Raw genomic sequence first — 57,671 nt, 5'->3', positions numbered from 1 at the left:
CTCATCATCTCTTAGTTTGTCTAAACCCTCTAAGAAGTCAGTGGTTTCGCCCTTATCAAGGGTCGCTAGGGTTTCGATATCAAAGGAGATGGGCGCCGACCAGTAACTTGCAAAGCTATTATCGATGTCGGCGACGACTTTACCGATAAGTAAAACGTCTAAATCCGCAAATTGGCTGTTTGTATCATTGCTTAGATATTCATCGCCAATATTACGCCCGCCAATAATGGTGATTTGCTTATCAAAGGTCATGCTTTTATTGTGCATGCGCCGATTGATACGCGGTAGACCGGTGACGTAATTTAAGGTTTGAAATTTGCGATACATCAAAGGATTGATAATGCGTACCGCGATATTTGGGTGACTGGCAAAACGCAATAAATGCTGATCAAATTTGCCGCTATTATTAAAATCATCCAATAACAAACGAACGATAACACCGCGCTCGGCCGCATCCCACAAGTCTTTTAGCATCAGCTGTCCGGCTTGGTCGTCGTGCCAGATATAATATTGCGCGTCGATATTACGCGTGGCCATGCTGGTCAAAATACTGCGCGAAGCAAAAGCGTTGGCGCCCGTCACAATCGGATGATAGCCAGATAAATCAGGGTGAATCTCGTTTTGTTCACTGATGGCCGCTACCAAATCCGTGCGCTCAGTGTTTGCATTGGAATGGGTGCTATCTTCTTGGCTGCTGCCTTTTCGATGGCTGTTTTTTTGGCCGCTATCTTGTTGGTATAAGGCATCAATACGCGCTGATAATGCTTGGCTTTCAGGTAAATGAGGCTGTTTTGGTAAACTTTGGCAGCCACTAAGACCTAAGGTGAGTCCGAGTGTTAAGCTCAATGATAAGTTAACGGGTTCTATACTGAACATCGACATAAATGAGTGACCTTAGTGGACCTAGATACAATGAAGCGCTTGTTAAAGATGGGCTTGAGTGTGTTTGCTGTTTTTACCGATGATAGCACTGATTATGGAGCGCGTGACAGTCTCGCTCAAGGCAAAATTCAAAGCGCCGCTAAGCTTAGCAGCTGTCATCACCTGTGCCTATTGTAAATACGTTATTTTTTTGGCTTACAGCAGCTTATCTGGCTATGATTTAGAAATCGTACAGTCATCGTTTTTTCTTGCATTTTCTTGCATTTTTTTGCATTGAGTCGTTAGAAATATATGAGCCCGTTTTGGCAAAATTATTTAATAATAACTGCTTAATAACGATTGCCCAATAACAGAAGTTTAATAACGAACGCTTAATAACAAACGCTTAATGATAAATAAGGGCCAAACACTATGCAAAAATAATATTTAGCATGCCTTTGAAACCAGCTGTTTGGAATAAGTTGCCATGCTATGATAACGCGAATGAATGGTGTTTATAATCAAAAATAAGCCGTCTGTTTCACAATAACCCGGGCAATGGAAAACTTATGAGTCAATCGCAAGCGCAAGATGATAGCAATTTGAATAAATTAGACCCTAACTGGCGCGATGATGCGCTCAATTTAGACCTTGATTATGGCATGCAAACCATCGCGGTGCGGGCAGGGCAACATCGTACCGATGAGGGCGAGCATTCCGAGCCGATTTTTACTACCAGCTCTTATGTTTATGCGTCGGCCGCCGATGCAGCCGCGCATTTTAATGGCAGCAAAACCGGTAACGTCTACTCGCGTCATACCAATCCTAGCGTGCGCACCTTTGAGCGTCGTCTGGCCGCGCTTGAAAATGGCGAGCGCGCCGTTGCGACCGCATCAGGCATGGGGGCGATTTTGACCATGTGTTTGGCATATCTCAAAGCAGGCGATCATCTGCTGGCAGCCAATCAATTATTTGGCTCATCGATTGGTTTGTTTAATAATTATATGGCAAAGTTTGGCGTTGAAGTCAGCTACGTTGATTGCTTTGATAATGAGGCGTGGGCAAAGGCTGTGCAGCCAAATACCAAGGTGATTTATTGCGAAAGCCCAAGCAATCCGCTCGCGCAAATTTGCGATATCGGTTATTTAAGCAAGCTGTGTAAAGCCAATGATATTTTATTGGTCGTCGATAATTGCTTTGCCACGCCCGCGCTGCAGCGGCCGTTAGATTTGGGCGCCGATGTGGTCGTTCACTCTGCAACCAAATACTTAGACGGGCAAGGTCGCGTCTTGGGGGGCGCCTTAGTCGGTAACGATAAGCTGATGCAAGAAGCGTTTACTGTCGTACGCTCGGGCGGTATCAGCATGAGCCCGTTTAATGCGTGGGTCTTTACCAAAGGGCTTGAGACACTAAAATTACGTATGCAGGCGCATTGTCAAAATGCCAATCAAGTGGCAGAATTTTTGGTCAATCATCCCAATGTCAGCACGGTACATTTTTCAGGATTAAGCGACCATCCCGCGCATGAGCTTGCGACCCGTCAGCATCATATGAAGGGTGGCTACGGCGCTATCATGGGTTTTGAAGTAAAACCGTCAGCCAGCGCTCATTCAAATAAAAGGGACGAAAAAGCGGCGGCGTGGCATGTGATTGACTCAACGCAAATGGTCTCGATTACTAATAACTTGGGCGACGCCAAAACCACGATTACCCATCCTGCAACCACCACCCATTTTCGCCTAAGCGCCGAGGCGCGCGCTGAAGCAGGTGTGACAGATGGCCTTATCCGTCTGTCGGTTGGTTTGGAAGATGTGGAAGATATCATCAAAGATTTGGCGCGTGGTTTAGACAGTTTGTAAAGATAACGGTATAATCACCGTTAACGCATAAATTTTACGTTATTAATTATCATTGGCTATTAATAATTACTTATTACTATAAAAGACAAAGAGGCAACTATGAATATTCAAGCATTGATGCAACAAGCACAAACGATGCAAAAGAAAGTCGAAGCAAACGTTGAAAACGCCAAAAAAGAGCTGGCTACTAAAGAAGTACAAGCCGAAGCGGGTAGCGGTCTGGTAAAAGTCACTATGACAGGTCGCCATGTGGTCAAACGTTTGACCATCGACCCAAGCCTGTTGGAAGATGAGCCAGATATGATTGAAGACTTGATCGCTGCGGCCATCAATGATGCAGTTCGCCAAGCCGATGAGCTCTACGAAGAAACCATGGCTGGCGCGACCTCAGGCATGGGTTTACCGCCAGGTATGCAAGGTCTGTTCTAAATAACGGTTTTTAGGCATAAAAACTGCCGCTTGAACACAAAAATGGGGTTGTTATCGACACGATACGACCCCATTTTTATAGCTACGATTTATAAATTAAGTTAAATAAAGGAAGCTACTTTGCTGACAGCCAAATTTGATCAGCTGGTCAAACAGCTGCGTATTTTGCCGGGCGTGGGTCAAAAAAGCGCCCAACGTATGGCGCTGCATTTGCTCACCAAAAAACGTCCGCAAGGCATGGCACTGGCGCAGGCGCTTGATGAGGCGATGCGTGAGATTGTCGAATGCCAGCGCTGCCATAGTTTTAGTGACGAGGCGATTTGTCCATTATGCCAAGACCCAAGGCGTGATGATGGCTTGCTGTGCGTGGTCGAAACTGCGGCAGACGTGATGGCTATCGAGCAAACGGCGGGTTACCGTGGGCGTTATTTCGTCTTAGGTGGTCACTTATCGCCAATAGACGGCATCAGCGCCGACGATTTAAATATCGACCAGTTGGTCTGGCGGGTAAAGCAAGAGCCGGTTGAAGAGTTGATTTTAGCGACTGGTACGACGGTCGAAGGTCAAACCACCGCCCACTTTATTAGTGAAGCGGTCAGCCGTCATGTCAATAAAATTACGCGCTTGGCGCAAGGCGTACCGATGGGCGGCGAGCTTGAATATCTTGATAGTATGACCCTTGGGCAAGCGATGCAAAATCGCTCATTTTTATAATGTAGTCCATTAAAAGTAAAACTGTCATAAGTTTTGCGGCGATACAGGTATCACTGCTTTTTTAAAACAAAATTTTGTTCATCTGATTTTATGATATTGTTATAATTCTTTTTTCATTTTATTAAGGCGCGGTTTAGCGTTTTATTTTCTTCTATTTAAGCAGGTATCTGCCCGTGTCAAACCATGTTTCAACATTTTCAAGCGCTCCAACCGCCTCTACTCAATCAAGTACTCCCAAAAATGCCGTTAGTGATGACAATTTAGTAAAGCAAGCAATAAATAGTGATACACAAGCAGCAGATTTGCCGCCAGAGCCTGATATCGATGCCTTGTTAGACGCCGCCGATGACGCCGCTGTCACTTGGATACGGCAGCAAGAGGATTTGGCTGAAGTTATCGAAGCGTTGGCAACCTGCGGGCGGGTGGCGTTAGATACCGAATTTATCAAGCGTGATACCTACTATCCGCGTTTGGCACTGGTACAGCTCAATACTGGTAACCATGTATATTTATTGGATGCGCCGCAGTTGCAATTGGCTGAGCTGTGGCAAGCGTTGGCTAAAGTGGACGTGGCGATCTGGCATGCATGCGGCGAAGATTTAGGGATTTTTTATCTGTTGTCTGGCTGTCCGCCATTGACCAATATTTTTGATACGCAAATTGCGCTATCGTATTTAACCGGGCAGTTGCAAATGGGCTATCAGCAGGCGCTTGATGAGCAGTTAGATATGCACATTGATAAAGAGCAAAGCCAGTCTGATTGGCTACAGCGTCCGTTGTCAGATGAGCAAGAGCAGTACGCGATAGATGACGTACGCTTTTTGCCCGCGCTTTATTTGAGCCTTGAGTACGAGTTAAAAAAGCGAGGTCTGTTTGAACATGTATGGGCGGACTGTCAGCTTTATGCCAAGGATTTATATGACGCCCAGCATATGGCAGATGATGAGATGTACCTAACGATGGCAGATTATCGTTATACCTCGGAGCAAATGGCGATATTGCAAGCGGTTGCGACATGGCGCGAGGAGCTGGCGCGCGCGACCAATCAGCCGCGCACCTTTGTGATCAAAAAACAAGCCATGCGTGAAATCATCACGGAAAAACCCAGCAGTATGCGCGAGCTTGTGCATAAAACCACCATGCACCGCAGCATGCTACGCTTATATGGTGAAGAATTGCTAAAGGTGATTAAAGAAGCAAAAAACCTGCACTCTGCTGAGCATCCAGATTGTCTGTTGCCGCCGTATCGCTCAAAAAATAAAATACTGTCAAAAGCGGTACAACAAGCAATCGATGAGCAAGCCAAAAAAATTGGCGTACCGGCCAATGTCTTGATGCGTAAAAAGTGGCTCGCGCAGCTCTATGAAGTGATTGCCTTTGATAAAGATTTAAGCGAGCTACCAGAAGGGCTAAAAGGCTGGCGCAATGACTGGGTTATACAAACCTTGAAACCGGTGATTGAGCAGCACAAAACTGAGTTGCAGCAGGGTATGGGCATAAAAGCTTAAGACAATCTTATCTATGAGGTTTGGTCAGTTAGCGTTTGTAATGTCTGAGCATTTTTAGCGTTTAAACTGTCCATATTGCAAAAAATAAATGGTTTGCTCAGCCACCGTTTTATCGACCAACATACCTGTATGCGAGACCGGCAAGACGATGTGATCCGCCGCCGCATCAATTTTGGTTTCTTCGACATATACCGTGCCATCATGTAGCAGATGTTCTGCCGATGTTGCGTTTTCTGCGTTACGCAGTTTGCGATTATGGTATTGCAGAAATAATTGTCCCAGACCATAAGGGCGATTACCGGCAATCACGCCTAAGCTAATATGCTCTGGTAACGGCGCAACCGTTCCATCTAGTGCATCAACATATGAGCGTCCCACTACAGCTGGCGTCAAGCGCCAAATATAATCGGCACAAACGCTGCCCACATGCGGTGTTCCCAGTGTCACGCAGCGGCCAATCTGCCATTTTGGATACTCAGCGACAAAATCACGAATAATCAAACCGCCTAAACTATGACCGACCAAATCGATTGGCTGGTCAGGGTGGTGATGCTTTTCTAGCCAGTCATGTAAGCGGGCGCTATTGGTTTTGATGCCGTCTCGCATACTACGATAGCCATATTGATACGTATCAAATCCTGCTGTTTGTAAGCGTTTGGCAAGTGGGCGCATAATCCACGCCGTTTGATGGAGACCGTGAATAAGAATAACGCGGTTTTTTTGTTGCATGCTGACTTCCATTAAAAATGACATCCATTAAAAACGTACGGTTAACAACTTGATGATATGGTATTGGTATGGATAGTATAGCGCTAAATATCTTAAGCAAAATAAAAACCTCCAAATCAGCTACTGACTTGGAGGTTTTTTATAGCCATTATTTATTCGTTTTTAAAACTACATATAGTTTTCGATGCTTGGGCAAGAGCACATCAGGTTCTTATCTCCATAAGCGTCATCAACACGTGCCACGCTCGGCCAGAACTTATGAGCGCGGATGTATGGTAGTGGGAAGGCGGCGGTATCACGGCTGTACGGATGCGACCATTCGCTGCTAGTAATCATTGCAGCGGTATGCGGCGCATTGACCAGTGGATTGTCCTCTAACGTCCAACCATCTTCACCAGCTTTGGCCTTCATAGCCTCAGCTTTGATAGATTTAAGTGCACTGATGAAGCGGTCCAATTCCTCGACAGACTCAGACTCAGTTGGCTCGATCATCAATGTCCCTGCGACAGGGAAACTCATGGTTGGTGAATGGAAACCATAATCCATCAAACGCTTGGCGATATCGCTTTCAGTGATGCCAGTTTCTTCTTTTAGTGGGCGAATATCGATGATACATTCGTGCGCAACGCGGCCGTTTTTGCCCGTATAAAGGACAGGGTAGTGGTCTTTTAATTGCGCCGCGACATAGTTGGCATTTAATAGCGCAAGTTCAGTGGCTTTAAGCAGGCCATCACGCCCCATCATGGTGATGTACATCCATGAGATTGGCAGGATGCTTGCTGAACCATAAGGCGCTGCCGATACCGCTGAGCAGTCTTTTTGCGCATTATGCACAGGGCTTAGGGTATGGTTGGCCATATATGGTGCTAGGTGCGCTTTCATGCCGATAGGGCCCATACCGGGACCGCCGCCGCCATGCGGGATACAGAAGGTTTTATGCAAGTTCATATGTAGCACGTCTGCACCAACATCGGCAGGCTGCATCATGCCAACCTGCGCGTTCATGTTGGCGCCATCCATATAGACTTGGCCGCCATGTTTATGAATCAAATCACAAATATGACGAATGCCTTCTTCAAACACGCCGTGCGTTGATGGATAAGTGATCATCAAGGCACCTAAACGTGCGCTATGCTCTTCACATTTCGCGGTCAAATCATCAATATCTACGTTACCGTTATCGTCAGTTTTAACGACGACGACTTGCATACCCATCATCATGGCCGTAGCAGGGTTGGTACCGTGCGCCGACTGCGGAATCAAGCAAACATCACGCTCAGTTTCGCCCAATGACTCATGATAGCGGCGAATGGCGAGCAGGCCAGCGTATTCACCAGAGGCGCCCGAGTTTGGCTGCATAGACACTTCATCAAAACCAGTGATGGCTTTTAGTTGCTCTTGCAAGCTATCAATCATGGCAATGTAGCCAGTCACTTGACCGCGCGGCGCGAATGGATGCACATTGGCAAATTCAGGCCAGGTGATCGGTAGCATCTCACTGGTAGCGTTTAATTTCATGGTACAACTGCCCAGTGAAATCATGCTACGGTTCATCGCCAAATCTTTGTCTTCCAGCGACTTTAAGTAGCGCAGCATTTCATGCTCGGTGTGATGCGAGTTAAATACCGGATGGGTCAAGATATCGTCGGTACGTAAGTGCTCGTTAGCAAGAGAAACACGCGCTTCTGTAGGTAAGTCATGCGCTTTACTGACAAACAACTGCGTTAGCACCTTAAAGTCTGGCGCATCGCTGGTTTCACTAAAGGCGACGCTCAGTTTAGTCGTGCCAAGACGCCATAAGTTATAGCCAATATTGTCGGCATTTTCAAAAATTTGCGTCGCCAGTTTTTCTGAACCACAATCAATAAGCACGCTATCAAAGAACTGGTCATGGACGACTTTTAAATTGCTGTCGGCGGCATTTTTGATCACATCAGCAAAGGCGGTCGCAAAGGCGTGGATACGAGTCGCGATACGCTTGACGCCATTTGGACCATGATAAACGGCGTACATACCAGCTAGGTTGGCAAGCAAGACCTGTGACGTACATATGTTTGAGTTGGCTTTTTCGCGGCGGATATGCTGCTCACGAGTTTGCAGCGCCATACGTAGCGCGGTATTACCCTGCGAGTCTTTAGAGACACCAATAATACGGCCAGGTGCTGAACGTTTGGCTTTATCAGAGAAAGCAAAGTAGGCAGCATGTGGACCACCAAAGCCCATCGGGATACCAAAACGCTGGGTGCTACCCAATGCCACATCGGCGCCCATATCGGCTGGCGATTTTAATAGTACTAAGCTCATGATATCACTGACGACGCTGACGTAAGTTTTGTTTTCCTTAACGGCAGCAATAACGTCGGTTAAGTCTTTTACGTCGCCTTCAACACCGACGTACTGGAAGATAGCGCCAAAGTAATCGCCTGATTTAGCGGTTTCGAAATCACCGACGACCACATCCCAGCCAAAGTACTTGGCACGCGTGTTAATGACGTCTAGGGTTTGCGGATAGATACGCTCATCCACAAAAAACTGGTTTGATTTGCTTTTGCTCACACGCTTTGACATGGCCATCGCTTCAGCTGCTGCGGTTGCTTCGTCAAGTAATGACGCGCCAGCCATCTCCAAACCGGTCAAATCAATACAAACTTGCTGGAAGTTTAATAGCGCTTCTAGGCGACCTTGGGCGATTTCGGCTTGATAAGGCGTATAAGCAGTGTACCAACCTGGGTTTTCTAGGACGTTACGCTGAATCACCGCTGGCATGCGCACTGGCGAGTAACCTTGGCCGATATAGCTTTTGTTGACCGTGATATCGTCTGCCATGGTACGCAATTTAGCAAGCGCGGCGTGCTCACTCATTGCCACGGGCAAATCTAGCTCTTTATGCATGCGCACAGGCTCAGGCACGGTATCATTGATAAAGCTTGCCATGTCTTGATAGCCAACAGCATTTAGCAGGTCGGCTTGCTTGGCATCGTTTGAGCCTAAATGACGATAGACAAATTCAGCTTCGTTGAATAAACCTTGAAAGGTATCAAACGTTGGGTTTTGCGAGATAGTCATAACAATCCTTGGTTAAGGGATGAGAAAGGAGATGGCTAAAATATTGGTTTGTGATTTTACACGTACGGTTTTAGACGTAATGGACGAACTGGTCTTGGTCAAAGCGGAACTGGCTGTTGTAAATGCCATTATCAGCGCGCTCGCCAGCCCCAATCATCATAATGATATGGTGATCGTCGCTTAAATGTAATAAGCGCTTCATCGCAGGCTCATCAAAGCCGCCCATTGGACAGCTATCAAAACCGTGCGCGCGCAGGGCGAGCATGAGATTTTCGGCTGCTAAGGCGGTATTGTTGGTTGCCCAGTTTTTGGTATCTTCAAAGGTATAATAAGGCGATTTAATCGGACCTTTGACGCGTCTGATAACTTGCGTCGCGCCCCATTTAGCCGCTGAGATGACATTGACTGGTCCTCGTAAGAAGTCCATAGCAACAACTTTGGTATAGTAATCCTTGACCTTCTTTGGCACAGGCGTATCCGGATACTCGCGTAATATTTGCTTAGCATGGTCGTGCCAAACGTCGGTACGCGCAACGACCGCAATGAGGCGTGCTGAGGTTTTTGCCGCGTTTTGATTCATGCAATTTTTTACCGCGCGTTTGCGCTTATCGGCATCATCGATGACATAAAATTCCCACGGCTGTAGATTACTTGAGTTTGGAGCAAGCATGGCCAAGCGCAGACAATCTGCTAATACGTCATCAGGTATCTTGGTGTCGGTAAAGCGACGCACGGAACGACGCGATTCAACCACCTCGCGAAAGGCTTGCAGCTGCGGGGTATTATCAGGCGTGGCGATGGTTACTTGATTGTCAATGCTATCAGTGTCAGAGGTCATAGGAGAATCCATGCTGGGATTGAGTGCTCGACTAGTTTTATTTATTGAGGCGTTGTTAAAAAATTACGGCTCATAAATAAAACAAATAAATGGGCTTGCGCTCGCAATTTATAACTGAGCGACAGGCATTTTAGAAAAAAGCGCACAGATACCAGCTGACGCCAATATCTGCCATAACAAGTTGTGTTTTTTACTATTAAAAATAGGGGTATTTAAATAAAAATAGTGATATTTAAATCAAATACTGCTTTTAGACACGAATATTAAACCAATATTACAGCTCGTTTTCGTACTCATCAGCGGTCATTAGCGCTTCGTAGTCAGCGATGTTGTCAGGCTTAATTCTAAAGAACCAACCTTCGCCGTATGGATCTGAGTTGATGATTTCTGGATCATCTTCTAATGCTTCGTTGATGGCAACCACTTCGCCTGAGATAGGCGCGTAAACGTCAGAGGCGGCTTTTACGGATTCAACCACAGAGATTTCGTCATCGACCGCGATGACGTCACCCACGTCTGGCAATTCAACAAACACCACGTCACCGAGTAGGTCTTGAGCATGGTCAGTGATACCAACAGTAATCGTACCGTCGTCTTCTAGGCGTAGCCACTCGTGGCTGGCGATGTATTTTAGTTCTGCTGGGATGTTGCTCATGGTCTCTCTCCTAAATGATAGAGAAGGGTTAATAAAAAAGGGACGCTCATAATAAAATTTATCAGGGATATCAGTCAAATTGCTGCTTGCCATTCCGCACAAAGGGTAGCTTGACGACGCGGACGTCAACGAATTTACCTTTACCGCGCAAGTCGACCTGTACGCTATCGTCGTCAGATAAGCTCGCAGGTACGCGAGCAATGGCAATTGAGTTTTTTAGGCTAGGGGAGAAAGTACCACTGGTAATAAGGCCAGTTTGCTCATTGTCTGTGCCTTGGTTGATGGTCACGGTCATGCCCTCACGCAAGACGCCGCGCGTGGTGAGCAGTAAGCCAACTTGCTTCATGGCCGTATTGTCGTCTTTTGACTGCTGACGTTTGTTCACTAAAGCTTCACGGCCAACAAAGTCACGCTCATCTTTTAGCGCCAGTGTCCAGCCCATGTTGCACTCGTAAGGACTGGTATCTTCGTCCATGTCATGACCATAAAGGTTCATGCCCGCTTCCATACGCAAGGTATCACGTGCGCCAAGGCCGGCAGGTTTGATACCACTGGCTTTTAATTGCTCAAAGAATGCTGGGGCATCATTGCCATGCATGATGACTTCAACGCCATCTTCACCCGTGTAACCCGTGCGAGCAACAAACCAATCTGCGCCTTCGATATCGGTTAAATCGGCACCAACAAAAGGCTTAAGCTCAGCTAAAGTATCTGCCCAATTTGGTTTAATTTGTGCCAATTTCGCAACGGCATTTGGTCCTTGCACGGCAATCATGGCCAGCTCTGGACGCTCGGTGATAGTAATATCAAAACCTTCGGCGACTTTATGAAACTGAGCCATGTCTTTATCGCGGGTCGCCGCGTTTGAAACGATACGGTACTCGGTAGCGTCTTCATTCATTAGGTAAACGATTAAATCATCAATAACGCCGCCTGCTTCATTAAGCATCGGAGAGTAAAGTGCTTTACCAACGGTTTTTAGTTTAGCGACATCATTGGCAAGGAGCTTTTGCAGCCATGCTTTGGCATCAGAGCCTTTAATATCAGCAACAACCATGTGCGAGACGTCAAACATACCGGCATCGGTACGCACCGCTTCGTGCTCTTCGATTTGTGAACCATAATGGATTGGCAATTCCCAACCAGAGAAATCGACCAGCTTGCCATCACTATCAACATGAGACTGGTAAAGGGGCGTGCGCTTAGGCGCTGAAGTATTAGCAGCTTGAGAGCTTTCGCTTTGAGAGCTGGCGCTTTGAGAATTGGCATTTTGAGTGTCGGTCATAACAAATCCTTATGGGTACATCAGTGATGCTCGATGATAAGTATTAAAAACAGGTATCAAAGTAGCAGGGCAGATGTGCATTATCATAGTAGTGAGCAGCAATCTTGCAGGGCGCAAGCATTGCAACCAAGGGTCGTACAAAAAAAATAGAACAATTAGCCAAACAGACGCCAAGCGTCGGTTTAAGCAAAAGCCCTATCTGTCCTGTAACCTGAGATTTTCAACACGAACCATCATTGTAATTTTTTAAAGCAAAAGCCTTAAAAAGTCCAAGCAAATGATGCCGCATTTTCTCCCCTTCGGTGGGTAAGACGTCGTCCGTCCTTACCGCTCTCCAGATTTGTTATGCCTTATGTTTGCATGTGCTAGGCAAGTGATACTAGCAATAAAACAGTTGTGGCATATGTTTTTCAGTCCTTTTACCTGAGCGATTGGCAGGGTGTATGCGCCTTCGGTGGTCATCAAGCAGTTATCAGCGCGGCTCGTAAATGTAAGCGCACTTAATATCATGCCTAAGACTCTCTCCTGAAAAACGCTTTTATTATGAAAGGTTCAGACCGCTTTTACAAGCCATCTACGCCATTAAAGTCGAGAATGTTGCTAAAAATGACTTTTTATCAAATTAATTGCTAAAAGTATGAGCAAATGACGCGCATTAATAGGGATGAGATAGGTTGATTTTACAGCGGTTTACCATAGCAGAACGTAAAGCGACTACTGATATTTGTCCTAAATATGCTAACCTATGGCCATAGTCTCTGATAGGTTATTATTATGCACTGCGATATTTATAAATTTCCCAAACACGACGACATGTACGTGTACATTGCCCGTCCGGATTACCCTGATGATACCGACGAAATTAAAGATTGGCTGGGGGTGCTACCAAAAGAGCTGCGTGCAAGCTTAGGACGTAGTCAGTTTGTCATGCATTTAGATTTGGCAGCCACGCCAAAACTTGCGCGCGTTGATAAAGAAGAAGTGCTGGCAAAATTAAAATCACAAGGATACTTTGTGCAATTACCGCCGCAAGACGTGATGCGCCGTCAAGCAGAGCTGCGCGCCCGCGAGGCACAGAACAATATTTACGATTAATGTACTTTTTGCAGTTAATACATTACAGCTTATACATGTTGCTTAAAGGCGTTAACCAGCGCTTTTTCTGCAAAAGTTTATTGGGCAGCATTGGCGCAAAGGCGCAAAGGCGCAAGAATACGCGATAAAAAAGCGACTAAACATTTGCGCTCATGCATTTTGGTAGAAAGTCGTGATAAACTAAACGTTATTAAACACGCATAATCAAGTTCAGATATCGATTATGTATTTTGTCGCACTTTTGGTCTGACAAAACATACCCTATACCGTTAGACGCCTTGTGCGCCAATGGTAATAAACGCAGGTAATGAAACACGCATGGATTGGTTAAAAGGCATTATAGACAGCTTACCGATGGACGCTATCAGTGATATTCTCGGTGAGATTACAATTTGGTGGGGGCAACTGGTAAAAGACGTGCCGCCCGCAGACTTACCTATGTATGCGTATCTTGGCGGCGTGATTATCGTTTTGATACTCTGGTTACTGGTTGCTCGTATTTTGCCGCGCCCACTCGGTGGTATGAGCTGGATGCTGTTGTTTGCCGTTTTGCTCGCGCCTGGTACGGCCCTTGGCGACCCTAGCGTGATTGCGCCGGCTAGTATCAGCGTCGTTTATGCAATTATGATGAAAGACATGGCTGGCGCGATTACGAATATGCTGCCGATTTTGGTGGTGTTGGTCGTGGGTTTATTTGTGGGTTTCGTTTGGCAACTGATTCGCGGTGCGTTTGAGTCAAGTTTGGATAAAGCGCGCAGCCGAACGGCAGAAGATGCGCAAGCGACTGCCCAATTGACGACGGGAAATTACTTAGCAGACAATGCCAATTTAACAGAAACCTCTGATCATGCAGTCTTAATGGCTGAGCAAAAGGCAGCTAAGCCCGAGAAAACTAAGCAGGAAAAAATGGAGCAAGGAACCATCAAGCCTGATACTGACGTTAATTTAAAAAAAGACCGCAAATAATAGACCTATTTGGCTTTTTGCTTGATATTCTTACTAAAATAAAAGACACCCTGCGTGTCTTTTTTTATACAAGTGCATTTGCTTTTGGACGCCAATAAGCGGTTATTAAAAATAAGTCGTTATTAAGCTAAACCATATTTGCTAGTCATTGCTTTATTAGACATTGCCCTGTTAGTCAGTGCGAACGCATGAGTATTTTGGCAATCAATCGGGCTGTGCTAATCTAAATGAATGTTTATCTTCATTTATCTTCAAGCGATTTTCTCTAAATCTTTTACGACTTTCAAAACCTTTAGTAGATAACAATAACTGAGAATATATTATGACCACAATTGATAAAACGAAAAAAAGCTTTACCGGCACGCAAAACTATATTGCAACCGATGATTTGCAGCTGGCAGTCAATGCGGCGATGACGTTACAAAAGCCGCTACTGATTAAAGGTGAGCCGGGGACAGGTAAAACCTTACTCGCCGAAGAGGTGGCGGAGAGTTTGGGTATGCCGCTGATTACGTGGCATATCAAGTCAACCACCAAAGCCGAGCAAGGTCTGTATGAGTACGATGCGGTATCGCGCTTGCGGGATTCGCAGTTGGGTGACGACAAGGTGTATGAGATTGGCAACTATATCAAGCCCGGTAAACTGTGGGAAGCTTTTACGAGCAGCGAGCACAGTGTGTTATTGATTGATGAAATTGATAAGGCCGATATCGAGTTTCCAAACGATTTACTGCATGAGCTTGATAAGATGTCGTTTTACGTTTATGAAACGGGTGAAACCATCACCGCCGAGCAGCGTCCGGTGGTGATTATCACCTCAAACAATGAAAAAGAGCTGCCGGATGCGTTTTTGCGCCGCTGTTTCTTCCATTATATCGACTTCCCAGATGAAGCAACCATGCGTCAAATCATTGAGGTGCATTTCCCCAATATCCAAGAAAAACTGGTCAATGATGCGCTCGATATTTTTTATAAGCTGCGTAATATACAAGGCCTTAAAAAGCCGCCATCGACGTCGGAATTGGTCGATTGGCTAACGCTACTATTGGCCGATGATATGGCACAAAACGAGCTAGAAGAAAACTTGCGCGGTGAAAAGTCTATCCCGCCGCTATATGGTGCGCTACTGAAAAATGAAGCCGATGTGAGTTTATTGCAGCGTTTTGCCAATATGATGCGTCGTTAAGCGCTACATTCGTTGTCGTAATTAAAGTAATTAAGCGGTGTAATTCGTAACTATATCAGCCAATAAGTGATGCGTATTTTATGTTTATCAAATTGTTCTATACCCTGCGGACTTACGGCGTGCCGGTCAGTACGCGTGAGCTGCTTGACCTAAACGCTGCCTTAGATCAAGGGCTGATGATGCAGCCGCATCCTGAAAATCCAGAGCTATCTACTTTTACCAGTCGCGAGGATATGTATCGATTGATTCGGCTTTGTATGGTCAAAGACGAGCGCCACTTTGATAAATTTGACCGTGCTATGGCAGATTATTTTGAGGGCGTCGATAGCCTTGATATGGATGAGCTGCTGGCAAAGTTGACGGACATTCCTAAAGAGTGGCTAGATTTAAAGCTTGATCCAAAAAATCTGACCGATGAGCAACGGCGTTTGCTAAAAAAATACGGCTCATTAGAGGAGCTGATGAAGGCGCTAGAAGAGCGTCTTAAAGAGCAAAAAGAGCGTCATCAAGGTGGTAGTAAATGGGTCGGCACTGGCGGCACATCACCATTTGGTGCTTATGGTGACCATCCAGAGGGCGTGCGCGTCGGCGGAGAGTCGCGTAAACGCAGCGCCGCCAAAGTATGGGAGCAGCGTAAATATCGCAATCTTGATGATGACAATCAGCTTGGCACGCGCCAAATCCAAATGGCTCTGCGCAACTTGCGCCAATTTGCCCGTACGGGTAGTGCCGATGAGCTAGACATTCACGAAACCATTAAGCGCACCGCCAAAAAAGGTGTGCTCGATATTCATATGCAAGCTGAGCGCCGCAACCGCGTTAAAGTGCTGATGCTGTTTGACGTCGGCGGTAGTATGGATATCCATGTTGAAGCACTAGAAAAACTGTTTTCTGCCGCCAAAAATGAATTTAAAACGCTAGAGTTTTTTTACTTTCATAACTGCTTATATGATTACGTCTGGAAAGATAACAATCGACGCCACAGCGCACCGATGCCAACGTATGAGCTGCTCAATACGTATGGCCGCGAATATCGGGTGATATTTGTCGGTGATGCGTCAATGTCGCCGTATGAGCTGATGACGGTTGGCGGTAGCGTGGAATATATGAATAATGAAGCGGGTATCGTCTGGCTAAAGCGGGTACTGGCGCATTTTGATAAAGTCGCTTGGCTCAATCCTGAAAATCCTGCTTATTGGCAGTATACGCAAACCATCGTCGAGATTAAAAAACTCTTCGATAATAAGATGTATCCGATGACTTTACATGGCGTGGAAGAGATGACCAACTATTTGGCGCGCTGATTGATGATGGAAAGAAATATTTTCTTTATTTACTGTATAAACACTCATAAAAATAGCCGTTATAAAATATAGCGGCTATTTTTTCGTTTCTATTTTTACATTCCTAATCTTTTGTTTCTATCAGCCCAATCATCACGCCCATCTCTTTTTTATCATGCTTATCGATGGTCGGCGCATAGAGCGCCGAAGCGATGCCGCCATCCAAAAATAAGGCATTTGGACAATGTAAGTCATCCTTAAACAGCGTAGCGAATTGATAAAAGCTCACTGGCTCCTCGCTATTAACAAATTGTAGGCTACCATCACTGCAAACGCCGGCGCCATTACGCAGCTTGATTGAGGTACTGTCAGGGTTAAGCTGCGGATGAATGGTATTATCGATGACCAGCATGGGGCCTGATTGCGTGGCATACCAAGGGTGGACATTGCTATTTTTGAGTTGGTTATCTAGCACTCTGCTTTCGGTAATCTGTACCTTGCCAGACTTATCCCACCACAGCACGCCATTGGGCAATAAATGAAAGTTGCCGCCGCCTTCTTTGATGTTTAATGCGCGTCGCTCTTCACCTTTGATGACGGTATAGCCAATTGGGGCATAATTCTCATTATACATGCCCGCATTCATGGCAAAATCTAAGGTTTGGTTAGAGGGCAGTGCCGCTAGCAAGGCATCAAAAGTCAGTAGCGGCTGGTTGGTAGTAGCACTGTTATCGTCCTGTTGCCAAAATAGCTGCAGTGAGTAGCGCGTATCGGCCAGCACCTTTTCGTTAATACGGCAAACGCTATAAGCAAAGGGCGCGCTTTGCGACTGACATGACCAATTTTCGCTGTCACTGCTTATCGCGTCGTTGTTTGTCTCATCTGTCGGCTGGCAAGCGCTAATGCTTACTACCATCAGCCCCGCCATAATTTGAGACGATAACGTCAAAAAAGGAGTTGTCATGAACACGTCTTCTTTATAAAAGCCGTTAAGCCTTGAGTTTAGGACAATATTTTAAGCAGATTTAGATTTTTAATCGTCAATTTCGGGAATATCACGGACGGTATTATTGACATTTCCGATCAATCGGCCATCATCTGTTATTACCGCAAAACTGCCAAGACCATGTTCAGTCGAAGGGCTAGGCTCCTTGCCTTTGTTACGAGAGTCCTTATTATAGGCAATCAGTGCCTCATTGTTGGACAAAAAGCTATCAGCACTCGCCATCACCCACATCTGGTTGAAGACATCAGCGCGCGCACTGACATCTAATAAAGCGCCTTCATCAGCAAAGTAATAAAATTTAGACAACAATTTTATCTGGCCGTCATCTAAGCGCCGAGCAATATGATAAGGCTGAAGCTGACTTGGATGTTGAAGCCCTACAGCGCCCACGATACTGGCCAGCGATTTCAGCGTGTTTTTATGGAAGTTTGCTACGCGCTCGGCTTTGCTAGGAACATCAAGCGCCTTTTGGCGATACGGGTCTTGAGTGGCAACGCCAACAGGACAAGTATTGGTGTGACATGATCGCGACTGGATACAGCCAACCGCAAACATAAAACCGCGCGCCGAGTTACACCAATCAGCACCTAGCGCAATCATTCGGGCAATATCAAACCCTGAAACGATTTTGCCGCTGACCCCAAGCTTGATTTTGTCACGAATTCCCGCACCAACCAAGGTATTGTGAACCAGTAAAAAACCATCTACCATCGGCATTCCGACGTTGTCCATAAATTCAACGGGCGCCGCGCCTGTGCCGCCTTCTGAGCCATCAATGACGATAAAATCAGGGTAGTTGTCTTTTTCTATCATGGCTTTAACGATGGCCATAAACTGCCAAGGCTGGCCAATACACAACTTAAAGCCGACTGGTTTTCCACCAGACAAATCGCGAAGCTGCTGCCAAAAATCTACCAGCTCGAGCGGGGTACTAAATGCACTGTGGGAAGAAGGTGATACACAGTCTTTGCCCATAGGGACGTGGCGCGTTTCGGCAATCTCTTGTGTGATTTTTTCTGCAGGGAGGACGCCGCCTTGACCAGGTTTAGCACCTTGCGAGAGTTTAATTTCAATCATTTTGACTTGTGGATCCACCGCTTTTTCGGCAAACAACTGAGGGTCGAAATTACCGAACTCATCGCGGCAACCAAAATAACCCGTTCCCAATTCCCAAATCAAATCGCCACCAAATTTGCGGTGGTAAGGGCTAATAGCGCCTTCGCCAGTGTCATGAGTAAATCCCCCCATTTTGGCGCCTTGGTTAAGCGCCATAATCGCATTGGCAGACAAACTACCAAAACTCATCGCTGAGATATTAAACACTGACATATCATGAGGCTGTTTGCAGCGCTCGCCGCCAACAATGATTCGAAAATCTTTATTTTCTAACGGTTGGCTGACTGCTGATTGTAAAAACCATTCTTTACCATGCGTATATAGGTTGTCAAGCGTTCCGAAGGCATTGGTGTCACTGACGTTTTTGGCCCGTTGATACACCAAAGCACGTTGCTGGCGAGCAAATGGTACCTGCGCCTTGTCATCTTCTAAAAAGTACTGGCGAATTTCAGGACGAAAATCCTCAAGTACATAACGAATGTGACCAGCAACGGGATAATTTTTTAAAATGGCATGTTTTGACTGTAGCAAATCATAAACGCCAAGTGCAACACCAATACCACCCAAAAAGACTAGCCATCCATTCATCAATAATAGCCCTGACAAACATAGCAAGATTGCAGCAGCAAATGTGCTATAACGCAAAAGTAAGCTGACCAGATAAGGAGAATCATGTTTTGGCTTTGGATTTAGATTGGTACGAGATTGGGGCATAACGATACTCAACAGTGTTACGTAAATAATAAAAACGCGATGATAAAAAACAAAGTATCCATAAAAAAATAACCATGTCATAAACATGGTTATTAAGAATAGATTAAATACTTAAATTTATCGCGTACATCATACACATATGATATCACTGCGACGGTTTAATTGGGTAACAGAGTGCTAATTTTGCGCTCAAAATAACAGTTTTTAGACGTAAATGGCTTTGCTCAATTGTTTTAAGCAAATTTTAATGAGGTTTGTAGCGCTGCATTGTTTACCCCAATGCTTTTATGATTGATATTTACGTCAACTTTAACGCCTCTCACCCTTTCACACAAACCACCTGCCGCAGCGTGTGCACCACTTCGACCAAGTCGCTTTGCGCTTGCATCACATCATCGATGTCTTTATACGCTGCTGGAATTTCATCAATGACTTCGCTATCTTTTCGGCATTCGACGCCCTTAGTTTGGGCGATTTGATCGTCTACCGTAAAGCTCTTTTTGGCTTCAGTACGCGACATGATACGGCCCGCACCATGCGAGCAAGAATGGAAGGATTCTGCGTTGCCTTTGCCGCGCACGATAAAGGACTTTGCGCCCATGGAACCTGGAATAATGCCATACTCACCAACGCGGGCGCGCACTGCGCCTTTACGGGTGACAAATACTTCTTCGCCGTAATGCTCCTCTTTGGCCACATAATTATGGTGACAGTTTACCGCTTTAACTTTCGCGTCAAAGGGCTTGGTGACAATCTTGCGTAGCGCTTTAATGGCATTTTCCATCATGATTTCACGGTTTTTAAAGGCAAATCGCTGCGCCCAACCGACCGCAAACCAATAGTCATCAAAGTACTGCGCCCCCTCATTAAAATAGGCCAAATCTTTATCCGGCAAATTGATAAAACTCTGACGCATATCCTCGCGCGCCAACTCAATAAAGTAGCGCCCGATGGCATTACCCACGCCGCGCGAGCCTGAATGCAGCATAATCCACACCTGATTGGCCTCATCCAAGCACACTTCGACAAAGTGATTACCGGTGCCAAGCGTACCTAAATGGTTGAGGTTATTGGTGTTTTTAAGTTTAGGGTGCTTTTGGATGATGTAGTTAAAGTCATCGACCAGTGTTTGCCAGCCGTCTTTAACCGTATGATCAGGGTTTGACCACGCGCCGATATCGCGATTCGAGCCGCGGCCACGTGACTTGCTACGACCATGGGGAATGGCTTTTTCAAGCTCTGTGCGCAGACCGCGTAAGTTATCAGGTAAATCATCAGCGCTTAGGGTCGTTTGCACCGCCATCATGCCGCAGCCGATATCGACACCGACTGCCGCAGGAATAATCGCTTCTTTGGTCGGCAACACCGTGCCGATAGTCGCGCCAATGCCAACGTGCACATCAGGCATCACCGCAAGCCACTTATAAATAAACGGCATTTGCGCCGCTTTTAACAGCTGATCGTGCGCTTTTGGATCGACAGGGACACCCTTTGTCCAAAGCTTTATGGGAGCGCCTCCATCTTGAATGCGGTTATAAGTGGTGGTATGAATGTTTGTATGAGTGGTTGGTTGCATATGTATTTACCTCACTTTTATCCCAATGATAGCGATAGATGGCGTAAATGTTCGCTACGATTTGCACTGAAATTTGTCGCATTTGTAGCATGGGTTTAACGGTTTGCTTGAATGAGCTTAAGTGTGTTTTCTAAGCACCGCGTCCAACCCGTTCAGCCAACGCCTGCAATTTAAGCACCATTGCCGCCGCATATTCTTCCGCTTTCCAATTGGCACTTGGCACGCTGGCGTTAAGCGAATATGCATATTGCCCAGTGGCAACATCGTACACCCCAACGGCTACCGCCAATATATCGGTAGAAAACTCCCCATCCGATACCGTATAACCATATTTTGCATAATGCTCTGTTGCCTCAGCTAGGGCTATCTGCGCGTGGTCATACTCTTCTTTTGATAAATGCGCTTGTAGATTATTACGAATCACGGCCTGTCTTGCAGGCGAGCTTGCGGCATAAAAAGCGCGACCAATGGCCGTGCGTGCGACGGGCACGGCTGAGCCGACTTGCAAATTGACGGACAGACGCGCGGGGCTACGACAGCAAGCGTGATAGCGCATTTCGCCTTCGACTTCGGTTGCCAAATTTACCGACACTTCATTGTCACTGGCAAATTGCCGCAGCAATGGCTCCGCTGCCGCCACCATGTCATGACGACTCCACGCGGTCGCGCTGAGACGCACCGCATTGCTGCCCAATTGATACTGTCCATGTTCCGTCGCGCGTAAAAAACCAAGCGTGGTCAAAGTATGAATAAGCCGAGTAATGGTGGCTTTTGGCAAAGTGGTCATTTGACACAATTGCTGATGACTAAGCTGCTCATGCTGCTCAAAGGCGGCTAACAACGTCAGTCCACGCCCAAGAGCGGTGACAAATTGCCGATCATTACTATCTTTACTGTGCTCAAGAACGCCAATTATACGATTCAATAACGGTAGGGCAGCGGATACATTTTTTGTCATTTTATGCTCATTTTTTTTGATAAAGGTTTACAGCGTCATAAAACTTTGCTTAAATAGATTCATATTATGAAACTTAGTTTCGCACAGCGGCACATGCAAGTCAATAACCTGTGCAGTCAATTTATTTATTAATCACGATGCGTCGGTCAGGAAGACTGACATCAAGGAGATCCACATGGCAACATCTACGCGCCCAAGTTTTGATTGGGAAGATCCACTTTTATTACGCGCCCAATTAACTGATGAAGAGCGCATGGTCACGGACAGCGCCCGTCAGTTTTTTCAAAAAGAGCTGATGCCTGGTATTTTAGAGGCCAATCGTAACGAAAATTTTGATCGCAATATCATGCGCCAAATGGGTGAGATGGGTCTGCTTGGCGTTACCATTGACGGTTATGGCTGCGCGGGTTTATCGAGTGTTGCTTATGGTTTGATTGCTAAGGAAGTTGAGGCGGTGGATTCAGGTTATCGTTCGGCGATGAGCGTGCAGTCAAGCTTGGTTATGCATCCTATTTGGGCGTACGGTACCGAAGAGCAAAAAGAAAAATATCTGCCAAAGCTTGCGACTGGTGAGTACGTTGGCTGCTTTGGTTTGACTGAACCAGATTCAGGGTCAGACCCTGCCTCGATGTCGACTCGTGCCCGCGCGGTTGATGGCGGTTATGAGCTGACGGGTAATAAAATGTGGATTACCAACAGTCCCATTGCGGATGTGTTTGTCGTTTGGGCAAAAGATGATGCTGATGAGATTCGCGGCTTTATTTTAGACAAAGGCATGAAAGGGTTATCAGCGCCGAAGATTGAAGGTAAGTTTTCATTGCGTGCTTCGGTCACAGGCGAGATTGTCATGGACAAGGTATTTGTTCCTGAAGCCAATGCTTTTCCTGATATCCGTGGTTTAAAAGGGCCATTTGGTTGCTTAAATAAAGCCCGTTATGGTATCGCATGGGGCGCGATGGGTGCGGCAGAATTTTGCTGGAAAGCGGCGCGTCAGTACACGCTAGACCGTAAGCAGTTTGGTCGTCCGCTTGCTGCAACCCAGCTTGTACAGTTAAAACTGGCCAATATGCAAACAGAAATCGCTTTAGGTTTGCAAGCGGCACTGCGTGTCGGTCGCCTGATGGATGAAGACAATGCGGCGCCTGAGATGATTTCACTGATTAAGCGTAATAACTGCGGCAAAGCCTTAGACATCGCTCGCGTGGCACGTGACATGCACGGCGGCAACGGTATCTCTGATGAGTTCCATGTTATTCGTCATGTCATGAACTTAGAGGCGGTTAACACCTATGAAGGCACGCATGATATTCATGCGCTTATCTTAGGCCGTGCGCAGACGGGTATTCAAGCGTTTTATTAGTTGTTGTTAGTTAATCATAAAAGCTAGCTAACAAGTGCTAGCCAGTTTTTAGCCCATTAACGTACGTTGCTGTTTGGCTTTGTAATAAGCGCCTTATAAGCAGCGGCGTACGTTTTTGAATGGTATATAGCTAGGCGCTATTTAACTAAAGGTTATTAGCATTGTTATGCCTGATTTACTTTTTGGTGTTTATGACTTGAGTTATTAAAAGCTCTAAAGGCACCAAAAGCTAAATGATGCATGGCAATTTTTATCGAAATTTTATCAGGTGTTTTTCACCAATAAGTAGGCTACATAATAAGGGATGATTATGACTGTTGATAGCAATACCAATAACAGTAATGACGGGGAAAAAGGGGCGCTGCACGGTATCAAGGTACTTGATTTGTCGCGAGTATTGGCCGGCCCTTCTTGTACGCAAGTGCTCGCCGACCTCGGCGCTGAAGTCATCAAAGTTGAGCGTCCGCATATTGGTGATGAAACCCGTCATTGGGCGCCGCCAAAATTTAGCGATGATACCTCCGCCTATTACGCCACCATTAACCGTAATAAAAAATCCCTTACCGTCGATATCACCACGCCTGCCGGACAAAAAATTATTAAGCAGCTTATTGCCGAAAGCGATATCGTCGTTGAAAACTTCAAAGTTGGTGGTCTAAAAAAGTACGGCTTAGATTACGACAGCCTAAAACAAGACAATCCGCGCCTGATTTATGCCTCACTGACAGGATTTGGTCAGACAGGTCCTGATGCGAAGCGCCCAGGCTATGACTATATTATTCAAGGGTTGTCAGGACTCATGAGCATCACAGGCCCAAGCGATGGCGAACCGCACAAGGTTGGCGTGGCCGTGGTTGATTTGTTTGCAGGTTTGCAGCTGACCATTGGTATTCAAGCAGCGTTATTAGCGCGTCAAAAAACTGGACGCGGACAACATGTCGATGTGGCGCTGCTTGACAGTGCGCTTGCGATGCTCGCCAACGTTGGGATGAATTATCTGGCTTCAGATGAAATCCCGCCACGCCTCGGCAATCAGCATCCTAATATCGTGCCTTATCAAGTTTTTGCAGCAGCAGGAAAAGAGCATTTTATCTTAGCTTGCGGTAATGACAGTCAGTTTGGCAAGCTTTGTGAGGTGTTAGGGGTTGATTGGCATAACGACAGCCGTTTTGCGACCAATCCGCAGCGCGTTGCCAATCGTGAGCTGCTTTGTAGTGAGCTGAGCAAAAAATTTGCCGGGCAACCTCGTACTTATTGGTTAGAAGTGTTGGATCAAGCGGGTATCCCGTGCGGGGCGATTCATAATATCTCTGAGGCCTTGGCGATGCCGCAAGCACAAGCTCGTGAGATGGTGATCGATTTTGCGGCGCAGGGCAGTCCTGTGCGCGCGCTTGGAAGTCCGATTAAATTGTCCGCATCGCCTGTCACTTATCGTACGCCGCCACCGCAATTAAGCGAGCATACTGAGAGCACGCTTGCTGATTTGGGTTATGACAGCGAAATGATTGCCAAGTTAAAAGCCGATGGGATTGTTTAATGCTCTGCTTTAAAGCCTAAGCGCTGCTCGATTTGCTCGGCCAATTCGATGAGCACGGCACTGACTTCAGCACGCTTGGACTCATATTCTGCTTGCAAAAAGCTAACCGCCATCCCGGCGATGGCGTTACCTGAAGCGTTACGAATATAAGTGCCTAAGCAATACATGCCATCGCGCAGTTGCCCATCGTCAAGTGATATACGACTGTTTTTAATGGCGGCCAGCTCGGTCGCCAAATCGGTAAAGTTATCGACACCATGCTGGGTAATGGGGGTAGGAAAGCCGCTGGCATAGATGGATTTTATGTTGTCCATAGTGAAGGTGGAGAGCATGGCTTTACCAGTAGCTGAAAACACCGCCGGTACGCGAACACCCGCGCGGAAAGTAAAGCCAAGCGGCGCAGGCGCTTCATGACAGGCTAAAAATACCACTTCCCCCAAGTCGAGTTTGGATAAGGTAACGGTATGCTGCAAAAGGATGGGGTACTGGACAATAAGATCTTTAAATAATTGAACGACGCCTTGCTGCTGCTCGTACTTTCCCGCCCAGTACATCAAATACGAGCCTAAATGAAAGCGGCTGTCGCTGTCTTTATAAATGACATGCTTGGCGAGTAGGCTTTGCAAAATGTTGTGGGTGGAGCTGCGCGGCAAATCCAGCGCTTTGGCAATATGCGCCGCCGTTAAAGGCTGGGCGCTATCGGTAATCAAATCTAGTATCTGAAAAGTTTTGTCCAAGGCAGGGACGGCAGTGGTGCTCATAAGGAACCTATAAAAGCCGGTAAAGTAAAAAAAGCAGCAAAATAAAGTGATAAATCAGCACAAAGTTGATAATAGGGGTTGCAAATAGGAGACCATCATTCTTATAATGATGTCTCATATATAGAATACGCGTTCAGTATATTGAACAAATTACCAGTTATCAATCATTATTTATCGCCTAAGCTTTTATTTACGTTTATTTATTTGCCGCTATAAATCTGCAAAACCTATCTGCAACATATCATTGACAAGGAGCGTCACAATGTCACAACCCACGCTACAGCTATCAAATCCAGACCTACTAAAACAGCAGTGCTTTATCAAAGACGGCTGGCATGATGCCAGTGATGCCGCCACTATCGACGTGAGCAATCCTTTTAGCGGCGAGACTATCGGTAACGTACCTAGCTTGACGACCGATGATGTCAACGATGCGGTTGCTGCTTCTCATGAAGCGCAAATCACTTGGGCCGCCAAAACTGCCAAAGAGCGTGCGGAGCTACTACAAAAGTGGGCCGACCTTATCGATGCCAATAAAGAAGATTTGGCCATCATTATGACCGCTGAGCAAGGCAAACCTTTAACTGAGTCGCGCGGTGAAGTGGGCTATGCCAACAGCTTTATCCGCTGGTTTGCCGAAGAAGGTAAGCGCGTTTATGGCGATGTTATCCCTGCCAATCAAACACAATTGCGCCATGTCATCCTAAAACAGCCCGTTGGCGTTTGCGCGGCCATCACGCCTTGGAATTTCCCAGCAGCGATGATTACCCGTAAAGCAGCGCCGGCACTAGCGGCAGGGTGTACCATGATCATCAAACCTGCAACCGAAACGCCGTTTTCTGCTTTGGCACTCGCGGTATTGGCTGAGCAAGCAGGGATTCCAGCAGGCGTCATCCAAGTAGTCACGGGCAAATCTTCAACCATCGGCGATATCCTAACTGGCGATACGCGCATTCATAAGCTGTCATTTACTGGCTCTACCGAAGTTGGTCGTACCTTGATGGCACAATGTGCCCCAACCATCAAAAAACTGTCATTAGAGCTCGGCGGCAATGCGCCATTCATCGTTTTTGATGACGCTGATCTAGAAAAAGCTGCTGAAGGCTTAATCGCCTCTAAATATCGTAACGCCGGTCAAACCTGTGTCTGCGCCAATCGCGTCTATGTACAAGACAGCATTAAAGATAAATTCCTCGACGTATTTGTAAAAAAAGTCGCTGAACTTAATGTCGGTAACGGCATGGATGAAGGCGTGGATATCGGACCTTTGATTAACAAAAAAGCTTTGGAAAAAGTGCAAGCGCTACTCAAAGACGCTTTGGATAAAGGCGCAACTCTTATCACGGGCGGCAGCACCAACGGCGCATCTGAGCTGTCTTATAATCCAACGGTGATTACCGATATCAGCAGTGACATGGATATTGCCTATGAGGAAATCTTTGGTCCTATCGCTACTATCTTTACCTTTAAAGATGAAGCCGACGTCATCCGTCAAGCAAATAACACCATTTACGGTTTGGCCGCTTACTTCTACAGCAGCAGCTATGCACGCTCCTGGCGTGTCACTGAAGGGCTTGAGTACGGCATTATCGGTCATAACACAGGATTGATCTCTACCGAAGTCGCCCCATTTGGCGGCGTCAAGCAATCAGGATTTGGCCGCGAAGGCTCAAAATATGGCATCGAAGAGTATGTCGTGACCAAATACTGGTGTTCTGATATTAGTTAATTATCGAGTTTTATCTTTACTATTTTCATTTTTTACCCATGAAATGGGATTCAATACCACGAATCCCAACCAAAGTTAGCGCTTATTTTATAAACCGCCATTCCATAATGGCATCTATGTGAAAAAGAAAGAAAAGGATATTCTTATGACTACTACCAATCAATCACTACTTGCGCGCCGTAAAGCGGTTTTACCAACGGGTCTAGGCGTAGCATTTCCTATCTTTGCCGAAAAGGCCAAAAACTCAGAAGTTTGGGATATTGAAGGCAACCGTTATATCGACTTCGTCGGCGGTATTTCAGTATTGAATACGGGTCACAGCCATCCAAAAATCACGCAGCGTGTGCATGAGCAGCTAGACAAATTTACTCATACTGCCGCGCAAATGATTAATTATGAATGCTACGTTGAGCTTGCCGAAAAGCTTTGCGAAAAAGCGCCGATCAGCGGTCCGAAAAAAGCCTTGTTTTTAACCACGGGCGCAGAAGCAGTCGAAAACTGCATTAAAATTGCTCGCGCGAAAACCGGTCGTCCAGGGGTGATTTCTTTCGTTGGCGGCTGGCATGGCCGCACCTCAATGTGCATGAGCCTGACGGGTAAAGTATTGCCGTACAAAAAGAGCTTTGGTCCGATGCCAGGCCCTGTCTTTCATGCGCTATTCCCAGCTGAAGAGCTAAACGTCACAGAAGCACAAGCGCTGCATAGCCTTGAGATGATTTTCCAAGCAGATATCGATCCTAGCGAAGTGGCGGCAATGATTATCGAGCCAGTACAAGGCGAGGGCGGTTTTCATCAGGTGACGCCATCGTTTGCCAAAGCGCTGCGTAAGATTTGTGATGAGCATGGCATCGTGCTGATTTTTGATGAAGTGCAGTGTGGTTTTGGCCGTACTGGCACGTTGTTTGCGTCTGAGCAGTTGGGCGTTGAGCCAGATTTGATGACCAGTGCTAAGAGCTTGGCAGGCGGTTATCCTATCTCTGCCGTTATTGGCCGCGCCGACATTATGGATGCCCCGCAAGTTGGCGGCTTAGGCGGCACTTATTCTGGTAACCCACTGGCTTGCGTGGCTGCACTTGCCGTTATGGAAGTGATTGAAGAAGAAAACCTACTTGAGCGTAGTGTTGAGATTGGCGATAAAATCGCAGCGTTCTTAGAAGATTTAAACCTAAGCAGCATCGGTCATATCCGTCATAAAGGCGCCATGCTAGCGTTTGAACTAATTGACAGTGACGGCAAGCCTGACACTGAAGCAACGGCAAATCTAAAAGCCAAAGCCTTTGAGCAAGGACTGTTATTAGCGTCTTGTGGCATGTTTGGCAACGCCATTCGTATCATGGTGCCACTAACGGTAGAAGATGAAGTGCTACAAGAAGGTCTTGATATTATCAAAGGTATTTTGACTGCTCAAAGCGTTAATTTAAAAAATGAAAGCTTAAGCTTAGGATAATGACAGTGCTGCTTTGATTACAAGATTTACAACGGCGCCTTGCAAGTCAAGACGCCGTTGTTGTCTCTGCTAGGCGATAGTTATTTTATTAATAAAATTCATTAAGCAAAAAAAAATAGTTGGTATCAGGGCCATTAAAAAAAGGACTGACACGGATGACACACAGACAAGGAGCAGGTTATGTCTGAATTAAAAAAATCGTTAGGGACGCTAGATATCATTGCCTTAGCATTCGGTGCTATGGTTGGTTGGGGCTGGGTAGTCTTGGCTGGTGGTTGGATTTTGTCTGCGGGAACGTGGGGCGCAATGCTGGCGTTTTTGATAGGCGGTCTGGCTGTGATACTAATCGGTGTGACCTATGCTGAACTGGCCGCTTCTATGCCGATTACGGGCGGCGAGCATACTTATACCCATCGAGCATTGGGAGTAAATGTCTCCTTTATCTGCTCATGGAGTATTTTATTTGGGTATTTTTCGGTGGTGGCGTTTGAAGCGGTTGCCCTACCAACGGTGGTTGAGTATTTTATTCCCAATTATAACCAAGGCTATCTTTGGACCATCGCTGGCTGGGATGTCTATGCCACGTGGGTGGGCGTCGGCATGCTGGGCTCAATCATTGTCACCTGGCTAAATATCCGCGGTATGGAGGTCAGCGCGTGGTTCCAAAAAACCGCTGTAATGGGGATTTTATTCGTCGGTACATTATTATTTATTGGCGCAGTGCTCTATAATCCTGCTTCCTCGACAGCCGTGCAAGCACCAGCCTTTATCGGTGGTATCGGCGGTATTACAGCCGTCATCGTGATGGTGCCCTTTATGTTTGTCGGCTTCGACGTCATCCCGCAGGCGGCAGAAGAGATAGATCTGACCCGTCCCAGTATTGGCAAGTTTTTGATTATCTCTATCATTGTGGCGGTGATGTGGTACGTGGGTATTGCTTGGAGCGTGGGCACCACGCTGCCACTGGTACAGGCAGAGAACTCAACGCTTGCTACCGCTGACGCCATGACCAATGCCTGGCAGGGCAAATGGGCGGGTATTTTATTGGTCATCGGTGGCGTATTGGGTATTTTATCCAGCTGGAATGCCTTTTTGATCGGTGGCAGTCGTCTACTTTATGCCATGTCAAAAGCGCACATGCTGCCGGCATTTTTAGGCAAGCTGCATCCAAAGTATAAAACACCATCAAACGCGATTTTATTAATCGGTGGCCTTGCGACGCTTGCGCCATTGTTTGGCCGCAAGATGCTGGTGTGGATTGTTGACGCTGGTGGTTTTGGCATTGTCATCGCTTATAGCTGTGTGGCTATCTCTTTCTTAGTCTTGCGTTATCGCGAGCCTGACATGGTACGTCCATTTAAGATACCCGCAGGTAAGCTGGTCGGTATGGTGACGATTGCGCTCAGCTTTGGCCTGTTGATGCTGTATATGCCAGGCATGCCATCAGCGCTGACCCCGATCGAATGGTGGATCTTCTTTGGTTGGACGATACTTGGTATCGTGTTATATAGCTATGCACGCGTGAAGTACCCTGGTATCAGTGAGGCGATCATGGCAGAAGAATTGCGCGAATTAAAAATCGTGAATCAGCTGTGGTTAAAGGACAATCCGCCTAAACGCTAATATTTAAGCGCTAGTAAGTGAGCAGTAATGTGTGAGTATTAGCATCTGAGCGCTGATAACGTTAAAGGGATTGGCGTTCGGATGACGTAAAAAAAAGCCTAACACCTGATGTTAGGCTTTTTGTACAAAGTGCTTTTATTGTGTCTGGTGTAAGAATAAAAAGACGTTAAGACTTATCATTTGCTAAGACTTATCACGAATCAGCTTATAGTTTAAAAACTCGGTAATACCCAGCGTGCCAAGCTCGCGGCCAAACCCTGAGCGCTTAACCCCGCCAAATGGCGTGGTTGCTTCGCTGCCAGAAGGGGCGTTGATCGTCACCATACCAACGTCTAGCTTATCAGCGATATCAGCGGCCAAGGCAGCATCTTGCGTCTGAATAGACGCACCAAGGCCAAATGGCACATCATTGGCAATCTGGATGGCATGTTCGATATCACGTGCTTTATAGACGACGGCCACAGGGCCAAATAACTCCTCGCGATAAACATCCATTGACTCATCGACATCGGTCAGTACAGCAGGCGCAAACCAAGCTCCCGGCTTGTCTTTGAGTAATCCGCCCTCGACCAGTACCGTGGCACCGGCTTGAATTGCACTGTCGAGCTGCGCTTGTAAATTATCAGCGGCTGCTTTTGACGACAGCGGACCAATAAAAGTCTCTTCTTCAAGCGGATCTGCCAATGTCATGTTACGAACGGCCTTGGTAAAGCCTTCAACGAATTTGTCAAAGACTGGCTCGACGACGATTAAGCGCTTGGCAGCATTGCATGCTTGTCCTGTATTGCCAAAACGGCCTTCGATTGCTCCTTGCACAGCTTGTTCGATATCAGCATCAGCTGCGACGATAAATGCATCTGAGCCGCCTAATTCCAACACCACCTTTTTAAGGGCGGCGCCTGCTATTTTGGCAACCGCTTGTCCTGCGCGCTCAGAGCCTGTCAGCGAGACGCCTTGTACGCGGCTGTCCTCGATGATGGTTGCTGCTTGCTCGTTAGTGGCAAATACATTGTTATAGACGCCATCTGGTAAGCCCGCCTCTTTTAAAATATCAACGATGGCTTCGGCGGTTTTTGGGCACTGCGGCGCATGCTTTAGGATAATGGTGTTGCCCGCCATCAGGTTTGGTGCGGCAAAGCGCGCGACTTGATAATGCGGGTAGTTCCACGGCATGATGCCAAGTAACGCTCCAACAGGGCGCTTTTCTACAGAAGCAGTGCCGCTATCAACATCGATGGTGTTGGGGGTAAGTAGCTGCTCAGCATTATCGGCATAGTAGCGATAAATATCGGCCACCAAGCCAATCTCGCCTTTTGCTTGCGCCACAGGCTTGCCCATTTCTGTTGCGACAACGCGCGCGAGCGCATCTTGGCGCTCAAGATAAATATCGGCGATTTTGTGTAGTAGCGCGCCGCGCTCTTTTAGTGATACCTGACGCCAGTCTTGATAAGCGCTGTGTGCTTGTTCAATAGCATGCTGGATATCTTGCTCAGTGGCGGTCGGGTAGGTGGCTTCTACTTCGCCCGTAGCTGGGTTGTTCACTTGATAATCGCTCATACATATTCCTTAGTTAGCGTTAAAATCCATTTAGGTTTTTTATGTCTATCTGCTTAAGCTTATCTGTTTAAGCAAAGCATTTGGGTTGCTGCTGGGTAATACAGTGAATATTGCCGCCACCAAAGACAATCTCTTTGGTGCGTACGCCTACTACCTGATGCTGCGGAAAGATTTTTTCAAGCTGGGCAATGGCGAGGCTATCATTTATATCGTCATACTGTGGCACGATAATGGCATCATTACAAATCAAAAAATTAGCATAGGAGGCAATACAGTTATCACCAGTATGACGCGCTTTAGCAGCGTCAGATTGCTCAATCTCATAATCGTTGGGCAAGGTAACAGGCTCTTCGGTACAGCAAAGCTTGTGTACGGTTAAGCGTCTGCCTTTAGCATCAGTCATTGCTGATAGCTGCTTGTAAGCCTTTTGTGTCGCCTCATAAAACGGATGCTCAGGGTCGTCGGTGTATAGACAAACCACCTCACCGGGGCAGGCAAAGCATGCAATATCATCGATATGACCATTGGTTTCATCAGGGTCGATGCCATCATCGAGCCACAATACTTTTTGTACATTCAGATACGCTTTTAGCTGGTCTTCGATTTGGCGCTCACTGAGCTGCGGATTGCGTCCCGGGCTCAGCAAACACATACGAGTTGTCAAGACCGTGCCTTCACCATCGACATGAAACGCGCCGCCCTCCATCACAAATCCCTCAGTACGATAGCGCTGGATATCTAGATACTCGCACAGACGCGCAGCCAGTTTGTCATCGTCATCCCAAGGTGAGTACAGACCATCATAGTCACCGCCCCAAGCATTAAAGGTCCAATCGCAAGCGCGCAGCTCACCTTTATCATTGAGCAAAAACGTCGGCACGATATCTCGCGCCCACGCGTCATTGCTGGGCATGGCGATGACGTCAATATTTGCGGGCAAGCTATCGCGGCAGGATTGATAATCAGTAGGATTGACCAAGACACCTACTTCGCAAAAGTTGCTAATGGCTTGTGCAACTGACGCATAAGCTGCTTTGGCAGGCGCGGCGTTTTGCCGCCAGTTATCGGCCCTATACGGCCAGATTATCCAGATTTTTTGTAGCGGCGCAAACTCTGCTGGCATATAAAAGCCATCCTGCTGCGGCGTTGAGCCGGTGATTAATTGGTTCATTAATAATGACATATAAAGTACCTTATTTTAAGTCAAGATCTTAAAGCAAAGGTTTAAGGCAAAATCTTAAGCATAAACAGTTTTTAAGATAAAGCGCTTAAGCCCATAAACATTATCAATGCGTGAGCAAGGTGCCATACATTGTCGGGCGGCGGTCACGAAAGACGCCCCACTGGCGGCGCTCGATTGCCAGTTTATCTAAGTCAAAAGTAGCCGTGATGACCTCTTGGTTATCCTTTGAGGCTTCTTGGATAATCTCGCCGCGCCCATCGGTGATAAATGAGCTACCGTAAAATTGCATGGTACTGTCATGGTCATTTTGGCTGATGGTCTCTGTGCCGATACGGTTTGAGGCCACCACGGGCATTAAATTGGCCGCAGCATGACCCTGCATACAGCGCTGCCAATGCCCTTTTGAGTCGATATCCAGTGTCGGCTCATCACCAATCGCTGTCGGGTAAAACAAGAGCTCTGCACCCATCAGCGCCATACTGCGCGCGCACTCAGGAAACCACTGATCCCAGCAGATACCAACACCTATCTTGGCATACTTAGTATCCCAGACCTTAAAACCTGTATCGCCAGGAGTAAAATAGAACTTTTCGGCATAAGGAATGCCATCTGGTATGTGGGTTTTACGATACGTGCCGAGTATCTCGCCATCGGCATCGATGATGGTGACACTATTAAAAAATGTATTACCTGACTGTTCATAAAAGCTGATGGGCAATACGACATCTAATTCTTTGGCCAAATGTTTGAAGTGAGTGATAGCGGCGTTATCGGCGACTGAAGTTGCAAGCTTAAAATAATCAAAGTCATGTACTTGGCAAAAATAAGGCGTCTCAAACAGCTCTTGTAGCAAGACAATATTGGCACCCGCTTTTGCAGCTTTGGTTACTAAAGCGGTCGCGGTAACAATGTTTTGTTGTTTATCCCAGCCGCAAGCCATTTGGGTTGCAGCGACGCTGACAGTTCTCATCATTTAAGTCCTTTTAATTATTGATAAAGAAGGTCATCTCAGAGCGTGAATTGTGGATAGCTGCTAATAAATAATGGTCGATGGCGCATTTATCCATATATTATTGCTCCGCGTATGTCCTTATACTTATGGTAGTAGTTATGGTTATGCCATCATATAACCCAAGCCTAAGAACGTCACGACGGATAAAACCGCGCCGAGCATGGCATAGGGGAACTGACTAAAGGCATGTTGCATCGGGGAGCAGCCAGCACCTTGTGATGCCAATAGCGATGAATCACTAAAGAAGCAGGCATGACTACCAAATGAAGAGGCTGACAATAGCGCCCCAATCATCAGTGGCGTGCTCACGCCAAGCGCTAACGATATGGGGAAGACAATTGGCATCGCAAGGATGTATAAACCCCAACTTGACGAGGTGGCAAAGGTTAAGAAAGCCATCACGCCAAAGATAACAGCAGGGAAAATGGCAATCGTCATATAAGGCGTGATAGCCTCAATCACATACGTGGTCATACCAAGCTCATCGTTGATGGCTTTTAGAAAAAAGCCGCCTACTACCGTTGATAATGGGTAGAGCATCACTTGAAAGCCTTTAAAAATGGCTTCAACTTGGGTCTCAAAGCTTAAAATTCCTTGCGCCCAATAGAGCAGCACGGTGACAAAACAAGTCAGTAATGCACCGCGTAATAAATCAATTTCAAAGTAAATGGTTGAGACAATCAGTAAAATCATCGGAAAAGCAAAGTTCATGATATTGGCTTTAAACGACAGCTTACGTTTGGCTTTGACGTTTGAGACCAATTGCTCATCTACAAAGGCTTCAGGGACAGGGTTTCCGCTTCTGGCTCGTTTTTCTGCTTTTTTCATCGGGCCCCAGTCGCCCAAAATCCCATAGGCCACCAAAAAGACAATAATAAGTGCAAACCAAGCATAAGCCATAAAAGGAATCGCACTCATATAAAGTGCCATACCGCCCCCATCTTTTGCTACGCCATTTTCTTCTAATAGACCAGCGAAATAGACCGCCCAAGTAGAAATGGGTACAATAACGCACATCGGCGCCGCCGTTGAATCGACGATGTAGGCAAGTTTCTCTCTCGACACCCCATAAAAGTCAGTCAATTTCTTCACAGATGTGGACACAGCGAGACAGTTTAAGTAGTCATCAATAAAAACCACGATGCCTAATCCGGCCGTCGCTAGTAGTGACTGACGACGTGATTTGATGATTTTTTGTAGCCATTCACTAAAGCCATCGAGACAACCACTAATCTCGAGCAGCTGAATAAGTCCCCCCATCAGGCCACAAACTAGTACGACCCAAACAATGGTCTCATTACCGAGTACGAGAGATATGTTGTCAGCAAAGGGGGACACCAAATCAAACGGATTGAGCATCACGAGGCCAGCCACACAGCCTGCAATCATAGATTCAAATGGCCGCCTAGAAACAATGGCGGTTACCAATACCAATAATGTTGGTAATAGAGATAAAGCACCCCAAGATTCGTTTGGTGCACGGATGGTCGATAGCCAAGCAAAAACGAAATATATAGCAATCCCTGCTAATACCGTTAAAAATACTCGCTTATTATGAAACTGCCCCTCGACAGCTTCGCTGAGTTTCATGTTCATCTTTACGCTCCCTGTAAAACCTCATTTTTTAGAACAAACTCTATTTTTGGTTAATGCTCGATAGACAGTCTCGATAGGCAGTAGCGAATCAACTTTCTACCGCGCGCCATCACAACAATCCATTGTTATGACAGCTTAATGCCACGATAGCCTTACAATAAAAAACGTTGTACTGACTGAAAACAGGTTAATCAACATTCATTATTTACAGGCTTTGACGTATTTACATACCAGTCGTATCTTTTAGTGCGTACCACCATGAGCCCATCACCGAATAAGGCACGCGTAGCGCTCGGCCACCGGGGAAAGGAATCCAAGGTATCTTGGCAAAGGTGTCAAACTCTCTGGTTTTACCATTGATGGCATCAGCCAGTATCTGGCCAAACAAATGCGAGCCTGTTACCCCATGGCCGCTATAACCATGAGCAAAAAACACCCGCTCATGTAATTTGCCCATTTGTGGTACCCGTGAAAAGGACAGGGCAAAGTTGCCGCTCCACGCGTAGTCAATTTTGACATCACGCAGCTCGGGGAAAATCTTATTCATATTTGGTCTGATTTTGGCGGTGATATCCGCTGGGTCTTGACCTCCATAGACAGTACCGCCGCCAAATAACATGCGTTTATCCGCTGACAGGCGATAATAATCAAGAATATAGCGTACATCCTCGACACAAACATCGGTTGGGAGAAGCTGGTCTGCTAAATCACCTAAGGGTTCGGTGGCGATAATCTGCGTCGAGACGGGCATAATACGATCCGTCAGCTTGGGTATGACTTTATTGAGATACGCATTGCCGCACAGTACTGCTTGCTTACAAGTGACAGTGCCAAACTCAGTGATGACTTTGATAGCGTCATCCGCATATTCAATATCAACCACCAAGGTGTTTTCATAAATCGTCCCGCCAGATTTTTCGATCGCAGCGGCTTCGCCAAGGGCTAGATTTAGCGGATGAATGTGACCACCTGAATGATCAATAACACCGCCGACATAAGCCTCTGTTTTGATATGTTCTTGAATGCCATTTTTATCGAGCATTTCGCGATCATGCATACCATGGCTTTCCCAGAGGGCGTGCGTTTCTTGTAAATCTTTTAATTGACCGTTATTTAAAGCAGCGAAGATATTCTTCTCTTTAAGGTCGCAATCAATATTATAATCAGCGACAAAACGTCGAATGATTTTGCCACCGCGGGTCACGAGCTGACCGACAAAGTCTGCATTTTCTTGACCATAAGACTTTTTAATTTTTTGTAGGCTGGCATTTAGACCGTTGACGATCTGCCCGCCGTTACGTCCTGACGCACCCCAGCCAATTTGCGCGCCTTCGAGAACGACGACTTCGTGATCGGTTTCGATAAGGTGCAGCGCCGTTGATAGGCCACTATAGCCGCCGCCAACCACGCAGATTTCTGCTTGAATGTCGTTTGTGAGCATCGGTCTGTCTGGTTTCGGGTTGCGACTGGCCGCGTAATAGCTGTCAGGGTATTGGCCCTCATCTGAATAATGCGGAATATTGCGCGTGTTATTCGAGGATAGGTTTTGACTCGTTGCTGCATTGCTATTTAAGTTGCTATTTGGCATATCAAACATCCTGTAAATAGGTGAGGTATTCAAGATTGGTCACTTGCTGAGCAAAGCGCTTGGCTTCTTGTTTTTTGACGGCAATCAACAGCTCTATCATCTCGCGTGGAAATAAGGCATCAATGACATCGCTACTTTCAAATTTGCGGATAGCGGACAGCCAGTCTAATGGCAAAGTTTTAAGCTCAGCTTCGTTATAAGTGATGCTATTTACCGGCTCTGGGACTTCAAGCTTGTTTTCGATGCCATAAAGCATGCCTGCTAATACAGCGCTACAAACCAGATAAGGATTGGCGTCCGCACCAGATACACGGTGCTCGATACGGCGAGCTTGCGAGTCGCCGCCAGGGATGCGTACAGCGGCGGTGCGGTTTTCATACCCCCATGACACATTGTTTGGTGCTAGCGTACCAGGCGTAAAGCGGCGATAAGAGTTGACGTGCGGCGCAAATAATAAAGTACAATCTGACATGGTTTTTAATAATCCAGCGACCGCATGACGCAACATGTCAGAGCCTTCATCCGTGCCATCGTCAAAGATATTGTTGCCGTCTTTATCCAGTAAGCTGCAGTGGACATGAAAGCCATTACCTGATTGCAAACCGAAGGGTTTTGCCATAAAAGTGGCCGTCAGCTTGCGCCGTGCGGCGACAGATTTGACCACTTGCTTAAATAAAATGGCATCGTCAGCAGCCTTTAAAGGGTCATCGACATGCAATAGATTGATCTCAAACTGACCACAGCCGTTTTCAGCCAAAGCGGCATCAACGGGGATATCGAGTTTTCTACAGTGCTCGTAGACTTCGTCTAGGAATTCATCAAATTGTAATAAATCATTGATACTGAGGATGGACGTTTTGTTTAGCCTTAAGCCATTTTTGGGACGGATAGGCGGTCTTGGTGTCTCGCCTTCTGTATAGTCCACCAAATAAAATTCTAGCTCAGTAGCCATGACTGGCGTCAATCCCAGCGCTTTAAATTTTTTGCTGACGTAGTTTAAGACGTGGCGAGCATCACCGTAATAAGGCTCGTTGTCTTCGGTATAAAGCCAAACGGGCAGTAGCGATGAGGGCGCACTGGTATTGAGGAGTGGATAAGCGGCGCGACCAGTAGGACGGGCGATCGCATCTATATCGCCATTGCACTGAGAGGATTCGATGACATCAGCACCCCAGATATCAACGCCTAAAATCGATAAAGGCAGCCGTATTGCGCCATTTTCTGCTTTTTCCATCTGATTGAAGGGAATGCGCTTACCCCGAAGTAAGCCATTAATATCCCCCGCTGCAACATACACATATTCCGTATTGTTTGCAGACTCGACCATTCCATTGGTTGTCGTCATGTCTATTATCCCTATTGATGTTGATTTCTGCTCTGGTTATGGTTGCGCCGTTTACGGTCGCTGTCATTCATAATTGACAAGTCATGATTGTGAATAACGTTAAATAAAACAGTGGTTCTAAATAAAACAGTACTTATAAAGGCCGTGGCTGTTACTTCATTTATCCTATTGCTCAGTATGCTTTTGCTCTCAATCGACATATTTTTTACTGCAAAATGAAGCACCTAACGTTGTTGTTATCGGCGTCAGCGGTAAGGTGGTAACGACTGACATTGACCTTTTGTCTTACCGATGTCTTTTAATATATGGATGAAATTTATAGTTGTCAATTGTTATTTAAAACTATTAAAAAGTAATTAATTATATGCAATATGGCTTATATAAATTAAAAATGAAGTTTATAGTTTACATTAGCCAAAAAATTGTGTTAGATTTTAATCAATAAAATCTCTGTATAGTGGAGATTTGAGGCTCAGACAACACAGTCAAGGAAGAATAAAATGCAAACTTACAGGCCTATTATTGCCATCGTCTCCTGTCATAAAATGGTTGATGGACAACCTGCGCAAGCGGTGTACCAAAAGTATATCGATGCCGTCCATTTTTATGGTGGTAATGCCATCTTGCTGCCCAATACCGCCGCCGAAAGTGAGAACTTCGCGGCTTTGATTGACTTTGTGGATGGTATTTTATTGACGGGTAGCTATAGCAATGTTGCGCCTGCGCGCTATGGCGCCACGCATATTGAAGAAAAACAGGACTTAGGTCGTGATGAGCTGAGCTTCAAACTGCTTGCTCATGCAGAAAAAGCTGGTACGCCTTTGTTGGCGGTGTGCCGCGGTTTACAAGAGATGAATGTCTATTTTGATGGCAGCCTGTATCCAGATTGGCGTGAAGTAGAGGGGTTTTATGAGCCGCACTTAGAGGACAATACCCAGCCGCTTGAAGTGCAATACCAGCCGGTGCACGACGTGATTATTCAGCCTGGTGGGCGACTGGCAGCGTTTGGTGAAAAATGGCACGTCAATTCGTTGCACAAACAAGCCATCAGTAAAGTGGGCAGAGATTTGTTTGTCGAGGCTCGTGCGCCAGATGGGCTGGTGGAAGCCATCAGCTTAATAAAACATCCATTTATGATTGGTGTACAATGGCATCCTGAGTTAAATTATGCACAAGACGATTTGTCAAAATTTCTATTCAAGGAATTTATCCACTATGCCAGCAAAAAACACGGTTCATAATAGTGCAGAAAACGATATCGAAAAAGCGGGTGCTGTGCCCGAAAGTGAGAGGGAGTTACTCGAAGACGAGGCTGAAAAACAAGACGAAGATGAGGCTGATGATGTTAACAGCGATGAAGAGAACGAGTCAGAGTCTGATGAGGCGTCGCCCGTGCTCGAGATGGATGGACAGCCAGAAGAGGATATCGGTAAAAAGATCAATCAGCTACGGCTTGCTAAAGGATACTCGCAGCGCAAGCTAGCGAGAATGGCTGGGGTTACCAATACCTCAATCAGTGCGATTGAGCGTAACAAAGTCAGCCCCGCGGTAAATACGCTCAAGGCGATTTTGCAGGTGCTAGGCTCAGATTTAACGACCTTTTTTAGTGATGAGTGGAAAGAGCCTAAAGCACGGGTGGTGGTCACGCCAAGAGATTTGATAGAGCTTAGCGAGCCAAGCAGTAGAGTGTCCTTAAAGCAGGTGTATAACTGTAGCACCACCAAAAATCTTGGGTTTTTGATTGAGACGTATCAGCCAAATAGCTCAACGGAAGAAAAAATTGCTCATGAAGGCGAAGAGATTGGTACCGTTATTGAAGGTAAAGTATTGATTCGCATTGAAGAGACGACCTACCTGCTAAACGAGGGTGACAGCTATGTGATTGATACCATTAAACCGCACACCTTTATCAATCCTACTGACGGCGTCACTCGTATTGTGAGTGCGCATACGCCCACAACTTATTAAGTTAGCATTAAAGCTTAATTGGCGCTACAGTTAGACTGGCAGATTTTAATGGTCTTGAGTCGCTTCTAGGTCATCGGTTGCTTGTTCTTTTTCTTTCGTTTTACCATCGTCTTTAAGCAACCTGACTTTGGTATTTTTATCTGCTAGTTCAATTTTGACATAAGGGGACTCAGGAATAGTTTTAGATGTCTTGCTAAGGCCTTTTCTAGTCCTTTTTACCGCTGCTGCCTCTGCCTGCGCTTGCTCTTCTGCAAGCGATTGTTCATATAGACCTTGATAGACGAGCAAGGTTTGCTCAATCATCTCACGCATGGTGAATTTATTGGTCATCTCAGGACGGGTGACACTCTCTAGCTGGTTGCGCACCGCTTTACAGAGCGCTTTAGCGTTATATTTTTTCACCAATCCTTGCGGATATAACGGCTGCAGTATCTCGCTAAAGGCCGCTTGATCCCAGCCAATGACTGGCGTGCCTAAGTGAATTGCTTGCAGGGCATTGATGCCAATCGATTCCGGCTCATTGGCAAGCGCCATGACGATATTGGCTGCCGACAGCCATTCGCGCATGTCATTACGCTTGCTACCGACATAGGTGATACGCTCAGAGAGTCCAAGTGTATTGCTACGTTGGCGAAAATCTTCGTGCGCGACATCGCCTTCGCGGTAATCTTCATCCATAATAATGACGTGGATATTGGGAAATTGTTCTTGCAAATTGCCCAAAATATCAATCAGCCATTCTTGCCCATATTCATTACCAATAATGGTCGGAAAAACCAGCCATTTTTTGTGTTCAAGCTCAGGATATTCGGCAAATGTATGCCGCAGCCAATAAACAGAAGGGTTGTGCCGATACGGGTACCGACGGGTATCGACACCGCGATAGATACGCTTAATGACTTTTGGCTCTAACTCCTCACGGCGCAGGCCTTTTTTTAGATAATTGGTGACGCTATCGGAAACCGTGATGATGGTATCGACATCGAGTAGCGCTTGCGAGTATTTATTGATCGGATAAAAACCGTACATGGTCGAGACCAGTTTTGGTCGGCGCTTGACGCGTGCGCGGCGCAGTGCCAAATGCAATACCCATGCTGGCGTGCGTGAATGCACATGAATGACATCGGGGTCGTACTTTTCAATCAGGCGGCGTAGCGGCGCGACTTGGAGCAGTGACAGCCAAGATTTTTTATTCATATAAAGCTGATGATAAATATTGCCATCACGCTTTAGGCGTTTGACCAAGTCATTTTCTTCATCAGCGCTGGCGATAATGATGGAGGTGTGCCCATTTTTAACCAAAGCGCGACCCAGATGAAAAATGCCGCGCTCGGATTCATCATGCTTTAAGGACGACAGTAAGCGCATAACTTTCATAATGGCAGAGGTCACTATTTAACGATATCAAGTTGCTATTGTCAGTTAAAAGCGCTGAAAACTCAACCACCAAGATAAAAAGATGGGGCTGGATTTAACCTGCTTTGCGCTTAGGTATTTCTAACAACGCTGCGGCAAATAGGGTTTATACAAGCGCGAGTTTTTACGCTCTCTGATAATGGTTTTAGTACCAATACTGAGAATAAGGACAATCATCTGAGGATTTACTACCAAAAAACGCCTACTAAATGGGCTTGTCATGCATATTTTTTAAAATAAAAAAGCCCAGCATTAGCAGGGCTTTGGGGTAATTATTTGGCAGAGCGTTTTTTACACGGTGTAAGTTTTATTGAACTTTAGCGCGTATGACGACGGTTTGCGCAGCATTTGGGCTTAAGTCAACCAAGTTCCATTTAAGACCAGTATAATTTTCTTTCACAATAACAGTATTACCCACTTGCTGGATGGTTTGGTAGCGGTTACCGCCGGTGGTTGCAAGCGTTGGTAGCGGGCTGTTTAATGATACCAGTTGTACGCCGTTTGGCAATGACACCATCGCGTTAATATCGTTGACAGGCTGCGCGGTGGTATTGGTATAAGTGGTGTGATATTCGATGACGTCACCGGGCGCGATATGATTGGCTGGTACAGCCACTTCGCGACCGTCTTTATTTTTTAATATTTTCATGACTTTGGTTTGGGCATTAACCACGCCGGGCGTACTAAAGGTTGGGGTTAATTGCAGGGCTTCCAAAGAAGTGGTGACGATTTGATTGGTGACCGGTGGGTTGGTCACAGTAACTGGCTGACTAGTGACTACCGCCGTGGTAGGGGCGTTAAGGGCTGGCAATTGAGTCGTGGGCGTGACAGGTAAGGCTTGGGTCACGCTAGTCGTCGGCACCCCTATGACATCAACTCTGCTGGTTTGATTGGTTATTTGGTTGGTCACAGGCACGCTCGTAACCGTGGCACTGCCTTGAGTCACGACAGTATTAGCGCCTGAGCGGACCACATAACGGGGCACATTGGTTACCTGAGTTACCGCAAACGGCATGCCATCTTGCATCGTAATACCGCTAGGCGTCGCGGTAATGACAGCAGTTTTACCATCAGAATACTGTTCGACCACGGTCGTACTACCACCCGCGGACGGGCTAACGGTAATTTCAGGCGCGGCATTGGCAGTAGACACCACGAGTACGGCGCTTGTTAATACAGCCGATATCGCCGTCGCCGTCGCCATTTTTTGCGACAGGTTTTTTTTGGCTATGCTTGCAGATGAGGTAGCAATATTCATAGTCATCATAGACTCCTTTAAAAGTGTGATAAATAAATCAAAAATTAAACCGCGAAGACAACAAACCCCCGTTAAATGACACTACAAAGCAGGCCAAATAACGAGGGTAAGAGTGTTAGTGACAGCTCAAACAGCCATCTTTCCATCATTATTTTTAGTCAAAGCCAAGCAACAAACTTGCGTACGTCGCCTCTGAATGTATGGCAAAACAATTACTACTCAAGCAATTATGCGTCAAAACAAATTGAGGTGAAAAGCAGCATTGTGTAACTGCCTGACGATAAATAATGACTTTTTGTGCGCTCTATCTATGTTTGCAATAAGCTCTATGTGTCTTCAATAAGCGGATACACGTTTTAAAGATAAGTCTTTGAGAGACGATGATATCCTCTTATAAATGTCATTTTATAAAAGTGAGCCAAACTAGTCGTAAATCACCTTCATGATTTCGTATTCAACCATGCCTTTTGGCGTTTCGATACGCACTTCGTCGCCCTCAGACTTGCCAATTAGGCCACGAGCGATAGGGGAGTTGACCGAGATTTTACCAGCTTTAAAGTCCGCTTCGTCATCACCGACGATTTTGTATTGTTTTTCTTCTTCGGTGTCCATGTTTTCAATCACGACGCTCACACCAAATACCACGCGGCCTTCTTTTGGCAGAGTGGCAGGATCGATGACTTGCGCGCCGCCAAGTTTGGCTTCGATATCGCGAATACGCGCTTCACAAAACCCTTGCTGTTCGCGGGCCGCATGATATTCCGCGTTTTCTTTTAAGTCGCCGTGTTCGCGCGCTTCAGCGATGGCGGCTGTGATGCGTGGACGATCGACGCTTTTTAACTGTTTTAATTCGGCTTCTAAAGCCGCATGTCCTTGCGGAGTCATGGGATAACGTTGCATGTTTTTTCCTTAAACCAATAACATCACACCATCTCCTACTCTTAGTGAATAGCGAGATGGTGTCAGTGTTGTTGCAATGAGTATGTGATATAAAAAATCAAGATTTAGACTGCATAAGCAGTAAACGCGCGCTATTTGAGCACGCATACGCTTACCGATAAGACGCCTTAACCTGACGTAATAAAAAGCATAGTCGCAGTTCAGCCACTATGCTTTTTAGGTTTATCTTTTAAAAACTTTATTTTTCTAAAGTGCGATTGTTCTAAAGTATGGCCATATAAAAGCCAGTAATAAGTTTCACAAACACTTTTAAATAAGCGTTGCCATTATGCTTAATCTACTGAAATTATACCGCCAAGTCAATAGCGCTAGGCAATAGTCTTTGCTTGTTCATGCAAATCTTGGAGCTTGTAGACATCAAATGGCAAGTCAATGGCATAAGATTTACAAACCGCATCTGCCGCGCCTAACGTTGTGACGTAGAACACTTTACCTTGCAAGGCGCTGCGACGAATAGAGAACGAATCCTCTTGCGCCTGTTTGCCCGCAGTGGTATTGATAATAAGGTCGATTTTACCATTTTTCAAGGCATCAACGATATGCGGGCGACCTTCGGTGACTTTATTGATTTGTTTACATTCAATACCGTTTTCCGCCAATACTTTTTGCGTACCAGTGGTGGCAACGATATTAAAGCCAAAGTCGAGAAGCTGACGGGCAATAGGGATAACTTGTTCTTTATCGCTATCACGCACAGAGATAAAGACGGTTTTGGTTTCGCCTTCAGTTGGCAAGCCTGGCAGGCGCTCATTACTGCCGATAACAGCCTTGTAGAATGCTTCGCCAAAGGTTCTACCAACGCCCATCACTTCACCCGTTGATTTCATCTCAGGGCTCAAGATTGGGTCAACACCTGGGAATTTAGCAAACGGGAATACCGCTTCTTTGACCGCATAAAATGACGGCACGATTTCGGTGGTAAAGCCTTGGTCTTTTAATGACGTGCCAGCCATACAGCGCGCGGCTACTTGCGCCAATGACGTACCGATACATTTAGAAACGAATGGCACGGTACGCGCCGCGCGTGGGTTAACTTCTAGAATGTATACGGTTTCACCTTTTACCGCAAACTGAACGTTCATCAGACCAATAACGCCAAGCTCTTTTGCCATAGCCACGGTTTGTGCGCGCATGACATTGCACAGCTCGTCAGAGAGAGAGTAAGGCGGCAATGAACACGCTGAGTCGCCAGAGTGCACGCCCGCTTGTTCGATGTGCTGCATGATACCGCCAATCACCACATCGGTGCCATCGCAAACACAGTCAACATCGACTTCGATGGCATCGTCCAAGAAGCGATCAAGGAGTACGGGCGCTTCGTTTGACGCTTGAACAGCCGTACGCAAGTAGTGTCTTAGCTCGTCTTCGTTATAGACAATTTCCATCGCGCGACCACCAAGTACATATGATGGGCGTACAACTAGCGGATAGCCAACGTCTTTTGCCTTGACCAAACCATCTTCTAAGCTAGTCGCTAGGGCATTTGATGGTTGGATAAGGTCTAATTGATGAATCATATGCTGGAAGCGCTCGCGGTCTTCAGCGCGGTCGATGGCATCAGGGCTGGTACCGATGATTTTTACGCCCGCAGACTCTAAAGCGCGTGCCAATTTTAGTGGCGTCTGGCCGCCAAACTGCACAATCACGCCATCTGGATTTTCGATACGTACAATCTCTAAGACGTCCTCTAAGGTGATCGGCTCAAAGTAGAGACGGTCTGAGGTATCATAATCGGTTGAAACCGTTTCAGGGTTACAGTTAACCATGATGGTTTCATAACCGTCTTCGCGCATGGCAAGGGCAGCGTGCACACAGCAATAATCGAACTCAATGCCTTGACCGATACGGTTTGGACCGCCGCCGATGACCATGATTTTTTTCTTGTCGGTTGGGTTGGCTTCGCACTCGCTGTCGTACGTTGAGTACATATAAGCGGTGCTGGTGGCAAATTCTGCCGCACAGGTATCGACGCGTTTATAAACAGGATGGACACCCAAATCCCAACGTTTTTTGCGTAATTGTTTTTGTGAGACGCCAAGCAGTTTTGCCAAACGTAAATCTGATAAGCCTTTACGCTTAAAGCTGCGCAGATTCTGTTCGGTCAAACCGCCAAAGCCCATAGCTTTTACTTGTGCTTCAGTTTTGACGATGTCTTCGATTTGTACCAAGAACCATGGATCAATTTTGGTAAAATTAAAGACCTCGTCGACGCTCATGCCGATGCGAAAAGCATCTGCAAGATAATAGATGCGCTCAGGCGTTGGTAGGGTTAGGCGGTTGATAATCTCGCTACGGGCTTTTTCAGTGCTAAGCTTGCCCTCTTTAATAGCAGCAAAGTCGATTTGCTCATCAAAACCATCGGCGCCTGTTTCCATACCGCGCAGTGCTTTTTGCATCGATTCTTGGAAGTTACGGCCGATTGCCATCACTTCACCAACCGATTTCATCTGCGTTGATAACACGCTGTCGGCTTGCGGGAATTTTTCGAAGTTAAAACGTGGGATTTTAGTGACGACATAGTCAAGCGCAGGCTCAAAGCTCGCTGGTGTTTTACCGCCTGTGATGTCATTTTGCAATTCATCAAGCGTATAACCAATCGCCAGTTTTGCGGCGATTTTTGCAATTGGAAAACCAGTCGCTTTTGATGCCAATGCTGATGAGCGTGACACGCGTGGGTTCATCTCGATGACGACCATGCGGCCTGTATTTGGATTAATACCAAACTGCACGTTTGAGCCGCCGGTTTCAACACCAATCTCACGCAATACGGCTAATGAAGCGTTACGCATGATTTGATATTCTTTGTCGGTCAAGGTTTGTGCTGGGGCAACGGTGATTGAGTCGCCCGTGTGCACGCCCATTGGGTCAAAGTTTTCAATCGCACAAATGATGATGCAGTTGTCGTTTTTATCACGAACCACTTCCATCTCGTACTCTTTCCAACCGATGAGTGACTCATCGATGAGCAATTGATGATTTGGTGATAAGTCAAAACCGCGCTCACAAATCTCGATAAACTCATCGCGGTTATAGGCGATACCGCCGCCTGAACCGCCCATGGTGAATGAAGGGCGAATGATACATGGGTAGCCCATTTTTTCTTGGGTGGCAAAGGCTTCTTCCATGGTTTCAGCGGTTTCAGCACGTGGACATTCAAGACCGATACGCTTCATGGCTTTATCAAATAAGTTGCGGTCTTCTGCCATCTCGATTGAATCTTTGGTCGCGCCAATCAGCTCACAATTATATTTGGTCAATACGCCGTGTTTGTCCAAATCTAGCGCACAGTTTAGCGCCGTCTGTCCGCCCATGGTTGGCAAGATCGCATCAGGACGCTCTTTAGCAATGATTTGCTCAACCGTTTGCCATGTAATTGGCTCGATATAGGTCGCGTCTGCCATGACAGGGTCAGTCATGATGGTTGCAGGGTTTGAGTTGACCAAGATGACGCGGTAGCCTTCTTCTTTTAACGCTTTACACGCCTGCGCGCCTGAGTAGTCAAACTCACATGCTTGGCCGATGACGATAGGGCCTGCGCCAATGATAAGAATGCTTTTTATGTCGGTACGTTTTGGCATAGTTAGGGCTACCTTCGTTTGAATGATATTTTGAGTAATCTGTATTTTTAATGATATTTTTGATAACGCTTATCGCGTCTGGTATGTGCCGCTTGAACCACTATCCGTGCTTCAAGCTTTATATTGATTATTTGCTTACAGTTAATTAGCGATAGCTTACGCTTTCGCTGCTGCCATCATCTCTGCAAACTTATCAAACAGCGGCGCAGCATCATGTGGACCAGGGCTGGCTTCTGGGTGACCTTGGAAGCTAAAGACCGGCTTATTGGTCAGCTCAATGCCTTGATTAGTACCGTCAAATAGTGAGCGATGTGTCGATTTAACATTGGCAGGCAGCGTGTCTTCGTCAACGGCAAAACCATGGTTTTGACTGGTAATCATAACGGTGCCAGCAGCTAAGTCTTGTACTGGATGGTTGGCGCCGTGATGCCCCGTTTTCATTTTAATAGTGTTGGCACCGCTGGCAAGACCAATCAGCTGATGACCCAAGCAGATACCAAAGGTTGGAATGTCCGTTTCTTCAATGATATGACGTACCGCATCGATGGCGTAATCACAAGCAGCTGGGTCGCCAGGACCATTTGATAAGAAAATACCGTCTGGATTCATCGCCAGTACGTCTTTGATCGGCGTTTGCGCAGGGACGACCGTTACATGACAGCCGCGGTCAACGAGCATACGCAAAATATTGGTTTTAGTGCCGAAGTCATAGGCGACGACATTATATTTTGCGTCAACATGGGTGCCAAGCTGTTTAAAAAAGCCGCCCGTGCCGCTATCGTGACTGCCAACGATATCACGATTGAGGAGGGTGTCTGACAAATCCCAGCTGCCCGCTGTCCATTCAAAGGTCGTTGGCGTACAGCATTCTTTTGCCAAATCCATGCCTTCGATACCAGCAAATTCTTGCGCCAGTTTAATCGCTTGCTGCTCGTCGTCGCTGCTAATCGTTGCGCCGTTAGAAGCGGTAAAGATACAGCCGTTTTGCGCGCCTTTATCACGTAATAGGCGGGTTAATTGACGCGTATCGATATCAGCAATGGCAACCGTATTATGACTTTGTAGATAGTCAGTCAGTGACTGCGAGTTACGAAAGTTGGAAGTGGCCATGGTCGCGTCACGGATGATAAGGCCTTCAGCCCACACGCGATGACCATTACCAGACTCAGTATCTTCGGCGTTGGTACCCGTGTTACCAATGTGCGGATAGGTGAGGGTGACTAGCTGACGCGCATAACTTGGGTCGGTTAGGATTTCTTGATACCCTGTCATGGCTGTATTAAATACCACCTCACCGACACGATGACCGAGACTACCGATACTGACACCGCGAAAAATCGTACCGTCTGCTAATGCCAAAATTGCTTGTATTGTCGTCGATGAATTCAAGGGTTGCCTCCGCTGTTATGGGTGAGTGCCATGATGTTTTATGATGAAAATTTTGCGCTAAAACGGCCTTTTATGTTTATCTAAATACTGCTAAATAAGCATAAAAAACGCTCTAAAGCCAAATTTTTTCCACAAAAAAGCGAGAAGACATCATAGATGAAAAGGTACAGGATTCACTAAGGGTGAATAAGTAACTTGCATCATGTCCGCTCGCTTTGGCACAGATTTTGCGCATTATACTAGAGTTTTGCGTTGAGGGCTAGCACCTTCTCTCGTCTGTTATTTCAAACGTTTATATTTAGTATTTTTACATTGGATAAATAGGGGCTATTAAAAATTATAATGCACTGATAAACCATAATAGTCCGGCGATAAGTTGGGGGCGATATGCAATTGGTCATCATAATAGCTTTTGGTAAAATACATGCTGCTGGCAACGCCTAAGGCGGCCCCTGCTAATACGTCAGCTGTATCATGTTCATCGGCGTCAACGCGGCTATAAGCCACAAAGCCTGCGCCGATATATGCTGGAATGCTGTATTTTAAGCCATAACGTTTATGAATAAAGCTGGCGCCCTGGAACGCTCTTGAGGTATGCCCAGAGGGGAAGGAATCATCATCGCTACCATCAGGTCTTTCTTTATCAATCACTGTCTTTAAGGCATAAGTCGCAGCAACGTTGGTCGCAAACGAATAGTAAAATTGCTGACGACCCTCTTTATCATCCATATAATAAGTGCTACCGTAAGCAGCTGCTGGGATGGCAAAGGATAGAATATCTCCTGCTTTATCAATCCCAGAGCTATTATCTGCGTGAGCGGGGCTCGCCACAATAAGGCTAGTCGATAATAAGATGAGCGCGGGATATTTTATGCTAACCATGACAGCGTGCCTAAATAAAATTGATGGACGAGAGTATACTACAAAGACTTTATGAAACTTTATGTCTATTGAGCTTTACCATGCATTATTTATAAAAATAACGACTAAGGATAGAGTATGATTTATCAGTATTTGGACAAAACGCCAGAATTTGCCAGCCCATTTAATGGTTGGGTTGCGGACACAGCGCGCGTGATTGGCGATGTTTATCTTGGCCATCAAGCCAGCGTGTGGTTTGGGGCGGTGATTCGCGGTGATAATGAGCGCATTCATATTGGTGATTATAGTAACGTGCAAGAAAACAGCGTCATTCATACCGATGCTGGGATTGAAGTGAAAATTGGCAATCATGTCACCATTGGCCATTTAGCGATGCTGCATGGCTGCGAGATTGGCGATAATAGTCTGATTGGTATTGGCGCTGTGGTATTAAATAATGCCAAAATCGGTAAAAACTGTATTATTGGTGCCAAAGCCTTGGTCACCGAAGGCAAAGAGATACCCGATAATTCACTGGTCATGGGCGCTCCTGCAAAAGTGGTCAAAACCTTGACGGACGAGCAAACAGCGATGTTAAAGCTGTCAGCTATGCACTATGCGGAGCGTTGTCAGAAGTTTAAAACGGGCTTAACAGAAGTGGCAATGCCTGATTAATCGCTGTCAGAAATTAGCTAAAAGTCAGCTAGAAGACAGCACGATTTATAAAAATGAGGATAGTTTTATACTGGCTATCCTTTTTATAAATCTTATGCCATCAGCATCATGATAAGCCAAATAATAGCAAAAATGATAATCCCGATGACAAGACCGCGAAAGACATCATGGCGTACAGAATGGTCGCTAAGATAACGATTATTACCAGTGTCGTCGATGTTTAAGGCATTGACGCTCTCAGCACCCGCGCTTTTACCAACGATAAAACCCGTTAGCGCACCCAAAATCAGCATAAACGGCGTAAATAGCCAAAATATCTCGCCATTGCCCATACCGGCGATTGAACGGATAACAACAATGGCAAGGTCAATAAGTAAGCCGCCAACACCGTACAGTAGCGCGTTTAACAGTGCGTAAAGCAGACGGTCATAGGGCGATTGATGGCTCTTGCCTAATTGTCGCCGTCTAATTTCTCTGATGGAGCGGGCAGGACGTCGCGGTCGGTCAGACAAGACGGTTTTATCATCAGGCGCTTTCATAAAGGTCTCTATTGTTATTATCAAGTCGGCTAAAAACAAGCAAGTCGGCTAAAAACCAGCTAATGAGATAGTAAAATAAATAAGTTAGCATAATTTTGTTTGCTAAACAGTAGGATTCTAGAAGGTTCTTTAGCAAATTTTATATTTATCAAGCGCTTTATTTTAAAAATCATTTACCTCTAAAAGATTATTTTTTTAACAAACAAGAATAAGGCTCCACTATGCAGGCAACACAAGCAGGACAGGCTCCAAAAGAGTTGGCGCTTTTTGATTTAGACCATACATTGCTCGACGTTGATAGCGATTATCTTTGGGGCGAGTATATCGTCAAGCATAATCTCGTTGACGAGGCTGAATATCGCACCGCCAATCAGAAATTTTATCAAGACTATATCGAAGGTACGCTCGATGCGACCGAATACAATGAGTTTGTGGCGCAATTTTTAAGCAGCTTGCCGATGGATAGGCTACATGAGCTGCGCGAAGACTATATTAAAAGCGAAATCGAACCCCACATTCGCCCAAAAGCGATGGAAGTGCTCTGTCAGCATATCGAGAAGGGTCACGATGTGGTGATTATTTCTGCCACCAATGATTTTGTGGTATCGGCAATTGCTCAGCGTTTTGGTGTTGCAGATAGCCATGTATTATCGACGCCGCTTGAGATAAAAGATGAGCGCTATACGGGCAAATTAACAGATAAGCCAAATTTTAAAGAAGGCAAGATTTACCATCTAGACAAGTGGCTTAATAAAAAGCAATTAGCAGGTGTCACCTTTGATAAAACCTATGCCTACTCAGACTCTAAAAATGATATTCCACTGCTCGAATGGGCAGACGTGGCTATTTGCGTGTCACCTGACGAGGCGCTACACGCGCATGCGCTTGCACACCGCTGGGCAGTAGAAGACTGGTCGATTTAGATGGTTTAAAATAATTTGACGCAAATGCAGCGATAATTAGCCAACTATTTAGTGATAATCTCCTTTAAAATAGCGCCCTATCATTTTAAAAAAAACAGTTAAAAAAACAGGAAACTTTATGGAAATCAACCCGTATCAAGAACGCATCAAAGATTTATCCGAGCGTGGACAGGACCTTCGGAGGTATCTTTGACTTCGACGGTAAGCAAGAGCGCTTAGAAGAAGTCAATTTAGAATTAGAAAACCCTGAGCTGTGGAATGATCCAGAGCGTGCGACCAAAATTAATAAAGAAAAAAGTCAGCTTGATGGCGTCATCGACGTGGTGGTTTCACTTGAAACAACCTTGGCAGATGCGGTCGCTATGTTAGAGCTGGCAGTAGAAGCAGAAGACGAGACATTGCTGACCGATGTGCAAGCAGAGCTCGATAATGCCGAAGAACGCGTGGCAGATTTAGAGTTTCGCCGTATGTTTAGTGGTGAGATGGATCCAAACAATTGCTACTTAGATATCCAGTCGGGCAGCGGCGGCACCGAAGCGCAAGACTGGGCGGAAATGCTACTGCGTATGTATACGCGCTGGGCGGAGTCGCATGGCTTTAAGGTTGACGTGATTGAAGTATCGTCGGGCAGCGTCGCTGGTATTAAATCGGCAACGATTGAGATTAAAGGCGATTATGCCTTTGGTTGGTTACGGACCGAAATTGGCGTGCATCGCTTGGTGCGTAAATCGCCATTTGACAGTAATAATGGTCGTCATACGTCGTTTGCTGCTGTTTTTGTGTCGCCTGAAATTGATGATAACGTCGAGATTGACATCAATCCAGCTGATTTGCGCATCGATACCTATCGCTCATCGGGCGCGGGCGGTCAGCACGTCAATACCACCGACTCTGCCGTACGTATTACTCATGAGCCAAGTGGCGTGGTGGTCACGTGTCAGAACGAGCGTAGCCAACATGGCAATAAAGCCACGGCGATGAAAATGCTCCGCGCTAAGCTGTATGAGCTTGAGATGCAAAAACGTATGGAAAAACAACAAGCGGTTGAAGATAATAAATCTGACGTGGGCTGGGGCAGTCAAATTCGCTCGTATGTGCTCGATGATTCTCGTATCAAGGATTTGCGTACTGGCGTTGAAACCTTTAACACCAGCGCGGTGCTCGATGGCGATCTTGACCAATTTATCGAGGCAAGCCTTAAAGCGGGACTGTAAGATTAGACTAAAAAGACCGTTTCAAAGACCAATCAACATTTAATTAAGGAAAATTATGCCAAGCGTTAATAACTATTTTGACAATAAAGTGACTTCTATTGCTTTTCAAACAGCCACTCTGCCAGCGACTGTCGGCGTGATGGAAATTGGCGAATATGGATTTGGTACTAGCGAATTTGAAACCATGAGCGTCATCAGTGGTGCCTTGACGGTAAAATTGCCAGAAAGTGATGAGTGGCAAACCTTTCATGCTGGCGAGCAATTTACCGTTGAAGCCAACCAGAAGTTTGGCGTTAAAGTAGAGGTTGAGACCGCTTATTTATGCACTTACGGTAAATAGTTATTTCTCATATGAGTGCAGTTGTTAAAAAAACGCCAAGTTTATACTGGGCGTTTTTTATTTTGAAAAGTTTATAAAACTGCCGCTATTAATCATAAATCCTTGCGATACTGAATCATTTCAGTCAGGTCTGCCACTTTATCATAGAGTTTACGTGCTGTAGTGTTGCCTTCTTGCGTTGTCCAATAAACACGATTACAGTTTTTCTTACTAGCAAAATCATAGACCTGTTCAATTAGCGCACGTCCTACGCCTTGTCCGCGCACCGCTTCACTAACGTATAAATCTTCTAAATAGCAGCATTCTGTGGTATTCCACGTATTTGGATGTAGCACCACATGAGTGATACCTACTAATGTGCCATCCTGCCAAGCGCCAAAGCCATAAATTGGGACATCATTGTCAAGCAGATTGCGCCACGTCTTTTCTGTCGTACTGGGCGGCAAGCGAGTTTCATAAAACGTTAAGTATTTTTGCCATAGATTCGCCCAAGATTCATAATCGGCTTTAGATAGTGGGGCTATTTTTATAGAATCATTTTTCATTATATTTCATTCAACTTAAGTTATGGGTTTTAGCGAATTATGGCTTAAAAACTCATCATTTAGAACCTTTTAAAGAGAGTTTTTTACACATCAATTACACTTTGCTTGTGGCAAACAAACAGCAAAGACAGCCGCAATTTATTATGCTAAAGCGTCTATTTTATCAATCGAGTATTTTTTATGGCGAAGTTAGACCAGCAGACAATTACGCAAGATGTACGCCATGATTATGAACATTTAGCTCGCTTGGCAAACCTGCGCTACGTCAGCGACGATGAGCCAGGATTTACGCGCAGGCGTTGGGGTCGCGGTTTTACCTATAAAGATGCGACTGGCAAAACGGTAAAAGATAAGGCCTTGCGCAAGCGTTTTGCTGCTTTAGTTATTCCGCCCATGTGGTCTGATGTTTGGATATGCCAAGATGAAAAAGGGCATTTGCAATCGACAGGGCGCGACGATAAAGCGCGTAAACAATACTTATATCATCCCGAATGGAATCGCGTACGCGATCATGCTAAGTTTGCTGCGATGATAGGCTTTGCCGAAGCCTTGCCTAATCTGCGGGCGCAAGTTGAAACAGATTTAGAAGCAGCGCCGCTATCACGCGCCAATGTATTAGCCGCCGTGGTTAAATTATTGGAAACCACCCTAATTCGTATCGGTAATAGCCGCTATGCGAAGATGAATAAAAGCTATGGCCTCAGCACGTTACGCAGCAAACACGTCAGTGAAACAGAAAACGGCTTGGCGTTTGATTTTGTCGGTAAAAGTGCCAAAGAACACCATATTGAATTGCAAGACGAGCGATTAATTGACATTGTGCAAGCCTGCTCTGAGCTGCCGGGTTATCAGATTTTTAAATATTTGGATGACAATGGCAAGAAACAAGTCGTCGATAGCAGCGATATTAATGCATATATACGCGAGCATACTTGCGCATATAATAGTAAAAATAAGCTGTATAACGGTAATTTGTATAGCGCAAAGGATTTTCGAACTTGGATGGCAAGTGTGCTTGCGGCCAGTTATTTATACGATGAGCTGCAGACCTCTAAAGGCAAGGCGATATTAGCCAGTGAAGCCAACAGTGCTGAGCGTCAACAGCTGGTCGTTGATATGGTCAAAGAAGTCGCAGAAGAGCTTGGCAACACGCCTGCTGTTTGCCGCGCCTCTTATATTAATCCCGTGATTATTGAGCGCTTTTTAGCAGGGCAGTTTTTTGAGCCTTATAAACAAGCAAGGCGTGGCCGAACCAGACAATATCAAAGCTGTGAAGAAAAGGCACTGCTGGAATGTTTGTATGATTGGCAATAAAAATTTAGTGTTATGAATATAAAAATGATACGTTATGTATTGAAATGAATGGAGAAATGCGTTACTAATAGATTATCTGAACGATTAGAGTAAAAAACGGTTTATAGGATATGACCGTTTTTCCTATATAAATACTCTTTTTCCCCTAATTAACACTGCTAAAGGATTAGCTTATGAACACCTCCTCTGCAAACCATTCGGCTGCAAATAGCGTTACAAATAATGCTCAGTCGCCCGTCAGCTATAACGATTATTATCATAACTTTAATATAAGTGACTTATTGACAGAAATCTATGGCGAGCATTTAGACGACCGATTAAATGCTTATATGGCGTGCTGTGGTCGCCATGTGCGTGATGGTCGCGGTGACAATCTTGCGTTAGTGCACGAGGATACGTCAGGCAAGGTAATGCGTATGACCTTTGCCGAGCTTGATAAGGCAAGTGCGCAAGTTGCTAACTTACTAAAATCTTACGGCGTCAAAGCCGGCGACCAAGTGGCGACTATGTTGCCACGAACCCCTGAGCTACTCACCATTGTTTTAGCTACGTGGCGGATTGGCGCAGTTTATCAACCATTATTCACCGCTTTTGGCTATGATTCGATTAAGTACCGGATGGATAAAGCCAATACCAAAGTGGTTTTTACCAATGAAGAAAACCGTAGCAAGTTTGAAGACTTAGCTGAGCAAACCAAAATGGTCTTGGTCGACAATAAGAGTTATGCGCAAGCTGCTAGCGAAAAAAAATGGCCTGATGATAATTATGCCAAGATGATGGCATCGCAGTCGCAAACTAGCGAGCCAGTATTATTGGATACCGATGCGCCATTTTTACAAATGTTTACCTCAGGTACGGTGGGTAAATCAAAAGGCGTCAGTGTGCCGCTATCCGCTCTAACGGCTTTTTATCTTTATATGCGCTATGCCATTGACTTACGCGCCGATGATAACTACTGGAACATGGCCGATTCCGGCTGGGCGTATGGGCTATATTACGCAATCACGGGACCTTTGCTGATGGGCATCACCACCTATTTTAACGAAGCGGGCTTTGACGCTGCCAATACCCGCGACTTTATGGTTCGCCATAAGATTACCAATTTAGCCTCTTCACCAACCGCCTTTCGCATGATGAAATCTAGCGGCGTGTTTGAAAAATCTCATGATGATGTCAACTCACTGCTATCACTACGCTGTGCCAATTCAGCAGGCGAAACTTTAAATACTGAAGTGGTTAATTGGGTCGAGACGTATTTGAACTGCCAAGTGAAAGATCAATATGGTCAAACAGAGACGGGCATGACGTGTTGTGCGCACCATGCACTAGCCCATGAATGTCCTACTGGGTCGATGGGTATGGCGTTACCGGGTCACACACTCGTCGTGCTAGATGATGACATGCAAGTGTTGCCTGATGGCGAGCAAGGACAGCTTGCGGTGGTGGTTAGCCAATCGCCCGCGTTTTATTTCCGCGGTTATAGCTGGAATGAAAAAGACGCCTTTGTTGACGATTATTATCTGACGGGCGATGTGGTCGAGCGTCATAGCGATGGCAGCTATTGGTTTTCGGGGCGTGATGACGACATTATCATTACGGCAGGTTACCGCGTAGGGCCTACCGATGTCGAAAATACCGTGCTTGAGCATGAAGCAGTCGCAGAATCCGCAGCGGTTGGCGTGCCAGATGACGTACGCGGCCACACGATTAAGTCTTATGTGGTGCTAAAAGATGGCATCGAAGGCAGCGATGAGATTGCCAAAGAAATTCAGGAATTGGTACGTAAACGTCTATCGACGCATGCGTATCCGCGTGAGGTTGAATTTGTGTCGGAGTTACCAAAAACGCCAAGCGGTAAAATCCAGCGCTTTTTGCTACGCAGTTTGTCCGCCGCATAAATTGCTGAAACTTCGATAGCCGTTTAAGATAATAAAATATAGTCAATTCAAGATAATATCGTTACGTTAATAGTTATGTGCGACTGGTGTAAATTTTCCTTGCTTGCTGTTATCACAGAGGCTACGAAAAATTCATCCCAGTCGCATTGTGTCTGCTTTACAGTAAATTCACTATGGTTAGCCTAAAAGATATAGTCAAAATATCCTAAAA

The 57,671-nt window shown here is 46.0% G+C and carries 47 protein-coding genes and 2 riboswitches (1 of these 49 running past the window's edge); of the genes, 22 read left to right on the top strand and 25 right to left on the bottom strand.

Annotated features, from left to right (window positions below):
• Positions 1-882, bottom strand: the 5' portion of a protein-coding gene (locus tag B4240_RS04180) for a phospholipase D family protein (protein ID WP_296236983.1). Its footprint begins 792 nt before the window's first position; the window shows 882 of its 1,674 coding nt (coding positions 1-882); its start codon is at positions 880-882; the stop codon falls past the left edge of the window.
• Between the two features lie 15 nt (positions 883-897).
• On the opposite strand from B4240_RS04180, the gene B4240_RS04175 reads away from it, so the two are divergent.
• From B4240_RS04175 to B4240_RS04155, 5 genes are all read left to right on the top strand, one after another.
• Positions 898-1,059 (top strand): hypothetical protein, encoded by a 162-nt coding sequence (locus tag B4240_RS04175; protein ID WP_200662834.1) that lies wholly within the window; start codon positions 898-900, stop codon positions 1,057-1,059.
• A 371-nt stretch (positions 1,060-1,430) separates the two neighbouring features.
• On the top strand, positions 1,431-2,720 hold the full coding sequence (locus tag B4240_RS04170) for an O-succinylhomoserine sulfhydrylase (protein WP_296236982.1): 1,290 nt from the start codon (positions 1,431-1,433) through the stop codon (positions 2,718-2,720).
• A gap of 99 nt (positions 2,721-2,819) precedes the next feature.
• The gene (locus B4240_RS04165) at positions 2,820-3,149 is read left to right on the top strand and encodes a YbaB/EbfC family nucleoid-associated protein (RefSeq protein WP_200662832.1); all 330 of its coding nucleotides are present in this window, start codon (positions 2,820-2,822) and stop codon (positions 3,147-3,149) included.
• A gap of 120 nt (positions 3,150-3,269) precedes the next feature.
• On the top strand, positions 3,270-3,863 hold the full coding sequence (gene recR, locus B4240_RS04160) for a recombination mediator RecR (protein WP_200662831.1): 594 nt from the start codon (positions 3,270-3,272) through the stop codon (positions 3,861-3,863).
• A 173-nt stretch (positions 3,864-4,036) separates the two neighbouring features.
• Entirely contained in the window at positions 4,037-5,371 is a 1,335-nt protein-coding gene (locus B4240_RS04155; RefSeq protein ID WP_296236981.1) for a ribonuclease D, read from the top strand.
• Between the two features lie 54 nt (positions 5,372-5,425).
• Here B4240_RS04155 and B4240_RS04150 read toward each other — a convergent pair whose 3' ends face one another.
• From B4240_RS04150 to gcvT, 5 genes are all read right to left on the bottom strand, one after another.
• Positions 5,426-6,100 (bottom strand): esterase/lipase family protein, encoded by a 675-nt coding sequence (locus tag B4240_RS04150; protein ID WP_296236980.1) that lies wholly within the window; start codon positions 6,098-6,100, stop codon positions 5,426-5,428.
• 168 nt (positions 6,101-6,268) lie between these two features.
• The gene (gcvP, locus tag B4240_RS04145) at positions 6,269-9,166 is read right to left on the bottom strand and encodes an aminomethyl-transferring glycine dehydrogenase (RefSeq protein ID WP_296236979.1); all 2,898 of its coding nucleotides are present in this window, start codon (positions 9,164-9,166) and stop codon (positions 6,269-6,271) included.
• Between the two features lie 70 nt (positions 9,167-9,236).
• On the bottom strand, positions 9,237-10,004 hold the full coding sequence (locus B4240_RS04140; RefSeq protein WP_296236978.1) for a nitroreductase family protein: 768 nt from the start codon (positions 10,002-10,004) through the stop codon (positions 9,237-9,239).
• 274 nt (positions 10,005-10,278) lie between these two features.
• The gene (gene gcvH / locus B4240_RS04135; protein ID WP_296236977.1) at positions 10,279-10,659 is read right to left on the bottom strand and encodes a glycine cleavage system protein GcvH; all 381 of its coding nucleotides are present in this window, start codon (positions 10,657-10,659) and stop codon (positions 10,279-10,281) included.
• Positions 10,660-10,729: 70 nt separating this feature from the next.
• The gene (gcvT, locus tag B4240_RS04130; protein WP_296236976.1) at positions 10,730-11,944 is read right to left on the bottom strand and encodes a glycine cleavage system aminomethyltransferase GcvT; all 1,215 of its coding nucleotides are present in this window, start codon (positions 11,942-11,944) and stop codon (positions 10,730-10,732) included.
• 189 nt (positions 11,945-12,133) lie between these two features.
• Positions 12,134-12,292, bottom strand: a riboswitch (glycine riboswitch).
• 53 nt (positions 12,293-12,345) lie between these two features.
• A riboswitch (glycine riboswitch) is annotated at positions 12,346-12,482 on the bottom strand.
• Between the two features lie 236 nt (positions 12,483-12,718).
• On the opposite strand from gcvT, the gene B4240_RS04125 reads away from it, so the two are divergent.
• The 4 genes from B4240_RS04125 to B4240_RS04110 all read left to right on the top strand — a co-directional run bounded on the left by B4240_RS04125 (position 12,719) and on the right by B4240_RS04110 (position 16,495).
• On the top strand, positions 12,719-13,039 hold the full coding sequence (locus B4240_RS04125; protein ID WP_296236975.1) for a YcgL domain-containing protein: 321 nt from the start codon (positions 12,719-12,721) through the stop codon (positions 13,037-13,039).
• Positions 13,040-13,357: 318 nt separating this feature from the next.
• Positions 13,358-14,005 carry a hypothetical protein gene (locus tag B4240_RS04120; protein WP_296236974.1) on the top strand — a complete coding sequence of 216 codons (648 nt, stop codon included), beginning with the start codon at positions 13,358-13,360 and terminating at the stop codon, positions 14,003-14,005.
• A gap of 322 nt (positions 14,006-14,327) precedes the next feature.
• A complete protein-coding gene (locus B4240_RS04115; protein WP_296236973.1) occupies positions 14,328-15,191 on the top strand; it encodes an AAA family ATPase in 864 nt (287 codons plus the stop codon).
• Between the two features lie 80 nt (positions 15,192-15,271).
• Positions 15,272-16,495 (top strand): vWA domain-containing protein, encoded by a 1,224-nt coding sequence (locus B4240_RS04110; protein WP_296236972.1) that lies wholly within the window; start codon positions 15,272-15,274, stop codon positions 16,493-16,495.
• A 103-nt stretch (positions 16,496-16,598) separates the two neighbouring features.
• Here the strand turns inward: B4240_RS04110 and B4240_RS04105 are convergent, their stop codons facing one another.
• The 4 genes from B4240_RS04105 to B4240_RS04090 all read right to left on the bottom strand — a co-directional run bounded on the left by B4240_RS04105 (position 16,599) and on the right by B4240_RS04090 (position 21,844).
• Positions 16,599-17,438 (bottom strand): phosphodiester glycosidase family protein, encoded by an 840-nt coding sequence (locus tag B4240_RS04105; protein WP_296236971.1) that lies wholly within the window; start codon positions 17,436-17,438, stop codon positions 16,599-16,601.
• 69 nt (positions 17,439-17,507) lie between these two features.
• On the bottom strand, positions 17,508-19,310 hold the full coding sequence (locus B4240_RS04100) for an FMN-binding glutamate synthase family protein (RefSeq protein WP_296236970.1): 1,803 nt from the start codon (positions 19,308-19,310) through the stop codon (positions 17,508-17,510).
• Positions 19,311-19,629: 319 nt separating this feature from the next.
• On the bottom strand, positions 19,630-20,886 hold the full coding sequence (locus B4240_RS04095; protein WP_296236969.1) for an RtcB family protein: 1,257 nt from the start codon (positions 20,884-20,886) through the stop codon (positions 19,630-19,632).
• A 130-nt stretch (positions 20,887-21,016) separates the two neighbouring features.
• Positions 21,017-21,844 carry an IclR family transcriptional regulator gene (locus tag B4240_RS04090; protein ID WP_296236968.1) on the bottom strand — a complete coding sequence of 276 codons (828 nt, stop codon included), beginning with the start codon at positions 21,842-21,844 and terminating at the stop codon, positions 21,017-21,019.
• A gap of 175 nt (positions 21,845-22,019) precedes the next feature.
• Here B4240_RS04090 and B4240_RS04085 point away from each other — a divergent pair, with 175 nt between their 5' ends.
• Both B4240_RS04085 and B4240_RS04080 read left to right on the top strand, forming a co-directional pair.
• A complete protein-coding gene (locus tag B4240_RS04085; protein ID WP_296236967.1) occupies positions 22,020-23,204 on the top strand; it encodes an acyl-CoA dehydrogenase in 1,185 nt (394 codons plus the stop codon).
• 310 nt (positions 23,205-23,514) lie between these two features.
• Positions 23,515-24,741, top strand: coding sequence for a CaiB/BaiF CoA transferase family protein (locus B4240_RS04080; RefSeq protein ID WP_414707091.1), 1,227 nt, complete (start codon positions 23,515-23,517; stop codon positions 24,739-24,741).
• Here the strand turns inward: B4240_RS04080 and B4240_RS04075 are convergent.
• Entirely contained in the window at positions 24,738-25,502 is a 765-nt protein-coding gene (locus B4240_RS04075) for an IclR family transcriptional regulator (RefSeq protein WP_296236965.1), read from the bottom strand. The genes B4240_RS04080 and B4240_RS04075 overlap by 4 nt on opposite strands.
• 262 nt (positions 25,503-25,764) lie before the next feature.
• Between B4240_RS04075 and B4240_RS04070 the strand changes: the two genes are divergently transcribed.
• From B4240_RS04070 to B4240_RS04060, 3 genes are all read left to right on the top strand, one after another.
• Positions 25,765-27,231, top strand: coding sequence for an NAD-dependent succinate-semialdehyde dehydrogenase (locus tag B4240_RS04070; protein ID WP_296236964.1), 1,467 nt, complete (start codon positions 25,765-25,767; stop codon positions 27,229-27,231).
• A gap of 145 nt (positions 27,232-27,376) precedes the next feature.
• Positions 27,377-28,678, top strand: a complete 1,302-nt coding sequence (gene gabT, locus B4240_RS04065) for a 4-aminobutyrate--2-oxoglutarate transaminase (protein WP_296236963.1) — start codon at positions 27,377-27,379, stop codon at positions 28,676-28,678.
• A gap of 180 nt (positions 28,679-28,858) precedes the next feature.
• Complete coding sequence (locus B4240_RS04060) at positions 28,859-30,301, top strand: APC family permease (protein ID WP_296236962.1); 1,443 nt, start codon at positions 28,859-28,861, stop codon at positions 30,299-30,301.
• Between the two features lie 183 nt (positions 30,302-30,484).
• Here B4240_RS04060 and B4240_RS04055 read toward each other — a convergent pair whose 3' ends face one another.
• The 6 genes from B4240_RS04055 to B4240_RS04030 form a co-directional block, all read right to left on the bottom strand.
• Positions 30,485-31,858: an NAD-dependent succinate-semialdehyde dehydrogenase gene (locus B4240_RS04055; RefSeq protein ID WP_296236961.1), complete on the bottom strand. Its 1,374-nt coding sequence runs from the start codon at positions 31,856-31,858 to the stop codon at positions 30,485-30,487.
• 67 nt (positions 31,859-31,925) lie between these two features.
• Positions 31,926-33,041, bottom strand: coding sequence for an agmatine deiminase (gene aguA, locus B4240_RS04050; RefSeq protein ID WP_296236960.1), 1,116 nt, complete (start codon positions 33,039-33,041; stop codon positions 31,926-31,928).
• Positions 33,042-33,144: 103 nt separating this feature from the next.
• The gene (aguB, locus tag B4240_RS04045) at positions 33,145-34,014 is read right to left on the bottom strand and encodes an N-carbamoylputrescine amidase (RefSeq protein ID WP_296236959.1); all 870 of its coding nucleotides are present in this window, start codon (positions 34,012-34,014) and stop codon (positions 33,145-33,147) included.
• 141 nt (positions 34,015-34,155) lie between these two features.
• On the bottom strand, positions 34,156-35,649 hold the full coding sequence (locus tag B4240_RS04040; RefSeq protein ID WP_296236958.1) for a Na+/H+ antiporter NhaC family protein: 1,494 nt from the start codon (positions 35,647-35,649) through the stop codon (positions 34,156-34,158).
• A gap of 223 nt (positions 35,650-35,872) precedes the next feature.
• A complete protein-coding gene (locus B4240_RS04035; RefSeq protein WP_296236957.1) occupies positions 35,873-37,237 on the bottom strand; it encodes an NAD(P)/FAD-dependent oxidoreductase in 1,365 nt (454 codons plus the stop codon).
• A 1-nt stretch (position 37,238) separates the two neighbouring features.
• On the bottom strand, positions 37,239-38,582 hold the full coding sequence (locus tag B4240_RS04030; protein WP_296236956.1) for a glutamine synthetase family protein: 1,344 nt from the start codon (positions 38,580-38,582) through the stop codon (positions 37,239-37,241).
• Between the two features lie 500 nt (positions 38,583-39,082).
• On the opposite strand from B4240_RS04030, the gene B4240_RS04025 reads away from it, so the two are divergent.
• Positions 39,083-39,823, top strand: coding sequence for a gamma-glutamyl-gamma-aminobutyrate hydrolase family protein (locus tag B4240_RS04025; RefSeq protein ID WP_296236955.1), 741 nt, complete (start codon positions 39,083-39,085; stop codon positions 39,821-39,823).
• Positions 39,798-40,550, top strand: coding sequence for a cupin domain-containing protein (locus tag B4240_RS04020; RefSeq protein WP_296236954.1), 753 nt, complete (start codon positions 39,798-39,800; stop codon positions 40,548-40,550). Before B4240_RS04025 ends, B4240_RS04020 begins: the two co-directional genes overlap by 26 nt.
• Before the next feature lie 45 nt (positions 40,551-40,595).
• Here the strand turns inward: B4240_RS04020 and B4240_RS04015 are convergent, their stop codons facing one another.
• The 6 genes from B4240_RS04015 to B4240_RS03990 form a co-directional block, all read right to left on the bottom strand.
• Positions 40,596-41,927 (bottom strand): glycosyltransferase, encoded by a 1,332-nt coding sequence (locus B4240_RS04015; RefSeq protein ID WP_296236953.1) that lies wholly within the window; start codon positions 41,925-41,927, stop codon positions 40,596-40,598.
• 346 nt (positions 41,928-42,273) lie between these two features.
• The gene (locus B4240_RS04010) at positions 42,274-43,233 is read right to left on the bottom strand and encodes a hypothetical protein (protein WP_296236952.1); all 960 of its coding nucleotides are present in this window, start codon (positions 43,231-43,233) and stop codon (positions 42,274-42,276) included.
• Between the two features lie 414 nt (positions 43,234-43,647).
• Positions 43,648-44,124, bottom strand: a complete 477-nt coding sequence (gene greA, locus B4240_RS04005; protein WP_296236951.1) for a transcription elongation factor GreA — start codon at positions 44,122-44,124, stop codon at positions 43,648-43,650.
• Between the two features lie 368 nt (positions 44,125-44,492).
• Positions 44,493-47,762 carry a carbamoyl-phosphate synthase large subunit gene (carB, locus tag B4240_RS04000; protein ID WP_296236950.1) on the bottom strand — a complete coding sequence of 1,090 codons (3,270 nt, stop codon included), beginning with the start codon at positions 47,760-47,762 and terminating at the stop codon, positions 44,493-44,495.
• A gap of 156 nt (positions 47,763-47,918) precedes the next feature.
• On the bottom strand, positions 47,919-49,151 hold the full coding sequence (gene carA / locus B4240_RS03995) for a glutamine-hydrolyzing carbamoyl-phosphate synthase small subunit (RefSeq protein WP_296236949.1): 1,233 nt from the start codon (positions 49,149-49,151) through the stop codon (positions 47,919-47,921).
• 330 nt (positions 49,152-49,481) lie between these two features.
• A complete protein-coding gene (locus tag B4240_RS03990) occupies positions 49,482-50,033 on the bottom strand; it encodes a phosphatase PAP2 family protein (protein WP_296236948.1) in 552 nt (183 codons plus the stop codon).
• A gap of 117 nt (positions 50,034-50,150) precedes the next feature.
• On the opposite strand from B4240_RS03990, the gene B4240_RS03985 reads away from it, so the two are divergent.
• Positions 50,151-50,687 (top strand): gamma carbonic anhydrase family protein, encoded by a 537-nt coding sequence (locus B4240_RS03985; protein ID WP_296236947.1) that lies wholly within the window; start codon positions 50,151-50,153, stop codon positions 50,685-50,687.
• 92 nt (positions 50,688-50,779) lie between these two features.
• Here the strand turns inward: B4240_RS03985 and B4240_RS03980 are convergent, their stop codons facing one another.
• The gene (locus B4240_RS03980; protein WP_296236946.1) at positions 50,780-51,226 is read right to left on the bottom strand and encodes a hypothetical protein; all 447 of its coding nucleotides are present in this window, start codon (positions 51,224-51,226) and stop codon (positions 50,780-50,782) included.
• 221 nt (positions 51,227-51,447) lie between these two features.
• On the opposite strand from B4240_RS03980, the gene B4240_RS03975 reads away from it, so the two are divergent.
• The 3 genes from B4240_RS03975 to B4240_RS03965 all read left to right on the top strand — a co-directional run bounded on the left by B4240_RS03975 (position 51,448) and on the right by B4240_RS03965 (position 53,703).
• A complete protein-coding gene (locus B4240_RS03975; protein WP_296236945.1) occupies positions 51,448-52,149 on the top strand; it encodes an HAD family hydrolase in 702 nt (233 codons plus the stop codon).
• A gap of 118 nt (positions 52,150-52,267) precedes the next feature.
• A protein-coding gene (gene prfB, locus B4240_RS03970) for a peptide chain release factor 2 (protein ID WP_296236944.1) occupies positions 52,268-53,363 on the top strand; the annotation gives its coding sequence in 2 pieces (ribosomal slippage) (positions 52,268-52,339 and positions 52,341-53,363; 1,095 coding nt in all).
• 55 nt (positions 53,364-53,418) lie between these two features.
• The gene (locus B4240_RS03965) at positions 53,419-53,703 is read left to right on the top strand and encodes a pyrimidine/purine nucleoside phosphorylase (RefSeq protein WP_296236943.1); all 285 of its coding nucleotides are present in this window, start codon (positions 53,419-53,421) and stop codon (positions 53,701-53,703) included.
• A gap of 92 nt (positions 53,704-53,795) precedes the next feature.
• Here the strand turns inward: B4240_RS03965 and B4240_RS03960 are convergent, their stop codons facing one another.
• On the bottom strand, positions 53,796-54,248 hold the full coding sequence (locus tag B4240_RS03960; RefSeq protein ID WP_296236942.1) for a GNAT family N-acetyltransferase: 453 nt from the start codon (positions 54,246-54,248) through the stop codon (positions 53,796-53,798).
• Positions 54,249-54,428: 180 nt separating this feature from the next.
• Here B4240_RS03960 and B4240_RS03955 point away from each other — a divergent pair, with 180 nt between their 5' ends.
• Together B4240_RS03955 and B4240_RS03950 are read left to right on the top strand one after the other, a co-directional pair.
• Positions 54,429-55,562, top strand: a complete 1,134-nt coding sequence (locus B4240_RS03955) for a DNA topoisomerase IB (protein WP_296236941.1) — start codon at positions 54,429-54,431, stop codon at positions 55,560-55,562.
• Between the two features lie 173 nt (positions 55,563-55,735).
• Positions 55,736-57,460 (top strand): AMP-binding protein, encoded by a 1,725-nt coding sequence (locus tag B4240_RS03950; protein ID WP_296236940.1) that lies wholly within the window; start codon positions 55,736-55,738, stop codon positions 57,458-57,460.
• The last annotated feature ends 211 nt before the right edge of the window (positions 57,461-57,671 follow it).

This window comes from Psychrobacter sp. UBA5136 (assembly GCF_002414005.1).
GTDB lineage: Bacteria > Pseudomonadota > Gammaproteobacteria > Pseudomonadales > Moraxellaceae > Psychrobacter.
Note: the sequence above shows the minus strand (reverse complement) of the source record. Positions and strands in the feature narration are given on the sequence as shown.

Excerpts from the sequence above, each read along its gene's own strand:
- B4240_RS04170 (WP_296236982.1), top strand. The coding sequence starts at position 1,431 with ATGAGTCAATCGCAAGCGCAAGATGATAGCAATTTGAATAAATTAGAC.
- B4240_RS04165 (WP_200662832.1), top strand. The coding sequence starts at position 2,820 with ATGAATATTCAAGCATTGATGCAACAAGCACAAACGATGCAAAAGAAA.
- B4240_RS04150 (WP_296236980.1), bottom strand. The coding sequence starts at position 6,100 with ATGCAACAAAAAAACCGCGTTATTCTTATTCACGGTCTCCATCAAACG.
- gcvP (WP_296236979.1), bottom strand. The coding sequence starts at position 9,166 with ATGACTATCTCGCAAAACCCAACGTTTGATACCTTTCAAGGTTTATTC.
- B4240_RS04140 (WP_296236978.1), bottom strand. The coding sequence starts at position 10,004 with ATGACCTCTGACACTGATAGCATTGACAATCAAGTAACCATCGCCACG.
- gcvH (WP_296236977.1), bottom strand. The coding sequence starts at position 10,659 with ATGAGCAACATCCCAGCAGAACTAAAATACATCGCCAGCCACGAGTGG.
- gcvT (WP_296236976.1), bottom strand. The coding sequence starts at position 11,944 with ATGACCGACACTCAAAATGCCAATTCTCAAAGCGCCAGCTCTCAAAGC.
- B4240_RS04125 (WP_296236975.1), top strand. The coding sequence starts at position 12,719 with ATGCACTGCGATATTTATAAATTTCCCAAACACGACGACATGTACGTG.
- B4240_RS04120 (WP_296236974.1), top strand. The coding sequence starts at position 13,358 with ATGGATTGGTTAAAAGGCATTATAGACAGCTTACCGATGGACGCTATC.
- B4240_RS04115 (WP_296236973.1), top strand. The coding sequence starts at position 14,328 with ATGACCACAATTGATAAAACGAAAAAAAGCTTTACCGGCACGCAAAAC.
- B4240_RS04110 (WP_296236972.1), top strand. The coding sequence starts at position 15,272 with ATGTTTATCAAATTGTTCTATACCCTGCGGACTTACGGCGTGCCGGTC.
- B4240_RS04105 (WP_296236971.1), bottom strand. The coding sequence starts at position 17,438 with ATGACAACTCCTTTTTTGACGTTATCGTCTCAAATTATGGCGGGGCTG.
- B4240_RS04100 (WP_296236970.1), bottom strand. The coding sequence starts at position 19,310 with ATGCCCCAATCTCGTACCAATCTAAATCCAAAGCCAAAACATGATTCT.
- B4240_RS04095 (WP_296236969.1), bottom strand. The coding sequence starts at position 20,886 with ATGCAACCAACCACTCATACAAACATTCATACCACCACTTATAACCGC.
- B4240_RS04090 (WP_296236968.1), bottom strand. The coding sequence starts at position 21,844 with ATGACAAAAAATGTATCCGCTGCCCTACCGTTATTGAATCGTATAATT.
- B4240_RS04085 (WP_296236967.1), top strand. The coding sequence starts at position 22,020 with ATGGCAACATCTACGCGCCCAAGTTTTGATTGGGAAGATCCACTTTTA.
- B4240_RS04080 (WP_414707091.1), top strand. The coding sequence starts at position 23,515 with ATGACTGTTGATAGCAATACCAATAACAGTAATGACGGGGAAAAAGGG.
- B4240_RS04075 (WP_296236965.1), bottom strand. The coding sequence starts at position 25,502 with ATGAGCACCACTGCCGTCCCTGCCTTGGACAAAACTTTTCAGATACTA.
- B4240_RS04070 (WP_296236964.1), top strand. The coding sequence starts at position 25,765 with ATGTCACAACCCACGCTACAGCTATCAAATCCAGACCTACTAAAACAG.
- gabT (WP_296236963.1), top strand. The coding sequence starts at position 27,377 with ATGACTACTACCAATCAATCACTACTTGCGCGCCGTAAAGCGGTTTTA.
- B4240_RS04060 (WP_296236962.1), top strand. The coding sequence starts at position 28,859 with ATGTCTGAATTAAAAAAATCGTTAGGGACGCTAGATATCATTGCCTTA.
- B4240_RS04055 (WP_296236961.1), bottom strand. The coding sequence starts at position 31,858 with ATGAGCGATTATCAAGTGAACAACCCAGCTACGGGCGAAGTAGAAGCC.
- aguA (WP_296236960.1), bottom strand. The coding sequence starts at position 33,041 with ATGTCATTATTAATGAACCAATTAATCACCGGCTCAACGCCGCAGCAG.
- aguB (WP_296236959.1), bottom strand. The coding sequence starts at position 34,014 with ATGATGAGAACTGTCAGCGTCGCTGCAACCCAAATGGCTTGCGGCTGG.
- B4240_RS04040 (WP_296236958.1), bottom strand. The coding sequence starts at position 35,649 with ATGAACATGAAACTCAGCGAAGCTGTCGAGGGGCAGTTTCATAATAAG.
- B4240_RS04035 (WP_296236957.1), bottom strand. The coding sequence starts at position 37,237 with ATGCCAAATAGCAACTTAAATAGCAATGCAGCAACGAGTCAAAACCTA.
- B4240_RS04030 (WP_296236956.1), bottom strand. The coding sequence starts at position 38,582 with ATGACGACAACCAATGGAATGGTCGAGTCTGCAAACAATACGGAATAT.
- B4240_RS04025 (WP_296236955.1), top strand. The coding sequence starts at position 39,083 with ATGCAAACTTACAGGCCTATTATTGCCATCGTCTCCTGTCATAAAATG.
- B4240_RS04020 (WP_296236954.1), top strand. The coding sequence starts at position 39,798 with ATGCCAGCAAAAAACACGGTTCATAATAGTGCAGAAAACGATATCGAA.
- B4240_RS04015 (WP_296236953.1), bottom strand. The coding sequence starts at position 41,927 with ATGAAAGTTATGCGCTTACTGTCGTCCTTAAAGCATGATGAATCCGAG.
- B4240_RS04010 (WP_296236952.1), bottom strand. The coding sequence starts at position 43,233 with ATGATGACTATGAATATTGCTACCTCATCTGCAAGCATAGCCAAAAAA.
- greA (WP_296236951.1), bottom strand. The coding sequence starts at position 44,124 with ATGCAACGTTATCCCATGACTCCGCAAGGACATGCGGCTTTAGAAGCC.
- carB (WP_296236950.1), bottom strand. The coding sequence starts at position 47,762 with ATGCCAAAACGTACCGACATAAAAAGCATTCTTATCATTGGCGCAGGC.
- B4240_RS03990 (WP_296236948.1), bottom strand. The coding sequence starts at position 50,033 with ATGGTTAGCATAAAATATCCCGCGCTCATCTTATTATCGACTAGCCTT.
- B4240_RS03985 (WP_296236947.1), top strand. The coding sequence starts at position 50,151 with ATGATTTATCAGTATTTGGACAAAACGCCAGAATTTGCCAGCCCATTT.
- B4240_RS03980 (WP_296236946.1), bottom strand. The coding sequence starts at position 51,226 with ATGAAAGCGCCTGATGATAAAACCGTCTTGTCTGACCGACCGCGACGT.
- B4240_RS03975 (WP_296236945.1), top strand. The coding sequence starts at position 51,448 with ATGCAGGCAACACAAGCAGGACAGGCTCCAAAAGAGTTGGCGCTTTTT.
- B4240_RS03965 (WP_296236943.1), top strand. The coding sequence starts at position 53,419 with ATGCCAAGCGTTAATAACTATTTTGACAATAAAGTGACTTCTATTGCT.
- B4240_RS03960 (WP_296236942.1), bottom strand. The coding sequence starts at position 54,248 with ATGAAAAATGATTCTATAAAAATAGCCCCACTATCTAAAGCCGATTAT.
- B4240_RS03955 (WP_296236941.1), top strand. The coding sequence starts at position 54,429 with ATGGCGAAGTTAGACCAGCAGACAATTACGCAAGATGTACGCCATGAT.
- B4240_RS03950 (WP_296236940.1), top strand. The coding sequence starts at position 55,736 with ATGAACACCTCCTCTGCAAACCATTCGGCTGCAAATAGCGTTACAAAT.